Consider the following 56218-nt stretch of genomic DNA (forward strand, 5'->3'; position numbering starts at 1 on the left):
ATTAATTTCCGATAAATAAATCGCGCCTTTTTCAAATGAAGGAGGCGTCTGCAAAGTACTGTCGATAATTTGATGGCCCAGCGCTCCGTACGTACCGGTTTCCGGGTCGACGTACGTCAGGGTGCCTGTACCTTCTGTCCGGTCTTTCAAAAAAGGAGACACGCGCTTAATGAGTTGCAAATCTGCCTGGAGAGTCATCTTTTCTCCATTCCGCAGAATGCCGACTGTCATCGTAGCTCCGTCTTTTTTTTGAAGAGAACGCTCAAAATGAACAAGCTGTTTTGTTTCAGCACCATTCAATTCTTGAATGATATCCCCTTTTTTCAACCACTGTTCCTTATCGATCAGTACATCGCCGGTCACGTAAATTCCACTCAAATCCATTTGAATCCCAATCGAATGCCCCATTGGAATAAGGGATTCACTCTGAGCAAAAGCATTTACAGGGAAAAGACAGAGCAGCAAAAGCAGACTGTAAAATGTTTTAAACGATTTATTCCATCCCATGATTCACCTCCTCTAACGAAAGATATCTTTGGTATGTCCGTTCGTTGAGAAAGTATGAAAGGGTAAAATAAACAGTACGTGATACCACTCGGTTCGGATACGTCTATACTTTTTTCCTTATCGGAAAGCTTGCTTCCTTTGTTTCGCCAGCGTCAATAATTCATCAGCGTGCTGAAGAGTTAACGGCGTAATTTCAGCTCCTGACAGCATACGTGATAGTTCTTCTGTGCGTTCTTCTTGGATTACATCGTGAATTGCCGTAGTTGTACGGCCGTCATGAATTTCTTTTTTTATCAAATAATGATGATCAGCCATCGCTGCGACTTGTGGTAAATGCGAAATGCAGAGCACTTGAGAATGACTGGCAATCATAGCAATTTTTTCTGCAATTGACTGTGCTACCCGTCCGCTCACACCTGTATCCACTTCATCAAAAATAATGGAAGTCACACCTTGATGCTGTGAGAAAATTGTTTTTAAAGCCAGCATCATTCTCGATAATTCTCCGCCTGAAGCGACTCTGACTAAAGGTTTTAAAGGTTCTCCCAGATTAGTGGAAATCATAAATACCACATTGTCAAAGCCATTTACATCGAATTGATTAGGCTCTTTTCGCTGAATTTGCACTTTAAATGTAGCTTTTTCCATATACAATTGCTTGAGCTGTTCTTCAATGCCTTTTTCGAGCAGCAAAGCTGATTTTTTTCGGATAATTGATAATTCATTTGCCTCGATTTCCAAGTCTTCAACGTATTGTGCCAATAACTTCTGGTTTTGATGCAATCTTTCGTCACGATTCACCAATTGATCTAGCGCGTCTGCTATTTTGTCACGATACAGCAAAATATCTTCTAATGATTTGCCGTATTTACGTTTTAACGTGAGGAACAAAGCTAAGCGCTCTTCTACATAATGTAAACGTTCAGGCTGAAATTCCATTCCATCAATCAATCGTTTTAAATCATGTGAGACATCTTGCAGCGAATAAAACGCGGAATTTACTGTCTCGGACATCGGTTTAATTTCATCATCTATGGAAGCGGCCTCTTCCAGATCACTCATCGCATTGCCGATCCAGTCCAGTCCATGTGATTCAAGTGAAATGGCTTCATAGGAAGTATTCAATCTATCAAACAGCCGGTGAAAATGCTGCAGCTTCACTCTTTCAGCTTCTAATTCTTCTTCTTCGCCTATGATGAGACTGGCTGCATCGATCTCTTCCAATTGGAAGGAATATAAATCAATTTTTTGCGCAATTTGCTGTTCATCCTGTGTTTTTGCAGCGATAAGCTGCTGAAGTTTTTTATATTTATCGTACAGTTCAGTATACGTTGACATCGCCCGCTCAATGGGTTCACCTATATAAAAATCCAGCAGATCAATATGGCGTCGTTCACTCATCAATTCCTGGTTCTCATGCTGTCCGTGAATATCAATGAGCAGCGAACCAATCTCCCGCAAAATCGCAATCGTCACCAGTTTACCATTCACACGGCAGACCGATTTTCCGTTTGTATTCAAATCTCTGCGTAAGATAACGGCTCCTTCTTCGGCTTCAATTCCGAATTCAGCTAATCGTTCTGCGACCTCATTTTTACTTTCGTCCACGGTAAATAACCCTTGAAGTTCCGCTTTTTTCGCGCCGTGACGAATAAATTCCTGTGAACCTCTACCGCCTGCCAGTAATTGCACGGCATCTATAATAATGGACTTTCCTGCACCTGTTTCTCCGGTCAGCACGGTCAATCCTTCATCAAATGTGATTTCAAGCTGTTCTATTATGGCAAAGTTTTTAATTGAAAGTTCACTTAACAAAGAACTCCTCACCTCACTTATAGCATGGATAGTAATTTATCTTTTACGTATTCTGTCTTCGATTCTTCGCGGCAGATTATTAAGCATGTGTCGTCTCCGCAAATCGTTCCAAGCATTTCATCCCAGTCCAAATTATCGATTAATGAACCGACAGCCTGCGCATTACCGGGAAGCGTTTTCAATGTGATAAAATGACTCGCGCTGTCTATGCCGACGAAAGCATCTTCCAGCATTCTCTTCAGCTTTTCTTCCGTGTTATAACGATGAACGGGCGGCAGACTGTATTTGTAATTGCCTGAAGGTGATGGAATTTTGATCAGATGAAGTTCTTTTATATCTCTTGAGACGGTCGCTTGCGTGACGTCCACTCCAGCACTTTTTAAGCTGTCGACTAATTGATCCTGCGTTTCTATTTCATTATTGGTAATGATATCTCTGATGCGAATATGCCGCTGTCCTTTGTTCAACTTCAATCACTCCGATTCTCTTTTCATACCTATCGTAAAATTATACAGACCATCTAAAAAACGCGCAACTCATTGCGCGTTATGTTAAGTCTTTATGTGCTTGTGCCACCAATTGCTTAAAGTCTTCGGTGGTGAATTGAGAGACTGGCTGATCTTCTGATACGAGATAAAAAAGGAATTCAATGTTCCCTTCACCGCCTGTGACTGGCGAATAGTCTGCACCTTTAACAGAAAATCCTTCTGCTTCTGCTATGCCGGAAATCTTTTCAAGAACTTCCAGATGTGTAGTTTTTTCGCGTACAATCCCCTTTTTGCCGACTTTCTCTTTACCTGCTTCAAATTGCGGTTTGACCAGTGCAATGACAGGTCCGCCCGGTACAATGATCTTTTTTAATGCTGGTAAAATAAGTGAAAGCGATATAAAGGATACATCGATCGTCGCCGCTTCAGGCATGCCTTCAGTGAACAGATCCACTGTGGCATGCCGGAAATTCGTTCGTTCCATAACGGTCACTCGCTCATCCTGGCGAATTTTCCAGGCCAGCTGATTGTAGCCGACATCCAGTGCATAGCAATGAACCGCACCGTTTTGAAGAGCGCAATCCGTGAAACCGCCTGTTGAAGCACCGATATCCAGCACAATCTTTCCTTCTACAGAAATCGGAAAAGACACCAGCGCCTTTTCCAATTTCAAACCGCCCCGGCTGACATATTTAATCGCAGGTCCTTTTACTGTCAACGGGGCGTCAACAGCAATTTTTTCACCTGCTTTTTCAATTCGCAACGAATCTGAATATACCAGTCCTGCCATGATGGAACGTTTAGCCTGTTCGCGTGAGGCAGTCAGTCCGCGCTCCACCAATAAAATATCTGCCCGTTCTTTTTTAGTTGTAGAATTCATACCTTTTCTCTTTCTGCAGCCTGTTTCAGTGCATCTAATGTTACTTCTGCTACATGATCAGGTGTCATATGGATTTCCATTAACAGTTCGTCAACATTTCCGTGTTCAATGAATTCATCAGGAATTCCGATTCGTTCAATAATCGTAGATGTGTGAGAAACTTGTTCTGCATATTCAAGAACCGCGCTTCCAAAACCGCCGGCCAGCACTGCTTCTTCAATAGTAATAATAGGTTTTCCTCCAGCAAACAGATCATCCAATAAATCGGTATCCAGCGGCTTAATAAAGCGCGCATTGACAATCGATACCTCTTTGCCTTGCTCTTTAAGCTGTTCTGCCGCCGCGAAGGCCATTGGAATTGTTGTACCGAATGTCAGGATTGTTGCATCCTTGCCTTCTTTCAGCACTTCCCATGTACCGATTGGAATCGTATGGAGCTCTTCATCCATCGGCACCCCATAACCATTTCCTCGAGGATAACGCATAGCAATCGGGCCTTCATTGTATTCCAAAGCGGTCTTGACCATATGCTGGCCTTCATTTTCATCTTTAGGCATCATGATTACCAGATTCGGCATATGGCGCAGGAATGCGATGTCAAAGACACCGTGATGAGTATCACCGTCCGCACCAACCAGTCCGGCACGGTCTATGCCAATAAAGACGTTCAGTTTCTGACGTGTAATATCATGCAGCATCTGATCATATGCTCGCTGCAGGAATGTAGAGTAAATCGCCAAGAATGGTTTCATGCCAGTGGCTGCAAGACCTGCTGCCATAGTAGCAGCGTGCTGCTCAGCTATTCCCACATCGAAAAAGCGGTCCGGGAATTCTGCTGCAAACGATTCAAGCTTACTGCCAACAGGCATCGCAGGTGTAATCGCAACGATTCTGCGGTCTTTCCTCGCTAATTTACGGACTGTTTCAGAAACTAACGCACTCCAAGCAGGACCTTTTACAGGAGATTTGACGAAATCACCTGTCTCAATCTTATAAGGACCTGTTCCGTGCCAAGTACCGATTTTGTCCATCTCCGCAGGGCTGTAGCCTTTGCCTTTTTTCGTAATGACATGAAGAAGCACCGGCCCCTCCATTTTCTTTGCATACTGAAGAGAGCGTTCCAGTTCAGCGAAATCATGACCGTCAATTGGGCCAAGATACGTAAAACCAAGCTCTTCAAAGAATACGCCATTGACGACTAAGTATTTCAGGCTGTCTTTTACACGTTCAGCTGCATCTGCGACTTTTCCGCCCACTGCCGGAATCTTCCGCATAATGAATTCCAGCTCTTCTTTAACATTATTATATTTACCCGCTGTACGCAATTTCCCTAAAATCGAATGAAGGGCGCCCACGTTCGGTGCGATCGACATTTCATTGTCATTTAAGATAACTGTAAGATTCGTTTTTTCATGACCGATATGATTCAGTGCTTCAAGAGCCATGCCGCCAGTCAATGCACCGTCCCCAATCACAGGAATCACATAACTTTTTTCATGTTTTATATCTCTTGCAGCAGCCATTCCCATAGCTGCCGACAGAGAGGTAGAACTATGTCCGGTCTCCCATACATCATGGATGCTTTCCGACATCTTCGGGAAACCGCTCAAACCTTTATATTTACGTAGAGTCTCAAATTCTCCTGCACGTCCCGTTAAAATTTTATGGACATATGACTGATGTCCAACATCCCACAAAATTTTATCTGCCGGGCTGTCGAAAATTCGGTGCAAGGCAATTGTCAATTCCACAACGCCCAGGTTGGGACCGATATGGCCGCCTGTCACCGATAAATTTTCAATTAAGAAATGGCGGATATCTTCAGCCAGCTTCAGTAATTGTTCTTTATTGAGCTCTTTCACAAAAGATGGATTAGTAATCTTTGTAAGATCCATCGAGATCACACACCTTCACCAAGTAAGTAATTCATTCTGTAATGCACAGACAATTGCACGAAGCCGTATACAACAGCTTAGACAAAATATCCAAATGAGAACACCGTGTTTTTTAACCATCCGACCCTGCAGGTATTGTTTTGTTTTCTACATTATAACAGTAACATCAGCCGACACAAATATAATGGTCTGCTTTTACTTTTTCCGCTCAATAATATAGTCCGCAAGAAGATGCAGAATCGACTGGTCCAAACCAATTGCACGTAAGGCATTTATTGCCTGTTCATGGCGATCCTTCAATTGCTTTCGGGCTCCGTCCAGTCCAAGCAATGAAGGATAGGTGGACTTTTCACTTGATGTATCACTGTTGGCCGGTTTGCCCAGCTCTTCAGTTGTTGCTGTCACATCTAAGATATCATCTTGAATTTGGAAAGCTAATCCAATATTGCGTGAGAACACAGACAAATATTTCCGTTGTTCATCTGTCGCGTATGCCAGTACAGCTCCCGCATCGACGCAAAAAGATAACAGGGCACCTGTTTTATGAATATGAACTTCTTCCAGCTCTTTCAAAGGAAGCAGCTGTTGTTCACCTTTCATATCGAGCACCTGACCTTTTACCATTCCTTGCGCTCCTGAAGCTTTAGCCAATAAACCGACTAGTTCAATAGCATCCTCAGCCGGCGTTTCTCTCAGTTCGGACAATGCACCAAATGCGAGTGCCTGCATTGCGTCTCCTGCCAGCGTCGCGACGTCTTCACCAAACTTCTTATGGTTAGTCGGTTTTCCTCTTCTAAAATCATCATCATCCATGCATGGTAGATCATCATGGATCAAAGAATATGTATGTATCAATTCAACAGCAGCAGCCACTCGCAATGCATCTGCCGAGTCTTTTTGCAAATCTGCTAAAACAGCGAGAACTAAAAGAGGTCGAATTCGTTTACCGCCGGCTTCCACTGAATACGTCATGGATTCGTGTAAAATAGCCGGGATATCAGACTTAGCTAGCTGATTTGTCAGTTCTCTTTCGATTTCGGGAATGTTCCTGTCGATGAATACTTTCAGTTTTTCATTCATTCGGTTCACCTGCTGTCGGATCAAATGGGGTTTCATTACCTTCCTGATCCATCATTCGAATCAATTGCTTTTCTGCATTCTGCAATTTCTTTTGGCAGAATGCAGAGAGTTCCATTCCTTGTTGATACAGAGTGATCGTGTCTTCTAAAGGGGCCTCTCCTGCTTCAAGCTTTTGTACGATTTCTTCCAATCGATGCATCGCCTGTTCGAATTGCATTTCTTTTTCTTCGGCCATCACTTCTCGACCTCCTTGGGAATAATGTTTTCCACCGTTGTCTCAACTTTTCCGTCTGTCAATCGGATGGTCAGAGGCTGCCCGGCTGTCAGCTCATGGACAGATTTTACGACTTCATCTTCTTGATAGGCTATGGAAAAACCTCTCTCCATTATCTGAAGAGGATTCAATGCCTGCATCATACGCATAAGTGAAATGAATCGTTGTTGCTGCTGCTTTACAATTTGCTCCGCCGCCCGGTCAACACGCATTTTCAGCTGCTGTGTTTGCTGCTGTTCCAGCTGAATTCGCCGGAGGGGGGTGTAATATTGAAAGCCTGCATGCAACTGGTTAAACACCATTCTTTTTTTCGCAACAGCTTGCTCACTGTTACGGCGCAAACGGTCATCAAGCATTTCCAACTTTTCAATAAACGGCCGGTACAATCTATCCGGGTACTGTAAAGGATAGGCAGATACCGCTGTTTCCAGCCGTTTGCTTTGCTGTCTCAGCAAATTCTGAACTGTTGTGAAGAGGGTACGCTGCCTGTTGTTCAGATGATGCATTAACTGCAGTTGATCCGGAACCGCCATTTCTGCCGCAGCTGTCGGAGTGGGAGCCCGGAGATCCGCAGCATAGTCTGCAATTGTCGTATCCGTTTCGTGTCCGACTGCACTGATAATGGGGATTCTGCTGGAGAAAATGGCCCTGGCTACTTCTTCTTCATTAAATGCCCATAAATCTTCAATAGATCCGCCGCCTCTTCCGACTATCAGTACGTCGATATTTGGCGTTTTATTGGCCTGTTCAATCGCTTTGACAATGGAGGGAGCGGCTGTGCGTCCTTGCACCAATGCAGGAAACAGGATCATTTCAGCCATCGGATATCGGCGCGTGATTGTAGAATACATATCGCGCAGTGCCGCGCCTGACTCAGCTGTCACAATGCCGATTGTCCGGGGCAGCGGCGGAATCTGCTGCTTGAAACGCTGTTCAAACAATCCTTCCTGCTGCAGCTTCTTTTTCAACTGTTCAAATGCCAGGAAGAGTGCACCAATACCGTCTGGTTCCATAGTTTGAGCGTAGAGCTGATAGCTTCCTGCCGTTTCATACACTGTCACGTCACCTGTTATCAGCACATTCATGCCGTTTTCAGGTTTAAACTGCAATGCAGCGGAACGGGAACGGAACATGGCTGCCTGAATTCTTGTCTTGTCGTCTTTTAGTGTAAAGTAAATATGTCCTGACGGATGAAGCTTTACGTTGGATAATTCACCTTTTACATAGACGTTCCGCAGATGAGGATCTGCATCAAATTTACGTTTGACATACTTTGTCAGCGCTTGAACGGTTAAAAAAGTTTGACTGGACATGCATGGTCACCTGCCCTTTTATGAATAGAGAGGCGCCTTGTATCAGGCGTCTCCCGGTAAAGTGTATTGAATATCGGTTAGTTCTTGTTGTTGTCTTTCAGTTTTTTTTCTGCACTCTCCACGGTATTCTTCAGCAGCATCGTAATCGTCATGGGGCCTACTCCGCCCGGCACAGGTGTTATAGCGCCAGCTGTTTGTTCTGCCGACTCATAGTCCACGTCACCGCAAAGTTTCCCGTTTTCATCGCGGTTCATACCGACATCGATGACTACAGCGCCTTCCTTGATGTAATCGCCAGTGATGAATTTAGCGATTCCAATTGCCACAATCAGAATATCTGCCTGTTTCGTGAAATGTTTCAAATCCTTTGTACGTGAGTGGCAGTATGTGACGGTAGCGTCTTTTTGCAGCAGCAATTGTCCCATCGGCTTGCCTACAATATTACTTCTTCCGATGATGACGGCATGCTTACCGGCAATTTCAATGCCTGAACGTTCCAGCAATTGCATAATGCCGTATGGTGTACATGGAAGAAATGTTTCCTGGCCGATCAGCATTTTCCCGACATTCATCGGATGAAAACCGTCTACGTCTTTTTCCGGACTGATGGCGCGGATTACTTTGTTTTCATCAATATGTTTTGGTAGAGGTAGTTGTACCAGAATACCGTCAATCGAGTCATCCTGATTAAGCTTCTCTACTTCATTTAACAGTTCTTCTTCAGAAACCGTATCCGGCATCTTAATCAACTCTGATTTCATACCTGCTTCTATACTGGACTTTTCTTTGTTTTTCACATATGTCTGGGATGCTGGGTTTTCGCCAACTAAAATAACTGCTAATCCAGGTTGGCAGCCTTGTTTCACTAAAGAAGCCACTTGTTCTTTCAGTTCATTTCGGATTTCTTGTCCAATTGCTTTGCCATCGATTTTTTTACTAGACATGATTTTCCCACCAAACGTTTTTGTTATTTGTATTGCATACAATCAGTTGAATTTTGATAATACTCCGTTCACAAAGCGACCTGATTTTTCATCGCCGAACGTTTTGCAAAGTTCAATCGCTTCGTTTAAAACGACTCGGTTTGGCACTTCATCATTGTAGAGCAGTTCATAAACTGCAAGACGCAGTACGGTCCGTTCGATTTTCGGAAGTCTGTCGATTGACCAGTTTTCCATGTTATTTGTGATTTTTTCATCAATTTCTGTTATATGCTCAGCTGTGCCGCGTACCAGCTGTTCATAAAAAGCATCTGACCGTGTATCGATTATATATCCGATTGCTTCGTCAACATTCATTTCACTATTATCCATTTGAAATAGCGTTTGTATCGCTTTTTCACGTGCTTCTCGTCGTTTCATATTTCTGGTCTCCTCTGCCGCGCATCTTCAAAAACTAATGATAGCATAAAAACAACGAAAAGAACTAGTAGAATCAAGCGATTTTGAAAGGATTTATAAAGGTGGGGGATCTTCGAACGATGAAGGTTAATCGATAAGATCAAAGAGCATCCGCAGGTTATTGTTTCATTTCAAATCAACTCGACGAAAAAAACATTATCCTGAATGAGGATAATGTTTTTCTTCGTATAGTTTACTCGTCGAATTGAATGCCGGTAATATGGACATTTACTTCGTGAGTGGTGAGTGAAGTCATGTGGTAAATTGCCTGACGCACTTCCCTCTGAATTTCAGCTGCAACTGTAGGAATGGAATGGCCATACTCGATAATGCAGTACACATCGATTTTCAGTCCTTCATCTGCCCACTCGGTCTTTACACCTTTGCCGTACATCACTTTACCCAATTTTTCTGCAACACCTGTCGCAAAATTACCTTGAGTGGCAACGACGCCGCCGACTTCAGTCACAGCAATGCCGATGATGACTTCCAGCACTTCAGGAGCCAGCTGGACACGTCCAAGCACGGCATCTCCAGACGGAGTCATCCCGACAAATGACGGATTTGTTTTTTCAGCCATTACAATTCTCCTCCAATTATTTCATGACGTCATATTTCTCTAAAAACTTCGTATCAAAATCTCCTGATTGAAACACTTCATTATCCATTAAATTGGAATGGAATGGAATCGTTGTGCGGACGCCTTCCACTACGAATTCATCCAGTGCACGTTTCATCCGAGCGACCGCTTGCTCACGTGTATCGGCATGAACGATCAGTTTCGCGACCATTGAGTCGTAAAACGGAGGAATAGCATAACCCGGATACACTGCTGAATCCACCCGTACGCCAAATCCGCCCGGCGGTAAGTACATCGTTACCTGCCCTGGTGACGGCATGAAGTTTTTCTCTGGATTTTCCGCGTTGATCCGGCACTCAATGGACCACCCGTTAAATTTGATATCTTTTTGCTTCATTGATAATTTTTCTCCAGAAGCCACTTTAAGCTGCTGCTGAATCAAATCAATTCCTGTGATCATTTCTGTCACGGGATGCTCAACTTGGATCCTTGTATTCATTTCCATGAAATAGAATTTCTGATTAATATGGTCGAAAATGAATTCCACTGTACCTGCACCGCGATAATTTACCGCTTCTGCAGCCTTTACTGCTGCATCGCCCATTTGCTTGCGCAACTCAGGAGTCAGCGCTGGTGAAGGAGCTTCTTCCACGAGTTTCTGCATACGGCGCTGAATCGAACAGTCACGTTCACCTAAATGGATCGTGTTGCCGAATTTATCAGCGAGTACTTGTACTTCTACGTGGCGAAACACCTCGATATATTTTTCAAGATAGACGCCTGGATTGCCAAAAGCAGCAGCTGCTTCTTTTTGGGTGATTTTGACGCCCTTCACAAGTTCTTCTTCGTCGCGTGCAACACGGATTCCTTTACCGCCGCCGCCTGCTGTCGCTTTGATAATAACAGGGAAACCGATGCCTCTTGCCACTTCAAGCGCATGATCTGCATCATCGACTATTCCATCTGATCCAGGAACGATTGGAACGCCTGCATCCTGCATTGTATTACGGGCAACATCTTTTGTTCCCATCTTTGCAATCGCTTCCGAAGTAGGACCTATAAATTCAATGTTCACTTCTTCACATAATTCTGCAAAGCTTGCGTTCTCTGCCAGGAAGCCGTAGCCCGGGTGAATTCCGTCACAGTCCGTTGCTTTCGCCAGACTGATGATGTTGGAGAAATTCAGATAACTGTCTGTTGAAAGACGCGGCCCGATGCAATAAGCTTCATCAGCCAGCTGAACGTGCAGTGCATCCTGATCGGCTTCAGAATAGACCGCAACCGTTGCAATGCCCATTTCCTTACAAGCACGAATGATCCGTACCGCAATTTCTCCGCGGTTTGCGATTAATACTTTTTTCATTTAGAATTCCCCCTTAGTTCTCTTTTACAAGGAATAAAGGTTGTCCGTATTCCACAAGTTGACCGTCCTGCACTAACACTTCAACGATTTCCCCGGATACTTCTGATTCAATTTCATTAAATAATTTCATAGCTTCTACGATACAGACGATTGACTCAGGTGTTACTTTGTCACCTTTTTTAACATAAGCCGCTACATCTGGTGAAGAAGCCTGATAATACGTACCGACCATAGGAGATGTGATTTTATGAAGCGATGTATCTTCTGCCACTTCAGCAGGAGCTGCTTGCTGAGGAGCTTCCTGTACCGGAGCAGGTGCCGCAGGAGCTGCCGGTGCTTGTGGTGCCGGAGCTGCCTTTGCAGCAGGCGCTTCGGAAACTGCTGTAAGCGTTTGCCCGGAATTTTTTTCAAGTTTAATTTTCCCGCCGTCTGATTCAAACGTGAATTTTTGAATGGATGATTGATCGATCAGTTTGATAATTTCGCGAATTTCTTGAATTTTCATCATATCTGATTCTCCTGACTGTTATATTCTTTCTATCCTTTACTATGATAGACGTTTTGCAATAAATTTGGAATAGTAAAATCGTAAATAATTCTTTATTGGATGAATATTTATCCTGTAATTCCTAAATTTAGTAAAATGAATAATTATACGCGACTATATGTTATCCTGTCAGACATAATAGTTTACACAATAATTATGGGTCTTCATCAAAACATGTGCTTGACAGTTTATTTCATGAGCAGTTTGAGATTTGACTGTGATGGCGCAGTATAGGATGGTAAGTGAGAAGATACCGTTTCCCTGCGTTCCAGGCGGACGCGTTCCGGAGGGCCCGCGGTAAGCCAACTTGAAGTGCAAAGTTGTGCTCCTAACGCTTCGCTTTTACTCGCAAAAGCCGTTCTTCTTGACGGCTCTCGCTTTGCTCCCGCAAGTAGTCTTACCTGTCAGGCTGATCCTCCCCGGAGTGGTTAATCGCGGGCTCACACGAAGTGAGTCATGCAACCGTTGCCAAGCGAACAGCGTAGGGTTCGTTTTGTCGTATTTCTGTGATTTTTGCAGAAATTAAGGCACCTGTCGGCGTACTTAAGTTGCCTTCCACTACGGTACACTGGCTGGTGTTTCAAGACTTCATGCGTGAGTGGCAGTATGAGCGTACTATTTGAGATTACTACGAGAGGTGCGGTGCTATTCTGCCAAAAAACAACATGACATATATTCCATATACCAGCGAAGGCGCAACTGCGGGGTCGGCCGTTGCTGTGAGACTGCTGGCATGTTCTTCGCCAGTAGGCTCACAGCGTAAGGCAATCCCCCAGCGCCGAAGCGGGTTTAAACTGCAACAAGATTTTCGCAATACACATGTGACAGGTTGTCAAGAACAGAATTTGGTGTTGAGCCATAATTATTCTGTAAAAACCTGCATAAAAAAGCCGGAAGCTAAATTGCTTCCGGCTTGGTCGATTATTGTTTCGGCTCAGCAAAATCCACTTTTACTGTTTGTGCACCATCCCAGCTTGACATGACATACTGAGTAATTTCATCCGCCATTTTCGTGGAGTGGCTTTCATTTGACAGAACTGTGACATTCACACGATCTTCTTCTGTACGGACGAATACTTCCGGATAGCCAAGTGCTGCAATCTGCATTTCCATCAACGCTTCAGTTGAACTGACTTTTCTCAGCTCTGCAATTTCGTTGAAAATTTCATTCTTTTGTTCTGCTGTATAATCTGAAGAAGTCATTTTTGTTGTTAGCTGTTCCACCATTTCGCTACGCTCGTTGCGTACTTCCATTCTCATGTCCTGGAAAATATATGACTCGGCAAAAACCGGTTTCACTTCGTCTGTTTTTCCTTCCTTTTCCAATAGCTTGGTTGCGTCTTTTGTTTCTTTCGTGAAGATCGCTATTCCGTCAAACGGCATCGGCGCCTCTTTCTTCACGTAGTAGATCGAGATGACTGCAACCAGACTGAGTAATGTTAAGAACCATACTGTACGTTTATTTGTTTTCAAGATAACTCCCCCTTTTCTTCATTTCCACGATGACAATACGATGTTCCGGCAGTTGTAGTACATTGGCTAATAGCTGTGAAAGCTCGTTTCTGACGGCTGGGTCTTCTGCTCCTTCTGCTACTACGAGAAGACCTTTTAACTCTGAACGGCTTTTATCCTGAGCAGCAGACATTGAGAAATAGCCGGCCAATGAATTCTCCAATTCTCTTTCGTCATAATGGAAATAGACCTTTACTGCACCTATACCTTCCATTTGTTCCAGTGTTTCTTCAAATGTGGACAGCAAGCGTTTCTCCTCTTTTTTGTTCTTTTCCCCTCCTAAGCTTCCACTGCTGGTGATGAAGAATATGCTGCCTACCATCAACATGAGACCGACTAGCAAGATCTGTGATTTTTTCGTTGTTTTTTGCATGTGTCCATCACCATCTCAACGTGACTTGATGAAATTAATTTCTACATTTGAATACTATGTAGAGCGTTCACCACTTATGACCAACCAGCTGCAATAAAAACTGCAGGATCCAGAGGCCGACTGCTAATTTAATTAGCGGCATAAAGGACTTTTCCATTTCAGCACTGGTCAGCAACTGAATGAGCAGCGCCAGCCATACTAAATGGATGAGGCCGATTAAAAATAGAAACACCGCATTTCCTCATTTCCCAATCGTCATCAGCTTGATGAATGTCACAATAAAGATCGCTGTATAGATAAATGCGAATGACAGCAGAAAGGAGATTGCACATAATACGAATAATGTGCGGCCGATGTCATCCACTAATCCAGATACTTCTCTTTGTGAAAACGGCTCAATGATCGCAGCGGTCCATCTGAATAAAAATGCAATACCTAAAATCCGCAAAGCAGGCAGCAGCGCAACCGTCCAGATAGAAAATAGCATCCAAATACTCAGATAGGCAGTGGCACCGGAAGAATAGCGGCCGATTGAACCAAGCGTATCGGTCAAAAGCGAACCGATAAACGGGATATTCTGACGTATGAGCTCCTTTACCGGTTCGTTCAGCGTACCGCTCATCGTCCAGGTCAGCGCGCCGCCCGCTGTAATGAAAATGGAATAGGCAGCTACCAGCGCGGATACAACAGCCAGTAAGGAAGTCCTCAGTAAATCAGCCATTTTCGTCAGTACGATTTCGGGCTGCAGACGTGTCAGGATATCGAGTAAAAGTGCAGTCATAAGAATCGGCAGCAGAAACTTTTCTGCAAAGAATACGGCGCCTTGTGAAAACAACAGCATGGCAGGTTGAAAGTTCACGACTCCAAACGTCGCTCCGGAAGCTAAAACCATAGCTGCTATTAGCGGATACATTCCAAGGAACATGGAAGCAATAGAATGTGTAATGACTTGAATTTGCCGAAAGCTGTCAGCAGCAGGTTCGAGCAGCAGCAATAAAATGAAGATCAGCAGCAGCAATCTCGTCCATTTTTGAAAATGCGGAAGAAAGAAATCGATAAGCAGTGACAGGAGCAGCATGACCATCAGTAGAAAAAACGGTCCCAGCACATCAGCGAGTAAAGTTTGCAGAAAATCCGGCATCGGCGTCTCGTCCGTTCGTTATGATAGATTCCAGGCTCACCAGGGAATAAGAGCATGAATGGTTTCGATGACTTTTTGAATAGAAGGCAACCAAAGCGTGAGAATGACAATTTTCATGACTGTCTGGAATAGCTGGGCGAATGCGCCGTACCCTTCATCTTTCATTTGGAGTGCCAGCAACTCGGCTACATAATACAACCCTGCACTTACAAGTAGTAAGGTCGCGTAAGGAGCAGGCAGCTTTTCCATCAGCGATAATACGTTTACGGCAAACGGAATAAAAACCGTGCTGAATACGTACATGACGACCAACAGGAATAAAGCGGTGTACATAATGGGATGCAGAGCAGGCGCTGCAAATGATAGAAGCAGTAACAGCAGATACACAACGAGCAGCTGAAAAATAACCGTCATTACATTGCCATTGACAACCAGCTGAAGAATTCAGTGATCTCCGTAAAAAATATTCGGAGAAACATTAATAATTCAATAGAGATGTAAAGATAGGCAAGGAAAAACAGAAAAAATGAAAATTCCTTCTTGCCTGTCTGTTCAAAGAATACATGCAGAACCCCTATGACCAGCCCGACTCCGGCGATGCGCAATAAATCGTTCAATTCCATCCCGCTACGCCTCCTCCATGCTCTACTCTATGAAAAGCAGATAAACGTTATGCACAAAAAAACACACGAGAGTTTTCTCGTGTGTTCGATGTGTATAGTTGATTAGGCGCGTGAGACGTATTCCGCTTCATCTGTGTTGATCACAAGATGATCACCCTGGTTAACGAAGAACGGGACTTGTACAGTCAAGCCTGTTTCCATTTTTGCAGGCTTCGATCCGCCGCTCGCCGTGTCACCTTTGATGCCCGGCTCTGTTTCAGCAACTTCCAGTACAACTGTAGTCGGCAGTTCAACGCCGAGTACTTCGTCTTTATAAGTGATGACATGAACTTCCATATTCTCTTTCAGGAATTTCAATTCATATTCAAGCTGTGTAGAAGCGAGTTCCAGCTGCTCGTATGATTCATTGTCCATGAATACATGCTCGTCACCGTTTGCATACAAGTACTGCATGCGGCGGTTGTCGATTTGTGCTTTTTCTACTTTTTCTCCCGCACGGAACGTCTTTTCCTGGACGTTTCCTGAACGAAGATTACGCAATTTCGAACGTACGAATGCAGCGCCTTTCCCCGGTTTCACGTGCTGGAATTCCATTACGCGCCAAATATCTCCGTCAAATTCAATTGTTAATCCTGTACGAAATTCGTTTACTGAAATCATTGGTATTCCTCCATTATTCGATTATAAAATTAGAAGCTCTTTTGTAGACTTAGTCAAACGTTCATTGCCCGTTTCTGTGATCAGAAGATCGTCTTCGATCCGGACACCGCCGATACCCGGCAGATAAATTCCCGGTTCAACCGTTACTGCCATATTCGGCACTAACACCGTCTCAGAACGGAACGACAGCGCGGGTGCTTCATGGACTTCCATTCCGATTCCGTGACCAGTCGAATGACCGAATGCTTCACCGTAGCCTTTTGACTTGATATAGTCCCGTGCGATTCTATCTGCTTCGATTCCTGTCATACCCGGCTTGATGTTCTCCACCGCAAGCTCCTGCGCCTTAAGCGTCACATCATATATTTCTGCCAGTTTAGCAGAAGGCTGTCCGACTGCCACGGTTCGTGTGATGTCAGAAATATATCCATTATAGAGCGCACCGTAATCCATCGTTACAAAATCACCATCTTCAATCACTTTAGCAGAAGCGACCCCATGCGGTAAAGCCCCTCTTTCGCCAGAAGCGACAATGATATCGAATGAAGAAGATGTTGCACCCTGCCTGCGCATGAAAAACTCTAATTCATTGGAAATTTCGAGCTCGGTTTTTCCTGCTTTGATGACAGAGCAAATATAGACGAACGCAGCATCTGCAATAGCAGCCGCCTGCTTCAGTGTTTCAATTTCGTCGGGTGTTTTAATCAGACGCAACTTTTCAACTAAGCCGGCTAAAGGAACAAGTTCTGCTTCTGTATGCTCCTTGTACATTTCAAACTGGCTGTAGCTCAAATGCTCTTTTTCGAATCCCAGTGTACGAATCTTCATTTCTTTTACTTGATTCGCAACTTCTTGAATCATCGTGCCGGTATGCTGAACAATGCGGAATCCGTGAACCTGTTCGTTCGCCTGGTCCATATAACGGAAATCCGTAATGAAAACGGCATCATTGCGGGAAATGATCACGGCTCCCGCTGACCCTGTAAAGTGGGTCATATAGCGGCGGTTGTATGGGCTTGTGATAAGCAGCGCATCAACTTGTTGTTCTTCCAGAAGCTGACGCAGTTTTTCTATCTTCATGATTCTCTCTCCTTTCGTTTTAGCAGAAACGCATGGAAGGCGAGATCATACCCGTCTGTTCCGAATCCGCAGAGCTGTCCGGCTGCGACTGGCGCAATGACGGAAGTGTGGCGGAATTCTTCACGTGTATGTATGTTTGAGATATGGACTTCAATGACGGGAACAGAAATTGAAGCAATGGCATCCCGCAGCGCAATGCTGTAATGCGTGAATGCACCGGGATTAAAGATAATGCCGTCAATTTCGTTGTCACCTGCATCATGGATCCTGTTGATCAGTTCCCCTTCAATATTCGACTGGTAACAAGATACCGTTACATCCGCTTCTTCAGCCAGGCGCTGTATCCTGTTTTCAATATCTTCCAGTGTTTCTGCACCGTATATATCAGGTTCCCTTTTGCCGAGACGGTTTAAATTCGGACCGTTCAATAACAGAAGTTCCATCCAATCTCCCCCCACTCATTTTTCTTTCCTATTTTAGCACAATGAGTAGGCCGGACAAACTATTTCATTTATTATCCTAAAGTTTTTCTTACATAAACGGACGTGCCGATGACAAATCGGATGATCATGGCAAGCAGACAGGCAAATGGAATAGAAAGTTTTTTGATGAATTGAGCCATTGTCATATCGGGTTTTACATAAATCGTCCATTCGACAGCGAAAATGGCTATGGCGGTGAAGACGAGTGAGGAAATGACTGGCGGAATTTTATATGTGAAAAGTGCAATCATATATAACAGGAAAAATAGCACGAAACAAATGATGCCCAGCATTAGCCATTTTACCCATTCGGGTGAATCAATGAATAGGTGGAACCTCTTCGTCCAGCCTATTGGTGACCATTTGATGAATTTGAAGACTTGCAGAAATTTCATTGAGAAAACAGACAGTACAGCGGCCATTAAAGCTGTGAGAACGTGCGTCGTGGTAATGCGCATAGTGATCCCTCCCCTGACAGTGTGAGTTTTTTTGGATTTTTTTAAACATCTGAATGGTGCATTGTCCGATTTTTTAGTACACTAGTGATATCGTTACTAACGAAAGAAAGTGTGGGTATGTAATGAGTGAATCCAAAACTCCTCCTGCATACGGAGGACAGGCGCTTATAGAAGGAGTCATGTTCGGCGGAAAACAAGATACCGTTACTGCTATTCGCAGGAAAGATGATTCCATTGAGTATTTTCATGTACCAAGAGAACAGCATCCGGTGAGGCAAAAACTGAAAAAAATTCCTTTAATCCGGGGCATTGTGGCCTTGATTGAATCGGCCGGGAACGGTTCCAGGCATTTAACCTTTGCAAGTGACCGGTATGATGTGATGCCAGGTGAGGAAGATGAGCAGCAGACAGAAGAAGAAACATCAAAATTAGTGATGATTCTCGGCGTGGCCGCAGTCGGCGTGCTGACCTTTTTATTCAGTAAATTCGTCTTCACGTTAGTACCTGTTTTCCTGGCGGAGTTATTTCAATCAGTGGCTCCCGGAAAGACCGCCCAGATTATGCTGGAGAGTTTCTTTAAACTGACTCTGCTGCTGACGTATATTGGCCTGATTTCGATGACGCCTCTGATCAAACGCGTATTTCAGTATCATGGCGCAGAACATAAAGTTATCAACAATTATGAGAACAACTTAGAAATGACCGTAGAAAATGTCCAGTCCCAATCCCGTTTACACTACCGGTGCGGCAGCAGTTTCCTATTGTTCACCGTCATTGTCGGAATGTTTATCTACTTCCTCGTGCCGACTGATCCGCTCTGGCTGCGCGTAGTGAACCGGATACTCTTAATTCCTGTAGTTCTCGGCATTTCATTTGAAGTGCTTCAGCTGACGAACTCGGTCCGAAATGTGCCGGTACTTCGTTATTTAGGCTACCCCGGTCTTTGGCTGCAGCTGCTGACTACAAAAGAACCGGATGACAAGCAGGTGGAAGTGGCAATTGCTTCCTTTGAGAAATTATTGGAAATTGAAGAGCACGGTGTCGGTGTCCTGAATAAAGAAGTTGCAGTAGAAACAGAATCAGCAGACGAACAGAAACCTGTGTCGATGCTGTCTTAATGAAAATAACACCCCGCAAGTCAGTCAACTGACTTACGGGGTGTTTTGATTTTACGGAGACTGATATGATACTATTAACTAAATTCAGATATATTTTCATTCTTACTGCCTTGCTTGAAGCTTTATGTATACCATGCATGATCCATCTTTTTTATTGTATTGAGCTGTTTCAGTGTAGAGGAGGTATTATACGAGTGTAAAACTACCCTAATAAAATTGATTACAATTTAATTTAAAAGGGGTAGTAAGAATGAAGAATAAATCGTTTCGTTTTCTTTGGTTAGGTCAGTCTCTGGCTAATCTTGGCGATGTTTTTTATATCGTAGGGATTATTTCTATCTTGTACATTCAGACTGAGTCACCATTTATTTTAGCTTTAGTGCCTTTCATCAATATGTTTGGCCGGTTTATAAGCGGAATCATTTCCCCATGGCTGCTGAATCGTTATCCGTTAAAAAGGCTGTTAGTTTATTCACAGACAGGCAAGACCGTTTTGCTAAGCTTTCTGGTCCTTTTTTTGATGACTGAAGCTAAACTGATTGTTTTCGTTATTTTGTTTTTTGTAGGTGCCATTGCCTTTCTGGATGGCTGGGCAGCGCCTGCAAGTCATGCTATGCTGCCGCGGATTGTTCAAAAAGAACAGCTCGTGAAAGCAAACAGCTTCTTTTCCATTGTTTCTGAAACAGTGAATTTAGGCGGCTGGGCTCTCGGCGGTATTTTCGTTGCATTGGCTGGCGGGAAGCTCGTGATTTTGAGTACGCTGGGCTTTTATATCATATCCACTTTCATGATGTTCGGGATTTTGGATCCAGTACCTTTTCATCGAAAGGCTACTAATGGAAAACAAAGCGGTGAGCTGACTGAAGGCTGGAAAATCATTTGGAAAAACCCGCTTTTCAGAAGTCTGCATGTAATTATAGTGTTCGAGGCGATTGCTAACGTGGTTTGGATTGCTTCTATTCTATATATTTTTGTGGCGGAAGTGCTGAATCAGACAGAAGCTTGGTGGGGCTACATCAATACTGCGTTTTTTGCTGGCATGATTATTGGCGGTATCATTTGTTCACGATACGCAGCTAGGATTGAGAGTAATCTTAGACAATTGCTGATTTTATTTTCATTCGGCATTAGTATGGTTACGCTTCTTTTTGGACTGACGGCTATACCCTGGATTTCAATCATAATCGTCATACTAAATGGGGTTGTCCAGCAAGTGAAAAGCATTGTAAGTGAGACATTGCTCCAAAAATCAGCAACAGTTGAAGAACTCCCTAAAATTTATGCAGTGCAAAGCGCTGTAATTTCCTTGTTATTTGGTATTTCCTCACTTGGCTTCGGGGCGGTGGCGGAGATGATGGACATACGAATCACATTTATCTTAGCCGCTGCTTTGTTGGCTGCCGGAGCTGTCTATGCAGTCATCCGACGCCGGGATTTTATGATTACAGCTGAATAAACGGTAAAAAGCCGTATGAGATGTGACGTTCACTCTCATACGGCTTTTCGTTATTTAAATTGCACTTTTTATAATCCGCATTTTAATTGCGCCTGGCAGTTTGTACATGTATTACATCCGCCGATTTCTTCTACCGTACCTTGTCGGCAGACCGGACATGTATCGCCTACTTCAGAACCGATCGTAACGTTTGTTGAACGCAATGCCTGAATCGTGTTGACGAGCACGACTTTTGGCTGTTCCATTACTTCTACCGCTTCTTCTGTATCCGGAATATTATCTTCCGCTTTCAGAGTCAGAACCTGCGAATCACGGCTGCCGTCTACGTAAACTGTGCCGCCTTTTGCTCCGCCTTTATACAGTCTTTCATAAACGCTCTCCACCTGCTTAACGGTATAGCCTCTTGGCGCGTTAACCGTTTTAGAGATGGAGCTGTCAATCCAGCGCTGGATGATGCACTGCACATCAGCATGTGCTTCCGGTGCGAGCTCCATAGATGAAATAAACCATTTCGGCAAGTTATCCGGATCTGCGTCTGGATTGCTCTGCAAATACTCTTCCACGATTTCCGCTTTCACTTCGATAAATTTACCGAGACGTCCGCTGCGGTAATACGTAAAGGAGAAATAAGGTTCAAGACCTGTGGAAACTCCTACCATTGTTCCAGTAGATCCCGTTGGAGCAACAGTCAGTAGATGAGAGTTTCTAATACCGTGTTCAAGTATCGCTTCCCGAATATCTTCAGGCATACGTTTCATGAAACCAGTATTAATAAATGCATGACGCAATGCTTTTGTTTCTTCGTCTGTCTTACCAATCAAGAACGGGAAACTTCCTTTTTCTTTCGCCAATTCAATTGATTCGCGGTAAGCTGTTGTCGCAATAGCTTCAAATACTTCATCGACCAATTGATTGCCTTCAGGAGATCCGTATTCTTTTTCACAATAAATGTGCAGATCGGCAAGCCCCATCACACCAAGTCCTACACGGCGTTCACCGAGAGCCTGCACTTTGTTATCTTCCAGGAAATACGGAGTAGCATCGATTACGTTATCCTGCATGCGTACGCCGGTTTTTACTGTTTCTTTTAGTTTATTGAAGTTCACAGTTTTTGTTTCTTTATCCGCCATTTCAGCGAGGTTGACCGCTGCTAAATTGCAGACGGAATATGGTGCGAGTGGTTGTTCCAATTTGTTATCCTAAAGGCTTTTTATCCCTTAGTTCTTACAGTTCAATTTCTGTAAGTTCAGCATACATTTTCACTGCATTTATTACAGTGTTGCGGTCTCGTGCCTGGGTTATAGTCTGTTGTATCAACAGGATCACCAGGTATGCGTTGCCCCTGACCAAAACTTTACTTCTGGCCTTCGGTTCGGATTGGCAAGTATAATTAATTTGAAAATCTACTTACATATTCGAGAAGAAACTCATGAAATTCTTCCATATTTCTAATCCCTTTTAAATTATTACAATCACTACAGGAAATTGAAATATTATTAATTTCATGTCTTCCTTCTCTAGAAAGAGGTTGCTTATGATCAAATACAATGTTTTCGCGTTTTAGTGGTATTTTGCAATATTGGCAATGTGGATCCGTATCATAGAGTAACTTTAATTCCACTCCTGAAATTGGCTTAGAGTTGATAATTACTTCTGCAGCAATTCCAGTCCTTCTTCCCTTGGCGTTGTTAAGACTGTATGATCTAACTCTCCAAAAAGATATATGATCGTTTTCAGCCCACTTAGCTTTAGAATAAGTCGAGTGGCTCTTCTTACATACCTTACATTGTTGCCTATATCCATCTCTGCTATCTTTTCGTTTTTCGAATTCATTAACAGATTTAGTAACACCACACGCTTTACATATTTTTTTCATAGACCCCTCGTCAATTTAATTTTTAATTTAATTATACTGTTTCTCAGCTTTCCCGCTTCATCCCGCAATTTTTAACGTGAGGCGAATTCCACCACACGGATTGGTTGCTACAACTTGCTGTCCATACGCTTTTGCATTCGTTTCATCATTCGCATTATCTATAAAGAAAATGCCCGGTTCCGCGGAGTATGTTGCACAAATATTGATCAGATCCCATAATGCGCGGGCTTTAATAGTACGGTAGACACGAACTTCGTGACCAAGACGCTCCCATTCGCGTACATCGCCAACTTCATGCCACTGCTCATTATAATGCTTCATTTCTTTAGGTGAATAATTTTCTACAGCCGGGAAACGAAGATCATAATCAGCATCTTCTTCTACAGCTTTCATAAAATCATCCGTCAATGTCACTGAAATATTTGCACCTGTCAGGAATTCAGGATTATGAACGGAGTACGTTCCGCCATCCTGAAGCTTCAGCTCTGCATCACGAATAATGGCAGGATTGAAACCGCCTTGGCCGGCGATGTGTTTATAATTCATAATCCCTTGATACATCGCTTCTTCTTGCGCTGTCAGTGGCTTGAAATTCAATTTTTCATTCGCAAGTTTCTTAATTAACTCTTCTTCTGTGTTTTCGATCAAATACCGCAAAATTCGCGGATTCTGCATCTTGGAAATGATGAATTCGCAGATGTCGGGGTGCCAGTTGGACAACATAATCATTTGAGCCATTTCGTTGCGTTGATTCGCTTGATCAACTCTCTATGTCGCCATAGAGTTCAGACCATATCTTACACCTTCATGGTGTCCTCGCACTTCGAGTTCGCTTGAACCCTACTCTACTCGCTTCTGCTTCTGCATGCTTTCGATGGTCGTTGAACCTTCCTCATAACAATTGTCTTAGAGGCTTGGCTGCTGATTGTCTTTAACCACTTGTTGTTTTCAAGCATTCACGTTCACCGTTTCCGGTCACGTTGTAGCCAACAAGTCATAAAAGAGTTTCCAGCAATTCACGAGGTTAGTTTATAGACGAGGCACTTCTTTTTACCACGTCTTGACCCGCCCTGTTCCACAAGATGTGTTAATTTCGCAATATCATCCAGCCAGGAAACTGAACCGGATGATTTGCCGTTTACTCCGCGTGCGAGTGTGTTGCGCGGACGCAATGTGGAACCATTTGTGCCAACACCGCCGCCGCGGCTCATGATCTCCATCACTTGCTTGCGGTGATCGGAAATTCCTTCACGGGAATCAGGCACAAACGGCATGACGTAGCAGTTGAAGAAAGTTACGTCCGTATCCGAACCTGCTCCGTACAGAACTCGTCCCGCCGGAATGAAATTCAGAGATCGAAGCTGGTCATAGAACATGTCGTATGACCGAGTTCTTTGATCTTCCGTTTTCTCTACAGAAGCAAGCCCTGTCGCGTTACGCATCGCAATCTGTTCATAAAACACTTCGAGCGGCTTTTCCAATACATCCAATGGCCGTGTAATTGTGCCGCGCTGCTGCTCTTCTGCATCATCAATAGAAGATCTGAACTCTTCTTCGATCCAGATGTCTGCTTTCCCTTCAGCCTTGTCCAATTTCACAATATAACCTAAACCGCGTGCCGGAAATTTAGGATCTTCGCGCACAGTCAGTACGACGAAATCTCCTTCTTTCAGCGTTTTCTTTTCCGTATCCTTAAATGAATAACGGTCGATCATCACCAGACGTGATACCCCGCTGTGTGTCAGCTTCATATCATCTGTAGTCGGATGTACTTGCGGAAACTTTGATATGTCCTCATTCAACTGCTGTTTGTTCAAAAATGGTTCACCCTGTTTAGAGATCGTTACCATATAACATCCTCCTTGTATCCTTCAGAACACCATATATTGTGTTCTCGTTATAAATAAATCTACTACATATAGAACTTTTGTCAATGAGCTATTTTTCTCTTGAAATTTCAAAAAGTTGATGCAGCAACATTTCAGTTAAAAAAATAGCACAAAAGAGCTAACATTACTTTTTGAAATTCCAGTCATCATTCGCATATTTTTCTTTTTCAATTCTGCGCACCAGATTCATCTGTTCCACCGTTAATTCGAGAGGTTCCAATGAAATATCAAGAGCACTCTCGAAGCCTTGCGAAAATGCGGTCTTGCATTCATCGACCGTAATTTCCCGGTCTGTCAGGCGATCGATCGCAATCGCACGGTCCGGCAGCGTTCTGCGTACACGTTCTTTCAGTTCCGGAGATGAATAAGTAAAGATCGAAGTCAGTTTATCCACGTCTAAACTCATTAATATCGCGCCATGCTGTAAAATAACACCTTTTTGACGTGTCTGCGCACTGCCTGCAACTTTCTTGCCTTCTACGACCAATTCATACCAGCTCGGCGCATCAAAACAGACTCCGCTTTTCGGACGTCTCAGCTGATCTGTCACTTCTTCATCCGGTATCGAGAACTCTGCCTGCAAGCCTAAATTGCGGAATCCCTGCAATAAGCCGCCTGAAATTACACGGTATGCTTCTGTGACAGAATCAGGCATATCGGGATACTGCTCGCTGACAATGACACTGTAAGTCAATTCATGTTCATGCAGAACACCTCTGCCGCCAGTCGGTCTTCGGACAAAGCCCAGACCGAGCTCTTTAACTTTCTCCATATCGATATCTTTTTCGATGCGCTGAAAATATCCGATCGATAAGGTAGGAGGTGACCATTCATAAAAACGCAGAACCGGGCCGATTTCACCGCGGCTATGTAAATCAAGAAGCGCCTCGTCAAGCGCCATATTGAAAGACGGGGTACATTTCCCTGAATCTACGTAGTGCCAAACCGCTTTTGTCATATTCATTCTCCTTAATGTGTCATATTTCATTTATGCTATATGAAATCGTGAACGAAAAAAACAATAACGCATTACATTTTAACATTCCGATTGAACTGATGCTAGATAATCTTTATAATAGAGATATTGATAAAAGGGGGAAGTTTTTTGAATTACTTTATTTTGGGCGCAGTGTTGCTCGCAGTCATCCTGTATTTCGTTATTACATATCTTCGCGTACGAAAGGCACTCACCACATTAACGCAGGAACAATTTATCCAAGGATACCGTAAAGCGCAGCTGATCGATGTCCGGGAGCCAAAAGATTTTGATGCCGGACATATTTTAGGTGCCCGCAATATCCCATTTACACAGTTTTCACAGCGTTATAAAGAAATTCGCCCCGACAAGCAGATCTATCTTTACGACCAAAATAACAGCCGTACAGGCCGGGCAGCTTTATTCCTGAAGAAAAAAGGCTGTACGGAAATTTATCAATTGCAGGGCGGATTCAAGCAGTGGTCAGGAAAAATTAAAACAAAATAACAATATTGAATCCTCCTGTTCAGGGGGATTTATTATTTATAAAGGAGAATGAACAACCATTGAAGTCCAATTTTCTAATTCCAAGTCTGCCGGAGCAATACGTAAAATTGCCTCATCTGCAGCCTTACGCTGAAGTCATTCAGGCGATTTTAAACAAACTTCAGGAGCGTTCGCCTGCTGACTGGAAGATTATCAATGCTGAAGAATTCCTAACTTATACCGACTCGATGCTGCCGGAACTGATTCATCAAAAGAGGATTGACTATGAATCGCTTGCACATATCTATGAAACATTGCCAAGTGAAAAAGTCATACCGGATTCCTCGGCAACAGGATTTTCCATTGAAAAATCCGAAACGATCGACAATCAGCTGCTTTTCTTTCCCGGTTATCAGATAGCTGCAGCTAAAATTACGTATTATGTAACGACTGGAGAGACTTGGTCAGAACAAATGCTTTTCGCTCCTTCTGCCGAACACGTCGAACACTTTATTCATAAATTGAACACCATTCAAAGAGAATCCATGAAGGCCGCCATAACGTATTTAGTCGATACGGAAGAAGGCATTGGAAAGAAAACTTACGGCGCAGGCGAACAAATTGAGCGCAAGGATGTGCTGCTTGATGAAAAGCTGAAAAATGAGCTGTTCCGATCCATCGATGAGTTTTTCACTGACGACGGACGCTTCTTCAAGGAGTATGGCCTGCCGTATAAACGGGGTATCCTGCTCTACGGATCTCCCGGCAACGGCAAAACTACTCTCGTTCGTTCAATTACCGGAACGACCGATGCACCGGTTGTCTATTGGCAGATCACTGAATTCACAGGCAGTCATTCTGTACAGGAGGTTTTCTCGACCGTTGAACGTCTGGCACCCGCCATTCTTGTCATCGAGGACATGGATTCCATGCCCGAACATATGCGCAGTACATTTTTGAACACATTGGACGGCGTACACGTCCGCGACGGCCTCTTTATCATCGGCACGACGAATTATCCCGAACGTATAGACCCTGCCTTAATAAACCGTGCTGGTCGGTTTGACAGCACGTATGAAATCACCTCGCCCACAAAAAACGTGCGGAAAGAATATATACAAAGACTCGACCGTAAGAACTTACTTGATGAAAGCCATATTGACGCAATAGCCGAGCAGACCAAAGAACTGTCCATCTCTCAATTAAATGAGTTGTATATGTCGATTGCGCTTACCTATCACTATGAAGGAACCATTTCGTTCGCTGAGCGCATTAAAGAATTGCAGAAACAGCACCGCCAGGCGACACGCAATGACTGGGACACCGATTCTTCCATCGGATTTAATTGAACGCAGAAAAGGAGAGTCGATGAGTATCGTCTCTCCTTTTGCCGTTTATTATGCTTCTCTTGTATAACGCAGAACCGGTTTACGTGCTGCTTTCGTTTCATCCAGACGTCCGATCACAGTTGTGTGCGGTGCTTCCTGAACGATTTCCGGATTTTCTTCTACCTCTTTGGCGATCTGAATCATCGCTTCAATGAAAGCATCCAAAGTTTCCTTTGATTCGGTTTCCGTAGGCTCGATCATCATTCCTTCTTCTACGTTCAGCGGGAAGTAGATCGTTGGCGGATGGTAGCCGAAATCAAGCAGACGTTTTGCCATATCAAGCGTACGGACTCCCAGTTTCTTCTGGCGCCGGCCTGACAATACAAACTCGTGCTTGCAATGCTGCGTATACGGCAGATCAAAATACGGCTCGAGACGGCGCATCATATAGTTGGCATTCAGCACAGCGTATTCCGTTACGGCTTTCAGGCCGTCCGGACCCATCGTACGTATATACGTGTAAGCACGCAGATAAATACCGAAGTTGCCGTAATACGGCTTCACGCGGCCAATTGATTGTGGCACGTCGTACTCCAGAACAAAACGGTCTTCTTTTTTCGTGATAACCGGCTTTGGCATAAATGCTGCCAGTTCTTCCGTTACACCGACCGGACCTGAACCTGGACCTCCGCCACCGTGCGGTCCCGTAAACGTCTTATGCAAGTTCAAGTGAACGGCATCAAAGCCCATATCTCCAGGACGTGCTTTTGACATGACGGCATTCAGGTTTGCCCCGTCATAATACAATTTACCGCCAACACCGTGCACAATCGCAGCCATTTCAAGAATATCTTCTTCAAACAGCCCAAGCGTATTCGGATTCGTCAGCATCAAAGCAGCTGTGTCCGTGCCTACTTTCGATTTTAAATCTTCCAAGTCCACTAACCCGTTATCATTTGATTTTACTGTGATTGTATCAAAACCGGCCACTGTTGCTGAAGCAGGGTTTGTTCCGTGCGCAGAGTCCGGAACGAGCACTTTCGTACGCTCCGTATCACCGTTCGCCTCATGGAATGCACGGATCATCATCAGGGCCGTCCACTCACCGTGTGCTCCGGCAGCTGGCTGCAGTGTCACCGCAGGCATGCCGGTAATTTCAGCCAGATGCTCTTGCAGATCATAAGCCACTTCCAATGCACCTTGCACTGTCGACTCATCCTGCAGCGGATGGACACGGGCAAATCCCGGGAAACGGGCGACTGCTTCATTTATTTTCGGATTGTACTTCATCGTGCATGAACCAAGCGGATAAAACCCTGTATCTACACCGTGATTGCGGTTGGACAGTGCTGTGTAATGACGCATAATATCGAGTTCCGCCACTTCCGGCAGTTCTGCATCTTCTGTACGGATCAAACCTTGCGGCAAGATAGAAGCAACATCTACTTCAGGAACATCCAGTTCAGGAAGACTGTAACCGACACGACCGGCTTTTGAGATTTCAAATATGAGGGATTGATTTTCGTTATGCATGAATAGCCTCCAGTTCCTGCACGTATGCATCGATTTCTTCTTTCGTACGCTGTTCCGTTACCGCCACCAGCGCATGATGCGCCAGATTTCCATCCACCAGACTGAGATCATAGCCGCCAATGATGCCCTGCTTCAGCAAACGTTCATTCACTTCTTTAACAGGCGCTTTGCAGTCTACGACAATTTCATTGAAATGAGAAGGGCTGAACTTCACTTCAAAACCAGCCTTCTCAAATGCGGAACGGGCATAAGCCGTTTTGGCGATATTTTGATAAGCAATTTCCTTAATGCCTTCTTTGCCGAGTGCTGTCATGGCAACAGAAGCAGCCAGCGCATTCAAGGCTTGATTGGAACAAATATTGGATGTCGCTTTATCACGGCGGATATGCTGTTCACGGGCCTGCAATGTCAGCACATAGCCTCTGCGTCCTTGATCATCTGTCGTTTCACCGACTAATCTGCCCGGAACTTTGCGCATCAGTTTCTTTGTTACTGCGAAATAACCGCAGTGAGGACCTCCGAAAGCTTCGGCGATACCAAACGGCTGTGCGTCCCCTACTGTAATATCCGCACCAAGCGCACCCGGAGGCGTCAGAAGTCCGAGTGACAGCGGATTTGCCGACACAACAAAAAGTGCACCGTTTTCATGAGCAATATCACTCATCGTCTGCAGATCTTCCACCTGACCGTAAAAGTTTGGGTATTGAACAAGTACTGCAGCTGTCTGATCATCGATTAACCTCTTAAGCTCTTCAATATCCGTTACGCCGTCTGCGTGCGGAATCGTTACCACTTCAATGGACTGTCCGCTTGCATAGGATTTCACTACTGCTTGTGATTCCGAATGAACTGTTGAAGACACCAGCAACTTCTTGCGTTTTGTATGGCCGGCAGCGAGCGTTCCTGCTTCCGCCAATGCAGTTCCACCATCGTACATGGAGGAATTCGCCAAATCCATTCCTGTCAGTTCACAGATCATCGTCTGAAATTCGAAAATAGCCTGCAATTCTCCTTGAGAAATTTCTGGCTGATACGGTGTATACGCTGTGTAGAATTCAGACCGCGAAATGACATGATCAACGATGATCGGCTTGTAGTGATCATAAACGCCTGCCCCAAGGAATGAAGCATAATCCTGCGCGTTGACATTCTTTGCCGCCAGCCGGCCGAGTTCTTTCAATAAAGATGTTTCGGATTTTGCCTGTTTAATCTTATACTCACCTGTAAAACGAACCTTTTCAGGAATATCTGCAAACAATTCATCAACGGAAGAAATTCCGATCGTTTCCAACATTTCTTTCTGATCTTGCTCCGTCATAGGAAGATAACGATGCTTCAACATATTTTGACCCCTTTTCGCTTATGATCTTTTATAGAAAGGTGCTGCCGTTACTTTTGCCTTCAAAAACTTTTTACGCACTTCCACTTCTACTTCTGTTCCCAGTTCAGTGAAATCAGAGGCAAGGAGTGCAAAACCAATATTTTTTTTCAGCGTCGGCGATTGCGTACCTGTTGTTACTTCACCAATCTCCTGATCACCTGAATATACTTTATAACCAGTACGCGGTATCCCTTTATCAATCATTTCGAGACCAACCAGTTTTCTTTCCACACCCTGCTCTTTTTGCTTCTTCAATACATCTTTTCCAATGAAGTCTGCTTCTTTATTCAATTTTACGACGAAACTAAGTCCCGCTTCCAGCGGAGAGATATCCGCTGTCAGTTCCTGTCCATATAATGGCAAACCTGCTTCAAAACGCAGCGTGTCACGTGCGCCAAGTCCAGCCGGAACGACTCCTTCCGCTTCACCCGCCTGTAAAATCTTCGGCCAAAGTGATTGTATCGCTTCTGGTGTTCCATAAATCTCAAAGCCATTTTCTCCTGTATAGCCAGTGCGTGAAATAAGTACATCCTCACCGCTTAGCTGAACATGCTCTTTAAATCGGAAAAATTTAATTTCATCAAGCGGTTCAGCTGTTAATTTCTGCAGTATATTCTCCGCCAGAGGACCCTGAAGTGCCAGCAGCGCATAATTTGAAGATTGATTATCGATCACGACATCCGCCGTTTTCTGTTTCTCCATCCACGCAACGTCTTTGTCAATATTGGATGCATTGACAACCAACAAATAGCGCTCATCTTCCAACTTATAAATTAAGAAGTCATCAATTGTCCCGCCCTGCTCATTACACATAACCGTATACTGAGCTTGGCCGATTTGCAGTTTCGAAACATCATTTGTCACAAGTTTCTGTAAATAGTCCAGCGCCCCGCTGCCGCTGACCAAAACTTCGCCCATATGCGATACATCAAATAATCCCGCTTTAGTCCGGACGGCTTCGTGTTCTGCCTTGATGCTGGAAAATTGAACCGGCAGTTCCCATCCGCCGAAATCGATCGTTTTCCCTCCGTACTCTTTGTAACTGTCAAATAAGGGCGTGCGCAATAGTTGATTTGTCAAATTGCTTCCTCCTTCATGGTCTGTACCGTTTAATAAGCCGGACAGTATGTATTCAATCAAAAAAGGACAGGGGTCTCCTATAAATAAGAGAACCCCTGTCCTTTTGCCTGAATGGCAGCCGATCTATCCGGCTAAGTCCAGAGATGCGTCCTGCATGCGTTTTTTTACCTGAGAGATTCATAACATTTCGTTACTTGCTCCTTCGGCGGCGCCTAATGCGCGCTCTCCCCATGCAATCATTCGCATTATTAAATTAAATCTTACACTTCACTGATATCTTAACATTATTAAGAAGTAAGCGCAATCCATTTCTAATAAAGCGCATAAGACGAATGATAAACAGTACAGAGCTGTAATCATTCGCCTTATCATTTGACAATTATTGATATCTTTCAATCTGGAAGATAATATACTCTGCAATTTCAGTGAGAGACTTTCCTGTTGTTTCGACAGTAAAATGACTGGCCTGCAAATACTTTGGCTTGCGTGTATTATAAAGCAATTCCAGTTCCATTCTTGAAGACTGCTGAACGATCGGGCGGTTAACATCCGTAGAAATTCTCCGCCAAATATCACGAAACGAAGCATTCAGGAAAAAAACCATGCCTGTTTCGCGCATTAAACGGATATTTTCTTCCTTCACCGCCACACCGCCGCCCGTTGCGACGATACAAAATTCTTCAGGAAAAGACGCTAAAAATTCCGTTTCCAGCTTGCGGAAGAAAGGTTCGCCGTATTGATCGAAGATTTCCGGAATTGTCAGCTCCATCTCATCCGAAATTTCATGGTCCATATCGTAAAAGGGAATGTCTGTCAGTGAATGAAGCCGCTTGCCGATCGCACTTTTCCCGCATCCCATAAATCCTACCAAGTAAATCCTTTTCATGTTTATTCATCCCGTTTCATTAATTTGACTGCTTCCCGTTCATAATAGATCTCGAGCGAGTCGTATATGCTATAGAGACTATCATGCCATGAAACGAGGGAAAAAAGAAAGAGGCTTACGAAAAATAATAGAATTATGGCGAAAACAAACATCCCTCCTTGTTCATTCTGAATATAATCCAATCGCAAACGTCCTTTCTTTTTTCATTCCGTCCACTCTCTCCACCGCGACATGTAAAAGGTTGCCGTCTACTGAAAAAGTACAGGATTTCACTCGCGTCAGCAACGGTACATGGCCTTTGCCGGTGACTACTTTCCGGATCAGCTGTTGATAGACCTGGATGGTCACCAGGCCTTTTTCCGATTTAAATGAAATCGACCGGTCTGTCGGTTCCATTACATACTCAACTTCTTGTAGTAATTGCTGCAGTTCTAAAGAAAAAAGTTCCCATTCGCCCAAAAAGTCTTCCTGGTAACTTGATTGGACCGGTGCCTTCCAATAAAAGAATAGCACTGCCAGCTGAACGAGGATTGAAAAAATAAGAAGCTGTATCAGGCTTTCCAGCAGGGAAAATCCTTTTTCATTCCCGTTATTCATAAGCCACACATTTACTTTGCTGACCGTGCTGTTCATCATATTCGACACAAATCTCATTCAACATGACGGTCCATCGGTAATCACGCCCTTCATGTGTTCGAACTCCCGCCTCCTGGCCGCCCGTCCGGTAATGGATTGCGGCCTGGAAGCTTGTTTCCGCAGCAATCATCGTATGTTTTTTCATCTGAATCGCTAAAGTCAAGTGGCTTGCCATCGGAAGCAGAGAACTGAAAATCACCATGATGATAACCAAAGACAGCATGGCTTCGGGCCAAGAGTGACCTTTTTCATCCATTGATCAGCATCCTTCCTCTTTCAAATTGGAATGTAATTTTTATAGGCCCTGAATATTTTGTCCGAATCGTCATTTCACCCGTTGGATTCATCATGCCAGATGGTTGAAAGTACAATTCTTTCAAATCGGTATTTTCTGCCCTTGCCATACCTTCTGGAAATTGCCCAGACACGATCAGCACTGATTGACGGTTATAAGCGGAATATCTAGTCCTGCCATTTGAGAAATACAGCCGAACATCTTCCTCATGTGTAATTGCGTAGAGCTGTACTTCGTGGACAGCCGCCATGAAAGCTTTCAGAGCATCCTCTTCTGTTATTTGCCCTAGTTTTTTTTCACTATAAGGTAAAATCACTGCAGTGAGCACTACGAGAATTGACAAGACCAGCAGCAGTTCAACAAATGTAAAGCCATTCTGCCGTTTAAAGAATTTCATCTATTTTTAGGATCCGACCTTTCCATCGGCATCTATTGTTATCGCTGTGCCGTCTGGACATGTAGGAGTTTCCGGCAAATAACCTTCTGTTTCTAAACTACTGAGGCTCGGTATAGACTTTTTATCCATCTTGTAAGCCTGCACCTGGCCTTCTACCATTTTAATATAGGCAGCACAGCCTTTTTCATCAATCGATTTGGAATGCTTCGTTACATTCGGAATCGCGATTAAAACTAAGACGGTGATAATGAGAAGTACAATCATCATTTCGATTAAAGTAAACGCTCGTTCATTTCCAAGAAATTTCCTGATCAATTCTTTTCCTCCTTTATATGGTATCGATCATGCGGTACACCGGCAGTAAAATCGCTAAATAAGCCAATAAAATACATACCGCCAAAATGCCGAATAAAGCGGGCTGCAGGATTGCAAGCCATCTGTTCAATCTCTCTTCCAACAGATCGTTCGTATGTTCACTGTAGATCAGCAGTTCTTTCGGTAAATAACCGCTGTCCGCTCCGTGTTTCGCAAAATCAGCCAAGCGTCCGGATAAACCGTCTGTCAGGCGGATTGCCTCATGTAAAGGTTCTCCGTAGATGACATGCGTACTCAATTGCCTGGTGATTTCAGCAAGGATCAAATCTTCCTCTTGTTCATGTAAAACATTCAGCGCACTTTGCAATGAGAGTCCGGACTGCAATAAACTGCCAAGTTCACTTGCTAAATCTTTGGTTTTCATCTCACTGTAAAATAGTCCGGCGACTGGTACTTTCAGCAGTCTTTTTAATTTTTCTGCAGCGGTCATTTTCTTCATCCACAGATTCAGCGTAATTATGGCAACAGTGGATATGATCAGCACAATGAGCAGTAAATCCGGAATAGAAGAGACCAGTTTAGGCAAGTATTGAACGATTCCTGACTGTTCATTAGAGCGCAGGATGGTCAATGCCTCGAAATTCGGCAGGAAAAACTGGCGAAATGCTACTAATAATAGTAATAAGAAGGTAAACAAAACTGCCGGGTATGCCATTAATTTTTTGAGCTGCTGCTTTTTCTCGTGCGAACGGCTGACCCGTGCCGACACTTCATGTAAAGCCCGAATTAAATTACCGTCCACTTCCGCAATGACTATCGGCAGCATCATACTGTTGCTGAATCCTAAACTCTTCAATATGTAGGAGACGCCATAGCCCATTTTTAATTCGTTCTCCACTTGTATCAGCTTCTCTTCATAATCCTTCGTATGATAAGGCAAAATGAGAATCAATCCTTCATGAAATGTATATCCTTCCTGAAGCAAAATGGAAAGCCGCTGTAAAAACTCGGCAGGTTTCTCCAACTTCTGTTTCCTGGCAAATTTAATCTGCTGCATGGAGTGCCTTTTCATAGAGCGCCGACTGCGTTTCAATTTTTTGCTCAACAGGCAATGAAAAACGCTGCCCCTTTGTTATGGCTTCAGCTGCTTCCTCAATTTGAAGGTCTTGTAAAATTTCAAACACCGCCACTGTATCCCCTGTCGAATTCGTCACTAAACGCTGCGCTGAAATGGCAATGACCGTTTGCCGAAGCTCTTCCAGATGAATTCCTAAATCCAGAAGTCGATACAGGCAGCCAACGGGATCTTTCGCATGAACTGTACTTAGCACAAGATGGCCTGTCAGCGCGGCTTCTACCGCTATTTTCGCTGTTTCTGCATCGCGTATTTCGCCAATCATAATCACATCAGGCGAATGGCGCAAAATGGCTTTCAATCCTGCAGAATAAGTAATTCCGGATCGTTCATTTACCTGGATCTGCAGCAGATGGCTGTGATTATTCTCAACAGGGTCTTCTAATGAGATGACATGCCTCTCCAACCGGTTCACGCAGTGAGCAGTCAGCGAATATAAAGTTGTCGTCTTGCCCGATCCGGTCGGTCCTGTCACTAAAAACAGACCTTGTTTGAATGCAGCAGCCTCAGATAACTGTCTGGTCCACTCTGGTTTCATGCATAATTCTGACAGCGGAACGATTTTGTCATGTTTTTGAATCCGGATTGCCACACTTTCGCGTAATTGAATGGAAGGTATCGTAGAGACACGGAATGAAAAATTTTGATCGGAGAAGGACCGGTGAAAAGAACCGCTTTGAGGACGCCGCTGTTCACTGATATCCAGTGAAGACAGGAATTTATAGAAGGAAATTAAACGGCTGCCCAATGTTTGAGGAAATTGGCCAATTTTTGAGAAGACGGCATGTTTACGGATCGCTACATTATAGCCATCAGACGTCGGGACAAAATGCAGGTCGGTCGCTTCAGACTGGATTGCTTTCTCCAGCAGCTGAAAACAGGTTTTTTCAATCGGGTTCGCTGTGAGTTCCATAATTCTCCCCTTTCTTCGTCTGATGAAAGACCACTTTTCATCTTAAGCAGGAGTATATAACGGATTGAAATTGTTGAAAAGTTGTATTCATTTGAGACTATTCATTTTTCAATAGAATTTAGGCGCCATTAATAATTTTCAAAGCGTATTTTCGGATCAAAAATGAATTTTCATATTATTTTCGCCCCAAGTTCTGGTATACTAAGGGCAGCTGATCATTCGCAGATTTAATTGACGTTTATGATGAGCATTTTGGCAAGCCGCTTGCACAAGTACACTTTTTTGTCACAATGTGAAATTGATTGGAGTTTACTTTTAGGCCGGCGTTCTATTATAATGGATAAGAGCTTATTGTATTGTTGTGAAGGAGGGACGCGTAGATGGATAATATGTTCAAACTTTGCGGATTCTGGACAGGTATTTTTGCGGTCATGTTCTATGTTGGAAACATGATTCCTGCTTCTTTACTGTTGGTCGCAAGCACTATCTTCTTCGTACTGCTTGGATACTTGAAACTTTCAGAGCGTATGTACATGTACTTATTCGGAGCATACTTAATGATGTTCATGGTTGGTTTCAGTTACTATTCCATATTTATTCATGTACAAGGTGCAGGACACTAATCCGTACATACAAAAAACAGCCTCTTCACAGAGAGCTGTTTTTTGTTTTGTACAAATTCTTTTAGAAACCATGCAGGAACGGATTTTGATCTTGTTCAATCCCCGGTGTCGTCGCAGGCCCATGGCCCGGGTAAATCACCAGTTCTTCGTCAAGTGACAGCAGTTCGTTATGGATGGAAGCTAAAAGCGTTTCCGTATTGCCTCCTGGCAGGTCGGTACGTCCTACACTTCCTTTAAACAGCGTATCCCCTACAATCGCAAATCCCTCGTCCTCAAAGATATAGGAGATGCTTCCTGGCGAATGACCGGGTGTATAGCGAATTCCCATTATGAAAGGCCCGACCTGCAAACTTTTTTCGTTATTCAGCAATACGTCGGCAGGGCTGCATACGACATTCGGCAGCATTGGATATTTACCGGAGCCGTTTAAATCAGCGTTTCCTAGCCAGTCTTTTTCAGCGCTATGCAGATACACCGGAATATCATATGCCTGCCGGATCGCCTCAATAGCGCCGATATGATCGAAATGCGCATGTGTCAGCAGGATAGCTGCCGGCTTTAATGAAAGCTTCTGCAGTTCAGCAAGCAGCGCGTCGCTTTCATCTCCCGGATCAAACACCAAACAATTCTTGTCTTCGTCTTCCACAACGTAACAATTCGTCTGGATTGGGCCAAGCGGATGGATATGTATTTTCAATTAACTCACCTCTTTTTCTAATATTAATGAATGCCAATACATATTTCAAACAATCGTCACTATTTAATCTCGACAAAACGTTTCATTAACAGTACAATAGAGGAGGAATATCGCTATACGGCATTCATTTTTTCAATGTTGAAAGGAGTGTCTACTCAATGAATTTATTGGTCATCATTTTTGGATTGATTGCAATCTTAGCAGTCTTTGGAACGGTCCAAGCTTTTAAAGAGCGGAATCTTTTAAGTATAGTTTTCAATGTGGTAACTGTTGTAGTTATCGGAGGATTTACGATTGCTACTGTTATATATGCAGGATACCCGCCACAGCTACACAAATAATAAGTTCCAAAAAATAAGGACACCTCTTTACTGAGGCCGTCCTTATTTTTTATTCCGTCCATTTCATTGTCTCGCCTGTATCCAGCTGTAATATGGTATCTAAACTGTACCCCACCAGGCAGGAGTTGCCGTCCGGCGAACAATCGATCATGCCGCCTTCAACAGCGGTTTCATATCGCTTTACTTCTTGTCCCTCTTGCCTGTGAATGAAGAGCGCAGATTGATCATCATCAGATATTTCTTCTCTAGTTGACATAATAATATTATCTTCATCAATAAATTCGACATCTTCAATCGTTTCTGAAGAAGTTTCCGCTTGCCAGCTATACTTCTCTTCCCCGTCGCTGTCTAACACCGCATATTCTTTGTGGTCTTCGCCTGCCGATTCTACCAGCAATTGACCAGCTGAATTGTGGAGTTCCACCGTATCAGCAGCCAAGACTTCTTTTTCTTTCTTTTCAAACGTCTCTTTAATTAATTCACTATCATCCAAATAGACGATCTGGTCTTTTCCAAGCCATTTAGGAAATGGATTGTCAACTTCTATTGGCTGTATCTTTCGCTCATTAATATCGTAATGCATAACCTGAAAGCTCCAGTCTTCTTGAAATGCAGAGATCAGCAGCTGGTTTGAATCAACCGCATTCCACTGAAGTTCAAGTTCAGATGATTCAACAGTTACTTCATCCAGAATTGTCATGTCTTTATCGAGTATCGCTATATTCGCCTCTGTTGCATGATTTGCCGTTTTTATTAATACTTGTTCTTTCGATGGATGAATCAGTACTTCTGAAATAGCAGCCTGATCCGTAAACATCGTATGTACGCTGCCTGTAGCTATATTAAATGAACGCAGCCGGTCTAATCCTTCTTGATGATCTATATAAAGAATCTGCTCTTCATCCCACCATCCTGCCACGAACCGAATCTCTCCTTCTGCACGCGGCAGTATTTTCGGAGTAAACACTTCTTTGACAATTCCAGGATTGTCCGGCTCTACGTGTCTTTCTGTTTCCGTTTGCTCACAGCCCACTAAGAATAGGGACAGTGAGATCATCAAAATGGTCCGCTTCAAAGCATTTCCCCTTTTCCAGATTTCTGTACAATATAAATAAAAAGAACTGCACGGCATGTCGGCCGCACAGCTCTCTCCACTTATTTGCTTTCTTTTATCTCCGGACTGCCATCTTCCCGTTCTTTGAAACGAAGCAAATCGCCATTAATGATCGTATCTGAATAATTCAATTCAGTCGTTGCGCGTTCCACGTACGGTTCACACTGCGCTTCATCAGTCGGCTCTCCCGTTTCGATATCATAGCAGACTTCCTGTGCATAAATATTCTTATCTGTCACCAGTCGGCCGTCACGGAAAATGACAAATGGTTCATGGTCTGGCGAGAAGATGTCAGAACCAAATTGCATATCCGCTTTTGTGTCAATCCCCAATAAGTGAAGAATGGTCGGACGCAAGTCGATTTGTCCTGCCAGCTCATCCATTTGCTTCCCTTTGCCTGAACCCGGGATATGGATGAACAATGGAACTTTTTGCAGTTCGGCATTATCAAACGGTGTGATTTCTTTATCCATGTACATGCCCATCGCTTTGTTATGATTTTCCGAAATACCGTAATGATCACCGTACATTACGATAATAGAGTTATCATATAAATCATTTTTCTTCAAATCATCAAAGAAGATTTTTATGGCTTCATCCATATAACGAACTGTCTGGAAATACTTATTCAATGTATTGGAATTAGAAGTATACGCAGGAATCATCATATCTTCTTCATCCAAATCAAATGGATGGTGATTAGTCAAGGTGATCATTCGAGTTCCAAACGGTTTTGGCATATCCTTCATCAGTTCTACCGACTGTTCCAAGAATGGAATATCCTTCATTCCCCAGTTAACTGCCTCGCCTTCGCCAATTGTATAGCTGTCTACGTCATAGAACTTTTGGACGTCAAGTGCTTTGTACATAATGTCGCGGTTCCAGAAGCTTTTACTGTTGGCATGCATGACACTTGTGAAGTAACCATTGTTGTTTAGGCTTTCTGATAATGAATCATACGTGTTGCCGCTATGTGTGAAGAATACTGCGCTGCCGTTACGGCCATACAGTGAATTCTCTACGATAAACTCAGAATCTGAAGTTTTGCCTAAGCCTGTCTGATGATAAAAGTTATCAAAATAGAACGTATCCTTATCATTTGTCAGTTCATTAAGGAATGGCGTGATCTCATGACCGTCCATCTCATTATTGATGACAAAGTTCTGTAAGGATTCCAATGAAACGATAATGACGTTGCGGCCTTCAGCTGTACCGAACATTTTAGGATCGGGCTGTGTACGGTTAGCCTTCACATAGTTCTCTATTTCAGTCAGTTCAGTTCCATCTGCAAATGTACGCTGAGCGTGTGACTTGGACTGAACGAATAGATCATATAAATGATAGTTATATGCCCCGATGTTTTTCACTAATAGCTCGCGGTCAAAACTGCGTGTCAACAATTGCGGGCGCTGTGCTTCCGCCATGGCTAAGTTGAACATCAGCAAGGTGGCTGCTGCTGCAAAGTAAACTTTGCGACCCATTTTTCTTCCTGTAGCTTGAAGAGGCTCCTGAGGAATAAAGCGAATCGCAAGCAGTATGATAATAACATCAGTAAAGAAAAACACATCAAGAAAATGCATGTTCTCTGTAATAGAAGAACTTAAATCTGCAAAGTTACTTGTCTGGAACAGTAACGGAAGTGTGATGAAATCCGTAAAGAAGCGATAGAATACCGCGTTGCTGAACATCACGATGGATGTAAGTATGCTGATTGTTACAATATATCGGTTACGGGTCTTCGTCTTTTTAATAAACAATGCGATCCCATATACAAACGCCAGGAATGTCAGCGGATTGATAAATAGGATAAATTGCTGCATAGCATTATCGATTTTCATATTGAAGCTGGTTAAGTAGCCGATATATGTTGTCAGCCAAGTGGCGATCAATGCGATAATGAGTACGGAATGCTTGGGCCAATCTATTTTCTTCATTCCATCTCTTCCTTTCATTTCTAGTCAAAAGTAGTAGTATGATTTATCTTTGCCTAACAGATAGACGGTTGATTGAAAGAAAAGTTTCAGAAACGAGCAGGAATGGTTCGAACATCCTATCGTTTGTCTGTTTGTATGATCTTATACGATCTCTTTTCGCAGAACCAGCAAGGCTTGTAAGTACGTTTGCTGATCAATGAATTGATAATCGTACAGCTCCTTCACTTCTGATTCCATCAGAATGCTGTCCTGTTTCTTATTGCCTGTATATATAATAATTCCGAACCTTTTAAGCAGCTGGAGTACATCATAAAACTCATTCATCCGTTTCACGCGCTTTCTGACAGTCTATGATACGCTCATCTGTAAATAAATATGAGACGGGAATATCATGCGGTTCCCTGTCTATATTATCCATTATTTGACGTTCAAATACCAAAGATATTGTTTCAAACGGATAACGAAGCAGGTAGCGGTCATAATATCCTCCGCCAAAACCGATACGGTATCCTTCGGGAGAATAGACAACTCCGGGTACAATCTGCAAGTCGATCTCCTCGGGTTCAACGGATTCAGTCTGTTCAATGATAGGTTCCCTTAAATCCATGTAGACAGTTTCTGTCTGATTGAATGATTCAATCAGACGAAAATCCATTTCTCTAGAAGAAGCAGTGCATTTAGGGACAGCAATTCGTTTTCCTGCCTGCCAAGCAATTTGAATCAAACGATGCGTAGCCACTTCTGGAAACCTGGAAAGCGTGATCCCGATTGTCTGTGCATGCTTAAATTCATCCGAAGCAAGAACTCTTTCCTGTATCAGAGTGGATCGCTGTTCGTGATCAGATGGACTTAATTGATGTAATTGCTGCAAGATCTGTTTACGAAGATGCTTTTTATCCAATTACCCTACCTCCCGTAAGAAAAAACCAAAACCGAAGCAGGTTTTGGTTTCAAAGATTATTTCGTTTCACGGTGCAAAGTTTGTTTTTGTTCACGTGAGCAATATTTTTTCATTTCAATGCGTTCCGGATTGTTACGCTTGTTTTTCTTTGAAATATAATTGCGCTCTCCACATTCCGTGCAAGCGAGTGTAATATTTACGCGCATTACTGTCCCTCCCACTCATTAGCGATAGATATAATTAAAAATATGAGCATGATTTATACGACTTATAAATTATACCATAAATTTGATCATTGTACAGCAGAAAGATTCAAATATCATTCGTACAAGGCCTATGGTATTATGAAGGAAACTCTGGTTATTTTGGAGGTATTGAAATGGATATTGCCCTTATTTTGCTCATCATTGGCATAGTGGCTCTTATTGCTTCATTTTTTGTCGGCAATAATTCACGAGCATTTGAAGATGAATTGGAGAAAGTTTCCGTCAGTCTCCACCAGGAAACGAGTAACCTAAAAAAAAGAGTGCGTGTACTCGAAGAAGAATTGATGGTTGGCACACCGGTTACTGACCGCTATACAGCTGCACCAAAAAAAGCTGTACATGCCATCATCGTCAATCAAATCACTGCCCTGCAAAGCCAGGGCTATACAATTTCCGAGATTTCTCAAAGAGCCTCATTGCCCGAAGACGAAGTAGTTGCTGTGCTGCGTTCTAAAGGAGTGCGGATATGATCAAGGATCTATTGCGCTCTGTCGGAATTGGCTGCCTGATCGCAGGCGGTACATTATACGCCATCAGCAATATGCCGCAGGCAGAGGATGAGGACAAGTCATGGAAGAAAGAACTGACAGAAACGAAAAAAGAATTGGAAGTCGTTAAGAAAGAGCTCGCTATTTCCCAAACGATTACGTTAGATGAAACACCTGGAAGTGATCCGGATGCCGAGCAGGTGCCTGACCCGGAAAACGATACGGAAAAGCAACCGGCAGCTGAAGAAATCGAAACAACTGAAGTAACGAAGAAAGTAACAGTTAAACCCGGATCAAACTCTTCAGATTTATCAAGCACTCTGGAACGCGCGCATATTATAGAAGATGCCGCTAAATTTGATGTCTATATGAAAGACTATGGGTATGCCGGCAAGATCCAAATCGGAACATTTGAACTGAGTTCCGACATGAGTTTTAAAGAAATCGCTGAGGTATTGACAAAATAAAACCACCGCTGTGTGTCAATGACACATTAGCGGTGGTTTTCTCATTTTTCTTCTTCAGTTACTTTCTTAATTTTAATTTCAGGAGAAGAATCAATCCGTTTCGCCGCACGTTCTTTTTTTAACTTTAAATACGTGTCTAACGCTTCTTTGACAATTTCATTGGCCGCGGAACCCGGATAGGTGTTTGTGTTGGTAGAAATGTAAGGTATCATCACCGCATAGGCGACTTCTGGATTCTCATACGGCGCAAAACCTACATGAGACAGATTAATTGTCGGTATGACAGGATTTGATTTATTGCCGGTGTAATAAAATGATTGTGCGGTCCCTGTCTTTCCGGCAGCATCGTATTCTTTTAATACACTGGCGGCTGTTCCGTTTGAAGCATGATAAGCGTAGTACATTCCTTTTTTCACTTGATCAATTTCCTGCTGTGTATTATTAATATGATTCAATACTTCTGCCGGCCTTTCTTCCACCAGTTCACCCAATACTTCGCCATCTGGAGAAGGGTCGCGGATTTCTTTCAATATTCTTGGCGCTATTCTATTGCCGTCTGCAGCTACAGTTGACACATATTGAGCCAGCTGCAGCGGAGTATACGTATCAAATTGGCCGATTGAGAAATCCAGTAGTTTCCCGGTAATTGTTTCAGTTCCGGTTACACCGCTGTATTCTCCGGGCAGATCAATGCCGGTTTTGGTTCCCAGGCCGAAAGATGCGAACGTCTGGCGGAATGTCTCAAACGCCGTTTTGTCTATTGCCAGCGCCTGGCCCGGCCGGTAATTCGCTTTGCCGAGCGCCATGGCAATTCGGAACATATAGACGTTGGAAGAACGCCCCAGCGCAGTAATATCATTCACTGCCACTCTGCCGTTACGGTTAAACAGTGATCTCTTTACCGTACGTCCAATACGGATCGGTTCATCGATTTTGACATCGCCGACGTTTACTACACCTTCACTGTAGCCAGTCAGCATGGTAGCCAGTTTTACTGTAGAGCCGGCTTCGTAAGCAGAAGTGAAGGTGCCGAATGTGTAATCTTGGATAGCTAACTTCCCTGTTTCTTCATCCCGCCCTACTTTTTTACCGACTAATGACAAAATTTCGCCGTTATTCGGATCCAGCATAACCAGGAACGCTGACTCGAGAGCACCTGCACTGGCACCTCGTTTCAGTTTCAGTAATTTATTGGACACAATTTCTTCCAAAGCCTCCTGAAGTTCACTGTCTGTCGTCAGCACGAGGTCTTTTCCGGGTTCGCCCTCTTTCACAGTCTTCGTTTCAATGACTTTACCAGTCCGGTCTTTAATATTTTTCACAATAGTCTTTTGACCTTTCAGCAAGTCTTCATAATAAGCTTCGAGATAACTTCTGCCGACCCGGTCGTTGCGGGAATAATCCCTTGCTAAAAAATAATCCAGATGTGAACGCGGAATTCCTTCGATCGGACTTGTCGTTGAACCAAGGATAGCGCTGTCAGATTTCTTGATGCGGTCCCAGTCGGTCGTCGTATTGACTCCCGGCAGTTCATTCAAGCGTTCCGAGACAACTGCAAATTCTTTGTCTGTTACGTCATCACTTTTAATGATCTGGGGGGAATAAGCGTACCCCGCCATCATCTCTCTATAAATCGCCAGAACTTTCAATTGCTGTTCACTTAAAGAGTCTATTTCTTCTTCCGTGATGCGGTCTCTGGTCATTTGGTTAATCTGTCGCTGTTTTTCCTTTTTGGATGTTTTTTCGTTTTTGTTAACATTTTGCATTTCTTTTTTGGTTACTTTTTTGGCTGCCTCTTCAGGATTCAATAAAATCCAAAAGTCCCGCTTGTCCCCCAGCGTCACACGCTTGGTATCCCGGTCAATTAATGTAGACAGCTTTTTTGCCAGTTTCAACATCTCCTCAGAGGAGGTGGACGAAGTTTTTGTATAGGTTATGGCATTTTTGGGTTCATTGTCAACCAGCACTTGACCATTTCGGTCATATATTCTTCCGCGGGGGGTGCTCGTATTGACAGCAATTTCTTCTGTACGTTCGAGCTCCCTGGTGAAATCTTCGCCTTTGACAATCTGCAGATAGCCTAAGCGGAATATCAGCAATGAAAAAAGTACGAAAATCGCTACAAAGAGAAAATTCATTCGAAAAGCAATATGTTTTCGCTGACGTACTTTTGCCTGATCTGCTTTTCTGGTAGTCTTTTTCAACGGGAGTCTCCTTTCTATCAAATTCTATGTATGAGGTATTATAGCATGATGCCATAAAAGAACACACATCTTGACGAATCAGATGTGTGTCGGGTTTCACTTATTTATTGTCTTGGTAACGCTTTTCAACTTCATCCCAGTTTACTACATTCCAGAATGCTGAAATGTAATCAGGACGGCGGTTTTGATAGTTCAGGTAGTATGCGTGCTCCCAAACGTCCAATCCCAGTAAAGGAGTCTTGCCTTCCATTAAAGGAGAGTCCTGGTTAGGTGTTGAAGTTACTTCCAACTCGCCGTTATTCAGTACGAGCCAAGCCCATCCTGAACCGAAACGTGTTGTTGCCGCTTTTGCGAACTCTTCTTTAAGAGCATCAAAGCTGCCGAACTTTTTGTCGATTGCTTCAGCAACCTGACCTTTTGGATTTCCTCCTCCATTTGGAGACAGGATCTGCCAGAAGAATGAGTGGTTTGAATGACCGCCGCCATTGTTGCGGACTGCTGTGCGCTTGTCCTCTGGAACTTTATCCAAGTTTGCCACCAATTCGTCAACCGGCATGTTCAGAAGTTCATCATGACCTTCCAACGCATTGTTCACGTTTGTAATATACGTGTTGTGGTGTTTCGTGTGATGGATGTTCATCGTTTCTTTGTCGATGTGTGGCTCCAACGCATCATAAGCGTATGGTAGTTCTGGTAATGTATAAGCCATTTTCCATTCCTCCTCTAAATTATCTCTGTTTTGCCCTACCTCTTCACATTATCAAAATATGAGACAGCATTCAAAGAAAATGGACTGTCAACGGAGAAAAAATAGAAAAATAGCAATCATGATGCCCATAATGACTCCTTTAACGACAACTGATGTCAAGAAACCGACAACCGAGCCGATTCCAGTCTTAAACGCCTGCTTGATTCCTGAACGGGTGATCAGCAATTCTGCGATGATGGCTCCTAGAAAAGGACCTGCCAGAATTCCAGCGACAGGGATGACAAATGGTCCAATCAGCAAACCAACAGTACTGCCCCACATGCCTGCTTTGCTGCCGCCGAAACGTTTGACGCCGACCAGATTGGCGATCGTATCCGCTCCGAACAGCAACACGACAAATAACACTTCAATTACCCAGAATAGCCACGTCAGCTCATCAAATGAAATGATAAAACCGTACGCTAGAAAACCCGCAAGTATAAAAACAACAGAAGGAATGATGGGATAAACAAGTCCTGCAAATGCAATGCAAAACAAAAGTACCGTAACAATCCAGCCCATCCAGATCATGCGCCCACTCCTCTTTTATAAAATTTTCATCAGATTACTCATTCTACATCATATCCCGGTAAAAAAGAAAATCAGGCATTGCGGCGTAATTGCGGCAATGCCTGATTCATCTGTATTCATATTCAGCACCTATTCACACATGTTTACCTAAAATAGCTTCCGCAATGTTTACCGCATGATCGCCGATCCGTTCCAAGTTTGAAACGATATCTACGAAGACCATGCCTGCCTGCGCACTGCAGCTTCCTTCATTCAGGCGGACGATATGATTCTTACGGAAACGGCGTTCCATATTATCAATCAAATCTTCTTTTTCAGAAACCGTGCGGGCAATTCCGATGTCGGATTTATCCAGAGATTCAATTGCCTTTTGTACAGTTTCAATCGTCAGTGTAAACATTTCGGTTAAATCGACCATTGCATCGTCAGTCAGTTTTAATTTATTGGTCTCGCGCAAATCGATCAGTTCGACGATATTTTCAAAATGATCTCCAATCCGTTCAATATCCCGTACACTGTCCATCAGCATGACGTGACGTGCGGACTCCGCAGGTGCAACAGTAACGGTGGAGATCTCCACCAGATAATCCGTGATCTTACGGTCCAGGTTATTGATGGCGTCTTCAATCTGATACGCTGTCTCCGCATGCTTTTTCTGACCAGTCTTCAAGTATTCGAATGTTTCATTCAGACCCTGCACACTGAAGTCACCCATGCGGATAATCTCTTCCTTTGCTTGTCCAATCGCTACAGCAGGTGATTGCGCAATGAAATGCCGGTCCAAGTGCTTCGGTTTGTATTCGATCGTGACATCTTCCCCCGGTATCATCTTCGTCACCAAATATGCCCAGGCCCCGATAAATGGAAACTGTAAAACCGTATTCGCGACGTTGAATGAACCGTGTGCAAATGCAATCTGCATCTTACTCTCCAAATGAAGTAAGCCGGAAATCCATTCCACATATGCAGTAAAAGGAATCAGCAGGATCATGAAAATGATGGTGCCGACAATATTAAACAGGACATGTGTCGCAGCGGCACGTCTGGCAGCGACAGAGGTGCCGATGGCCGCAAGAACCGCAGTAATCGTAGTGCCGATATTGTCGCCAAACAGGATTGGCAGGGCTGCCTTCATTGTCACGAGGTCTTCAGCATAGAGTCCTTGCAAAATCCCGACTGTCGCACTGGAGCTTTGAACGACGAGTGTAAAGATCGTACCGGCCACTACTCCCAATAATGAGTGTTCACTCATGGCAAGTGTGAAATCACCGAATGCTTCCAGGGTGCGGAGCGGCTTCATGCCGTCACTCATTAACTCCAGGCCCAAGAACAAGCCTCCGAAGCCGAAAATGACTTCCCCCAGGTTTTTGATTTTTGCTTTACGCATAAAGAAAATCAAAAATGCGCCGACTGCCATGATCGGCAGAGCATAGGCTCCTACATCCAGACCGATGATGAATGCAGTAACTGTAGTACCGATATTGGCACCCATGATAACGCCGATTGCCTGACGGAGCGTCATGAAACCGGCACTTACAAGTCCGACGGTGATAACGGTCGTTCCCGAACTGGATTGAATGAGTACCGTAACAATAATACCGACAAGAACGCCCATAAATGGATTCGTAGTAAAACGGTCCAAGATTGCACGAAGCCTGTCCCCCGCAGCTTTTTGCAATCCATCTCCCATGTACTTAATTGCGAAAAGGAAAATACCTAATCCCCCAAGAAACTGGAACACCACTTCCTGCCAGTTAACTTCCATTTAATTGTCAACCTCCATCAAACGATTATGTATGGTTTTACCTCTTCCCACTCGTGACGCAAGTGGGAAGTTTCACCCTATTATGTTAGGAGCGGCAGCAAATTGTAAAGTACTCAACACTAATCTTTACAACACCTTAACAAAGCAGCAATGATTTGTCATAAGAATGTCGAAATTTCACGTTACATGAAGGTTTTAAATAAATGATAGACTATACTGTAGAAAGGGAGGCCGTTTCATTGAATCTGAAATTTCGTCAGCTGTTTACCGCTTCATTGCACGAACCTAAGAAACTGGCTGCATTTCGATTGCTGCCGATCGGTAAAGTGATTCAATACCTATTCATTTTTGTCTTTCTATATACTGTCATCGCATTTCTGCAGTTTTTAATCGGCGACCATACACTTTTTCAATCGACGCCTGAAATCGCTGAAATCGGTAAAACGATCGGTTTATTACTTTACCCGGTTGCCTTCATACTGCAGCTCGTCATTATCACATCGTATTTATTTATTCGCATCAGCATTTTTGGTATTATAGGAGTATTGTTGTTGAGGTTGCTGAGCCGCAGAGGTGAGTTTCGATTTATGTGGCGGACTGCGGCGATTGCTGCCACTCTCCCTATTTTGCTGACGATGGTATTTGAATTCATGCCAGGCATGCAAAATTACAGCTTGTGGATCTCGTCGCTTGTCCATCTGCTCTATGTGTGGCGGGCAGCGGTATATTATCCTAAGAAACCGCGATGAATATTCCCCTTCCTGTCTGCATAGTGTGTGACAGGAGGGATTGCCATGAGAATATTTATACTTGCACTCGCTGTTTTTTGTATCGTTCATTTCGTTCGCGTGGATTTGACAGATGGGACAATCCCTCTTGCAGCCTTTTTCGACGATGAAACGTCCTGTATTGAGGAAGCGGTCAATCCTTCCATTGTCATTCGGACGGTTGAAGATGATACAATAGAGTCGTTATTTGCATTATACCCAGACCCAACTCATAATTTTCTGGAAAGGCTCGAGTTGTTTTATGACTTGAATCCTCATCTGGAGCGCCAGAAGCTTCTGGCGGGCGAACAAATCCAGTTGCCTCTCGGAGCAGAAACAGATTCAGCTTGCCAGGAACAGAGCACAAAGTAATTTTCCATTCATTTATGGTGGATGTATTTAGTTATTTATTTATTTGAAGGAGAGAATCGCAATGACAGAAATGATTCATCGTTCCAACACCCGTCCTGTAAAAGTCGGTAACCTGACAATCGGGGGAAGCAATGAACTGTTTATTCAAAGTATGACGACTACGAAAACGCATGATGTGGAGGCTACTGTTGCCGAAATCCTTCGTTTAGAAGAAGCAGGATGTCAAATTGTACGTGTAGCCTGCCCGGATGAGCGTGCTGCTTATTCAATCGGCGAAATTAAAAAGCGCATCAATATTCCGTTAGTAGTAGATATTCATTTTGACTATAAATTAGCTTTAATTGCAATTGAGCAAGGTGCAGATAAAATCAGAATCAACCCGGGAAACATTGGACGCCAGTCAAAAGTAGAAGCTGTCGTTAATGCCGCAAAGGCAAAAGGCATTCCGATCCGTATCGGTGTAAACGCCGGTTCACTCGAGAAGAAAATTCTTGAAAAGTACGGCTATCCGACTGCTGAGGGCATGGTAGAAAGCGCCCTGCATCATATTAAGATCTTAGAAGACTTGGATTTCCACGATATTATCGTTTCATTGAAAGCTTCAGATGTAAACTTAGCGATTGAGGCTTATAAATTAGCTGCGGCGGCATTTGACTATCCGTTGCACTTGGGCATCACAGAATCCGGTACGCTGTTCGCGGGTTCTATTAAAAGTTCAGCGGGACTTGGCACATTGCTGTCAGCAGGCATCGGAAACACGATGCGCGTGTCGCTGAGTGCTGACCCTGTTCAGGAAATTAAAGTGGCAAGAGAGCTTCTGAAAGTATTTGGATTGTCTTCGAATGCTGCAACACTGATTTCCTGCCCGACTTGCGGACGTATCGAAATCGACTTGATTTCCATTGCCAATGAAGTGGAAGAATATATTTCTCATATTAAAGCACCGTTAAAAGTAGCAGTGCTCGGCTGTGCAGTAAACGGACCGGGTGAAGCAAGAGAAGCAGATATCGGAATTGCGGGAGCCCGCGGTGAAGGGCTGCTGTTCATGCACGGTAAAACTGTCCGTAAAGTACCAGAAGAAACAATGGTGGAGGAACTGAAGAAAGAAATCGATAAACTGGCAGAGGAATACTTCGAAAAGAAAAGACAGGAAGAGGCATTGGTTCAGGGCGGCGTTTCTGAATGAAAACCCGTTTTGGAATCGATATTGACGGAACCGTAACATGCCCTACTTCCCTGCTGCCTCATATCAATAAGCGCTTTGGTTCGAATTTGACACTTGAAGATATTAAAGAGTATGATCTGACGAAAGCTTTTGATGTGGATCCTGTCCAATTCGGCGAGTGGTATAAAGGGGCGGAGGAATTGATTTATCAAACATCCCCTGCCCAGCAGTTTGCAAAAGAAGTGCTGTCAGACTGGAAAAAACAGTATGAGCTGTACTACATCTCAGCTCGCGGTCAAAATGTACTCGAATGCACGACCAATTGGTTTCAGGAACAACAGATACCGTTTGATCATGTAGAGTTGATCGGCACGCATCATAAGATCGAAACAGCAAAACGCTTGTCTGTAAATGCTTTTTTCGAAGATAAACATGACAATGCAGTGGAAATCCATGAAGAACTGGATATCCCCGTATTCTTGTTTGACACGCCGTACAATCGCAAGCCTATTCCAGACGGGGTCATTCGGGTGAATGACTGGCAGGAAGCGAATCGGCAAGTTCAGCGATTGTTTGCTTAAATTGAAATTCCGATAATGAATCTGAAAAACGCTTAGAATATCTAAGCGTTTTTTTGTGTATTTCATCTCAATTAACAGTCACTCTATAAAAAGCATGAGCTACATATTATAAGGAAGCAGCACAAGTACGATTATTCCAATCACTGGAGGAGTGAGGAGACAGGAGGAGTGCTAGTTCCCGTAATGCGAAGCCGAGAAATATGCCAAACTCCGATCCGATGTTTTCTAGAAAAACAACCATTTTTCCTTTCTGCTTATATATATAGATAAATACCTTTCAAAAGTAGAAAATTCTACTTTTGTTAAGTGTTTTTTGGGTCTGCACCAAAATCTGTTCTTGACAACTTGTCATGTATGTATTGCGAAAATCATGCTGCAGTTTAAACCCGCTTCGGCGCTGGGGGATTGCCTTACGCTATGAGCCAGCTGGCAAAGACCGCGCCAGTTGTCTCATAGCAACGGCTAACCCCGCAGTTGCGCCTTCGCTGGTGTGGAGAAAATATGTCCTGCTGCTTTTTAACAGAGTACCAGTTGAGTAGTATGTTTTCGTTTTTCAACCATGCAAACACAATAATCGCAAGAATCTTTGCCTTTGCGGACTGCTAAGTGTTGCATGAAACACTGGTACCTACGTAATAACCTCAAATAATATGCTCAAACTGCCACTCACATAAAATGTATTAAAACACCAGCCAGTGTACCTTCGTTCCAGGCAACCTAAGTACGCCGCAAGTGCCTTAATTTCTGTAAAGACCACAGAAATACGGCAAAGCGAACCCTTCGCCGTTCGCTTGGCAACGGTTGCATGACTCACTTCGTGTGAGCCCGCGGCTAAAAACTACCGGGAGGATCAGCCCGTTAGGATGAGACAACTAAAGGGAGCGAAAGCCTTTACGAAGAAAGGCTTTTGCGAATAAAAGCGTAGCGTTATGAGCACAGTTTGCCTTAATTTCCGCAAAGAGCGCAAAAATACGGCAAAGCAAACCCTTCGCTGTTCGCTTGGCTCACCGAGGGCCCGCAGGACACGCGTCCGCCTGGAACGCAGGGGAACGGTCTCCTACCCATTTACCATCCTATACTGCGCAATCACAGTCAAATCTACGAAATAGACTGTCAAGCACATGTTTTGGTGAAGAGCCTGTTTTTTTATTATTTATATTTACGTGATTTGTAAGGATAGTTGTTTGCTATGAAGTTGGTGGAATGTGATAAAAAAAGTTTCATTCCTCAAAAAAATGAGGAATGAAACTTATGAGTTTGCGGTAATCGCGCCCGTTTACTGAAAGAAATATATTTAATTTCTGATCTCCTTTAACATTGCTTTAAACCTAATTTATCAAACTCATCGATACTAAATCTTTTAGTATGTTACGATGTAATAAAATAAAAAAATGAGGTGATTACAGTGTTTCGATACGTAATTACTTTTGTACTAGGTTTTTCATTGACTTTTATTATTTCAGATGGTTTTTTCGAGCAATACAATATAATTTTAAATCTACTTTTCAGAACATTTTTCGCTTTATTCTTCCTCGTTATTATTTGGTTATTACAAAAAAATAGAAGTAGTACCAAATGAAATAACAAGAAGAACTGGCCCAATTTTGGTACAGTTCTTATTCTAAAAGTGCAAAAGTGAATTTCCAATTTTGCACTTTTAATATGAATACCTAGAGTCTACCGAATTGATTTGTAAAATAAAGTTATTCATCATTAAGATCAATTTCGAAAGGTTTTTCTTCATATTTGGAAACATCGTATTTTCCAATCACTTGATAATTACTAGACGCTTCATCATCAGGATTAAGCTTATTAAAATCGACTACACCTAGGGCATCTGACATCATATTCAATAAATATTTTGGTTCTGGAGCTTCTTCTACTGTGGCAAGAACAAGTGCATTTCGCAAATATCCTGCATGTTGAGAAAGTAATTGAGCATTGATGTCTAGCCTATTTGCTTCAGCAAAAAGCTTCATGAAAATTGAAACTGTTCTTGTATTTCCTTCTCGGTAAGGATGAACACGCCAAAGCTTTATCATAAATGTAGAAAAGTCTTTTACAAGACTAGGATTGGAATAGCTCCATTGTATAGATTTAGACCAACTGAAAACAGTTTTCAAATCAGATATAATATGATCTTTATCGCTATAAGTAACTGATAATCCATTTAAAACCTGTTCACTTTTAGATATATTGACTGATCGAAACTCTCCAGCCCATGAATATAGCTCATGAAAAAGAAAGTGATGAATTATTTGGAGGCTTTCGTATTTATGGAAATCAATCTTTTGGCTAATAGAAGAAATATCCACTATCCCAGCTATTAATAACTGTGCTTCAACGTCAATTAATTGTTGTTCATCCTGAATATCCAATTTATTGATTAAGACGTTTGTATTAGGATAAATATAAGGATCCATAAATTACTGTGAAGCCTTTGTATATTTTTCAACAATCGCTTGCTTCAATTGACTGGATGATACTTGACCCTTTTCATATTGATTTAAAAGGTTCTTTGTAAATACACTTGGTTTTCCACCGTCAATTGCAGCCATTCCAACCGCAAATTCTACTTGTTTTTGGCGTTCTATTCGTGAATTTTCATTCATAATTAACACCCCTCTTTTGTTATTACCTCTATTATACCAGTTTTCATGTACCATGAGATAGTTCGTTCACTTTATAAAGTTTTTTACCTACCATAAGATTGGTTAAGAAATTGTGTTAAGATGAATATCTCCATCAGCCATAAAGAGCCCAAGACTTATCCGAACCGCGGATTGTCTTGAGCTCTAGATCTTATTTATTAAAAATGTACTGTGCGCACTTACACTCTAATACAATCCGGACATCTGCCATAAATCTCAAACTTATGTCCGTCTATTTCATATTCCGACAGATTCACCGTCACACTATCCATCGGACAGCTGGGAATGGATTTTGTATTCCCGCATGTCGTGCAGATAAAATGATGATGATGATGATCAGTGGCACATTGCATGCGGAAAAGACGTTCCCCATTTAATTCCGTTTCGTCCAATATACCAAGCTTTGAAAAAACGGCCAGATTCCGATAGATCGTATCAAAACTGATACCCGGATTAGCCTTCTCTACCGCTGTTCTGACTTCCATCGCCGTGACATAACGATCTGCCTGATCAAAAAACTCCAGCAGAATATCCCGGTTTTTTGTCCGTTTAAAGTCATGCTTCAATAAAATTTCCCACGCTTCATCAATCGTCATACCGATACGCCCCTCTCGATCATCATGACCGTACTTTCTTCCCAAAAAGCACAATCAGTAAGATGAATACTGAAGTTACTACAATTGTTCCGCCTGGTGCAATATCTAAATAATAAGCAGATATGAGTCCAATGATCACAGCAATTTCACCAAATATGATGGAATAAATCAATGCACCTTTATAGCTTTTGGCCAGCTGGATCGCCGCCGCCACAGGCAATGTCATCAATGACGATACGAGCAAGATCCCGACGATACGCATAGAAGCTCCGATAACGAGTGCTGTAATCACCATAAATGCCGCTTGAATAATTCGTTCATTAACCCCTGACACTCTTGCATACTCTGGATCAAACGCTAATGAAAACAACTCTTTATATAAAAAGTATATAAATAAAATCACAATGACTGCAATCAGCAGGACGATATACAGATCCTGGCGGCTGACAGCGGAAACAGAGCCGAATAAATAACCGACCAAATCTGTGCCAAAACCTTTTGCCAATGAAATAAATATCGCGCCGAAGCCAATTCCGGCAGAAAGGATAATCGGTATGGCCAGCTCTTCAAAACTTTTATAGATTCTTCGCAGCCGTTCAATCAGCAAGGAACCGACGACAGCGGCTCCCATTCCTAAATACACCGGATTCAGCGCAGCAAAAAATAATACTTGCTGACTCAAATACAAGCTGCCTGCAATCCCCGCCAAAGCCACGTGGCTTAATGCATCGGAAATCATCGCCATGCGGCGAACCACAATGAATAATCCAAGCATCGGTGCAATCAGTCCTATAACCAGTCCGGAGAGTACCGCATTCTGTAAAAACTCGTAGGTGAAAATCGCTTCAATCATGTGAGATTCTCCGTTTCCTTCTGATGAAGCCGACGAACCGGATGGCCGTACCAGCCAGACAATTCTTCTTCACTCATTTTTTCGTAGTCCTGATGCATACCATGGAAATGTATCGTATGGTTCAGACACGCCACATGCGTAGCGAGCTGTGTCACTAAATCAACTTCATGCGTGACCAGTAAAATTGCAATACCATACTCACGGTTTAATTCACTGAGCATAGAATAAAAAGAATCAGCATTTTGTCTGTCAATCCCGACTGTCGGCTCATCCATAATAAGCAGATCAGGCTTGCTTACAAGCGCTCTCGCAATAAAAACGCGCTGCTGCTGTCCGCCTGAAAGATCGCCTATGCTCTCAGACTGCCGGTCCGCCATTTTGACGACTTCCAAAGCATCGATTGCCCGCTGTTCATCTTCTTTAGTAAATCGTTTAAACAGTCCTTTTTTGCTCGTCAGGCCGCTCTTGACGACTTCTAGGACAGTAGCAGGAAACTTTGTAGTAAAAGCATTGGCTTTCTGTGAAACATAGCCAATTCGCTGTTGCTGTTTGAATGAATCGATTGGCACGCCGAATAATTCGACCGTCCCCTCCATTGGCGTCAAGAGTCCCAAGATGATTTTTAGCAACGTGGACTTGCCGGAACCGTTCGGACCGATCAATGCCCAAAATTCACCCTGTTTCACTTCGAGACTGACGTCAGATAAGGCGATGGAATGATGATATTTGTGTGTTATATGCTCTAATTTGATGATGGTATTTGTCATATACATATCCCTTCCTTCAATTCGTAATCATTCCGATTACTTTATGCATTATATAGGAAGTTGCACAGGGATACAACCAATTGAAAGGATTTGATACAGATGGATTTACTTCAGCTGATTCAGGAGATTAAACAGTTATCGGATCAGGATGCACAGAACTATGCAGCGAGTAACGGAGTTCAGCTAACCGTAAAACAGATTCAACAGCTTCGTCCT

The 56218-nt window shown here is 43.3% G+C and carries 63 protein-coding genes, 3 pseudogenes and 1 riboswitch (2 of these 67 cut by a window edge); of the genes and pseudogenes, 13 read left to right on the top strand and 53 right to left on the bottom strand.

Annotated elements, in window-relative coordinates; all coding sequences use genetic code 11:
* The 23 genes from NCCP2331_RS03515 to NCCP2331_RS03625 all read right to left on the bottom strand — a co-directional run.
* Positions 1 to 507, bottom strand: partial view of a SpoIVB peptidase S55 domain-containing protein gene (locus NCCP2331_RS03515; protein WP_251668548.1) — the 5' portion only. Its footprint begins 453 nt before the window's first position; 507 of the gene's 960 nt are visible here — the first part of the coding sequence; its start codon is at positions 505 to 507; its stop codon lies beyond the left edge, outside the window.
* A gap of 117 nt (positions 508 to 624) precedes the next feature.
* A complete protein-coding gene (gene recN, locus NCCP2331_RS03520) occupies positions 625 to 2322 on the bottom strand; it encodes a DNA repair protein RecN (protein WP_251668550.1) in 1698 nt (565 codons plus the stop codon).
* Positions 2323 to 2339: 17 nt separating this feature from the next.
* Complete coding sequence (gene ahrC / locus NCCP2331_RS03525; RefSeq protein WP_153722443.1) at positions 2340 to 2789, bottom strand: transcriptional regulator AhrC/ArgR; 450 nt, start codon at positions 2787 to 2789, stop codon at positions 2340 to 2342.
* A gap of 79 nt (positions 2790 to 2868) precedes the next feature.
* Positions 2869 to 3690, bottom strand: coding sequence for a TlyA family RNA methyltransferase (locus tag NCCP2331_RS03530; protein ID WP_251668553.1), 822 nt, complete (start codon positions 3688 to 3690; stop codon positions 2869 to 2871).
* Entirely contained in the window at positions 3687 to 5585 is a 1899-nt protein-coding gene (dxs, locus tag NCCP2331_RS03535; RefSeq protein WP_153722373.1) for a 1-deoxy-D-xylulose-5-phosphate synthase, read from the bottom strand. Before dxs ends, NCCP2331_RS03530 begins: the two co-directional genes overlap by 4 nt.
* A gap of 195 nt (positions 5586 to 5780) precedes the next feature.
* On the bottom strand, positions 5781 to 6665 hold the full coding sequence (locus tag NCCP2331_RS03540) for a polyprenyl synthetase family protein (RefSeq protein ID WP_251668555.1): 885 nt from the start codon (positions 6663 to 6665) through the stop codon (positions 5781 to 5783).
* A complete protein-coding gene (locus NCCP2331_RS03545) occupies positions 6658 to 6900 on the bottom strand; it encodes an exodeoxyribonuclease VII small subunit (RefSeq protein WP_251668708.1) in 243 nt (80 codons plus the stop codon). The genes NCCP2331_RS03540 and NCCP2331_RS03545 overlap by 8 nt, the downstream gene beginning before the upstream one ends.
* A complete protein-coding gene (xseA, locus tag NCCP2331_RS03550; protein WP_251668568.1) occupies positions 6900 to 8252 on the bottom strand; it encodes an exodeoxyribonuclease VII large subunit in 1353 nt (450 codons plus the stop codon). Before xseA ends, NCCP2331_RS03545 begins: the two co-directional genes overlap by 1 nt.
* 77 nt (positions 8253 to 8329) lie before the next feature.
* Complete coding sequence (gene folD / locus NCCP2331_RS03555; protein ID WP_251668570.1) at positions 8330 to 9196, bottom strand: bifunctional methylenetetrahydrofolate dehydrogenase/methenyltetrahydrofolate cyclohydrolase FolD; 867 nt, start codon at positions 9194 to 9196, stop codon at positions 8330 to 8332.
* A gap of 42 nt (positions 9197 to 9238) precedes the next feature.
* The gene (nusB, locus tag NCCP2331_RS03560; protein ID WP_153722369.1) at positions 9239 to 9613 is read right to left on the bottom strand and encodes a transcription antitermination factor NusB; all 375 of its coding nucleotides are present in this window, start codon (positions 9611 to 9613) and stop codon (positions 9239 to 9241) included.
* Positions 9614 to 9845: 232 nt separating this feature from the next.
* Positions 9846 to 10232 (bottom strand): Asp23/Gls24 family envelope stress response protein, encoded by a 387-nt coding sequence (locus tag NCCP2331_RS03565; protein WP_153722368.1) that lies wholly within the window; start codon positions 10230 to 10232, stop codon positions 9846 to 9848.
* A 16-nt stretch (positions 10233 to 10248) separates the two neighbouring features.
* Complete coding sequence (accC, locus tag NCCP2331_RS03570; protein WP_153722367.1) at positions 10249 to 11595, bottom strand: acetyl-CoA carboxylase biotin carboxylase subunit; 1347 nt, start codon at positions 11593 to 11595, stop codon at positions 10249 to 10251.
* A 13-nt stretch (positions 11596 to 11608) separates the two neighbouring features.
* A complete protein-coding gene (gene accB, locus NCCP2331_RS03575) occupies positions 11609 to 12103 on the bottom strand; it encodes an acetyl-CoA carboxylase biotin carboxyl carrier protein (RefSeq protein ID WP_153722366.1) in 495 nt (164 codons plus the stop codon).
* Between the two features lie 960 nt (positions 12104 to 13063).
* Positions 13064 to 13615, bottom strand: coding sequence for a SpoIIIAH-like family protein (locus tag NCCP2331_RS03580; RefSeq protein WP_153722365.1), 552 nt, complete (start codon positions 13613 to 13615; stop codon positions 13064 to 13066).
* On the bottom strand, positions 13602 to 14027 hold the full coding sequence (locus NCCP2331_RS03585) for a hypothetical protein (protein ID WP_251668572.1): 426 nt from the start codon (positions 14025 to 14027) through the stop codon (positions 13602 to 13604). The genes NCCP2331_RS03580 and NCCP2331_RS03585 overlap by 14 nt, the downstream gene beginning before the upstream one ends.
* Positions 14028 to 14094: 67 nt before the next feature.
* Positions 14095 to 14259: a hypothetical protein gene (locus NCCP2331_RS03590; protein WP_153722363.1), complete on the bottom strand. Its 165-nt coding sequence runs from the start codon at positions 14257 to 14259 to the stop codon at positions 14095 to 14097.
* 9 nt (positions 14260 to 14268) lie between these two features.
* The gene (locus NCCP2331_RS03595; RefSeq protein ID WP_153722362.1) at positions 14269 to 15168 is read right to left on the bottom strand and encodes a stage III sporulation protein AE; all 900 of its coding nucleotides are present in this window, start codon (positions 15166 to 15168) and stop codon (positions 14269 to 14271) included.
* Positions 15169 to 15204: 36 nt separating this feature from the next.
* Positions 15205 to 15582 (bottom strand): stage III sporulation AC/AD family protein, encoded by a 378-nt coding sequence (locus tag NCCP2331_RS03600; protein ID WP_153722361.1) that lies wholly within the window; start codon positions 15580 to 15582, stop codon positions 15205 to 15207.
* Complete coding sequence (locus NCCP2331_RS03605; RefSeq protein WP_029054553.1) at positions 15582 to 15791, bottom strand: hypothetical protein; 210 nt, start codon at positions 15789 to 15791, stop codon at positions 15582 to 15584. The genes NCCP2331_RS03600 and NCCP2331_RS03605 overlap by 1 nt, the downstream gene beginning before the upstream one ends.
* A 102-nt stretch (positions 15792 to 15893) precedes the next feature.
* Complete coding sequence (efp, locus tag NCCP2331_RS03610) at positions 15894 to 16451, bottom strand: elongation factor P (RefSeq protein WP_153722360.1); 558 nt, start codon at positions 16449 to 16451, stop codon at positions 15894 to 15896.
* Between the two features lie 21 nt (positions 16452 to 16472).
* On the bottom strand, positions 16473 to 17531 hold the full coding sequence (locus NCCP2331_RS03615; protein WP_251668574.1) for a M24 family metallopeptidase: 1059 nt from the start codon (positions 17529 to 17531) through the stop codon (positions 16473 to 16475).
* Positions 17528 to 17974 carry a type II 3-dehydroquinate dehydratase gene (gene aroQ, locus NCCP2331_RS03620; RefSeq protein ID WP_251668577.1) on the bottom strand — a complete coding sequence of 149 codons (447 nt, stop codon included), beginning with the start codon at positions 17972 to 17974 and terminating at the stop codon, positions 17528 to 17530. Before aroQ ends, NCCP2331_RS03615 begins: the two co-directional genes overlap by 4 nt.
* A gap of 71 nt (positions 17975 to 18045) precedes the next feature.
* Positions 18046 to 18471 (bottom strand): hypothetical protein, encoded by a 426-nt coding sequence (locus NCCP2331_RS03625; protein WP_251668579.1) that lies wholly within the window; start codon positions 18469 to 18471, stop codon positions 18046 to 18048.
* 122 nt (positions 18472 to 18593) lie between these two features.
* Between NCCP2331_RS03625 and NCCP2331_RS03630 the strand changes: the two genes are divergently transcribed.
* Both NCCP2331_RS03630 and NCCP2331_RS03635 read left to right on the top strand, forming a co-directional pair.
* Entirely contained in the window at positions 18594 to 19589 is a 996-nt protein-coding gene (locus NCCP2331_RS03630) for a DUF1385 domain-containing protein (RefSeq protein ID WP_251668582.1), read from the top strand.
* 250 nt (positions 19590 to 19839) lie between these two features.
* Positions 19840 to 21045, top strand: a complete 1206-nt coding sequence (locus NCCP2331_RS03635; RefSeq protein ID WP_251668584.1) for an MFS transporter — start codon at positions 19840 to 19842, stop codon at positions 21043 to 21045.
* A 68-nt stretch (positions 21046 to 21113) separates the two neighbouring features.
* On the opposite strand, the pseudogene NCCP2331_RS03640 reads toward NCCP2331_RS03635, so the two are convergent.
* The 5 genes and pseudogenes from NCCP2331_RS03640 to NCCP2331_RS03660 all read right to left on the bottom strand — a co-directional run.
* Positions 21114 to 22232, bottom strand: a pseudogene (locus tag NCCP2331_RS03640) (vitamin B12-dependent ribonucleotide reductase); the annotation flags it as partial.
* Positions 22233 to 22435: 203 nt separating this feature from the next.
* Positions 22436 to 22921 carry an HNH endonuclease gene (locus NCCP2331_RS03645; RefSeq protein WP_251668586.1) on the bottom strand — a complete coding sequence of 162 codons (486 nt, stop codon included), beginning with the start codon at positions 22919 to 22921 and terminating at the stop codon, positions 22436 to 22438.
* Between the two features lie 90 nt (positions 22922 to 23011).
* Positions 23012 to 23677: pseudogene (locus NCCP2331_RS03650) on the bottom strand (vitamin B12-dependent ribonucleotide reductase); the annotation flags it as partial.
* Positions 23678 to 23955: 278 nt separating this feature from the next.
* Positions 23956 to 24771: pseudogene (locus NCCP2331_RS03655) on the bottom strand (ribonucleotide reductase N-terminal alpha domain-containing protein); the annotation flags it as partial.
* Positions 24772 to 24934: 163 nt separating this feature from the next.
* Positions 24935 to 25768 (bottom strand): lipoate--protein ligase family protein, encoded by an 834-nt coding sequence (locus NCCP2331_RS03660; protein ID WP_251668588.1) that lies wholly within the window; start codon positions 25766 to 25768, stop codon positions 24935 to 24937.
* Positions 25769 to 25915: 147 nt separating this feature from the next.
* On the opposite strand from NCCP2331_RS03660, the gene NCCP2331_RS03665 reads away from it, so the two are divergent.
* Entirely contained in the window at positions 25916 to 26293 is a 378-nt protein-coding gene (locus NCCP2331_RS03665; RefSeq protein ID WP_228551082.1) for a rhodanese-like domain-containing protein, read from the top strand.
* 59 nt (positions 26294 to 26352) lie between these two features.
* Positions 26353 to 27621, top strand: a complete 1269-nt coding sequence (locus NCCP2331_RS03670) for an ATP-binding protein (protein ID WP_251668590.1) — start codon at positions 26353 to 26355, stop codon at positions 27619 to 27621.
* A 48-nt stretch (positions 27622 to 27669) separates the two neighbouring features.
* On the opposite strand, the gene gcvPB is transcribed toward NCCP2331_RS03670, so the two are convergent.
* From gcvPB to comGA, 10 genes are all read right to left on the bottom strand, one after another.
* On the bottom strand, positions 27670 to 29133 hold the full coding sequence (gene gcvPB, locus NCCP2331_RS03675) for an aminomethyl-transferring glycine dehydrogenase subunit GcvPB (RefSeq protein WP_251668591.1): 1464 nt from the start codon (positions 29131 to 29133) through the stop codon (positions 27670 to 27672).
* A complete protein-coding gene (gene gcvPA / locus NCCP2331_RS03680) occupies positions 29126 to 30472 on the bottom strand; it encodes an aminomethyl-transferring glycine dehydrogenase subunit GcvPA (protein WP_251668710.1) in 1347 nt (448 codons plus the stop codon). The genes gcvPB and gcvPA overlap by 8 nt, the downstream gene beginning before the upstream one ends.
* A gap of 21 nt (positions 30473 to 30493) precedes the next feature.
* Entirely contained in the window at positions 30494 to 31594 is a 1101-nt protein-coding gene (gene gcvT, locus NCCP2331_RS03685) for a glycine cleavage system aminomethyltransferase GcvT (RefSeq protein ID WP_251668593.1), read from the bottom strand.
* A 146-nt stretch (positions 31595 to 31740) separates the two neighbouring features.
* A riboswitch (glycine riboswitch) is annotated at positions 31741 to 31834 on the bottom strand.
* Between the two features lie 139 nt (positions 31835 to 31973).
* Positions 31974 to 32480 (bottom strand): shikimate kinase, encoded by a 507-nt coding sequence (locus tag NCCP2331_RS03690; RefSeq protein WP_251668595.1) that lies wholly within the window; start codon positions 32478 to 32480, stop codon positions 31974 to 31976.
* A 162-nt stretch (positions 32481 to 32642) separates the two neighbouring features.
* Positions 32643 to 33116 (bottom strand): competence type IV pilus minor pilin ComGF, encoded by a 474-nt coding sequence (gene comGF / locus NCCP2331_RS03695; protein ID WP_251668597.1) that lies wholly within the window; start codon positions 33114 to 33116, stop codon positions 32643 to 32645.
* On the bottom strand, positions 33070 to 33372 hold the full coding sequence (locus NCCP2331_RS03700; RefSeq protein WP_251668598.1) for a hypothetical protein: 303 nt from the start codon (positions 33370 to 33372) through the stop codon (positions 33070 to 33072). The genes comGF and NCCP2331_RS03700 overlap by 47 nt, the downstream gene beginning before the upstream one ends.
* Entirely contained in the window at positions 33365 to 33808 is a 444-nt protein-coding gene (gene comGD, locus NCCP2331_RS03705) for a competence type IV pilus minor pilin ComGD (RefSeq protein ID WP_251668601.1), read from the bottom strand. The genes NCCP2331_RS03700 and comGD overlap by 8 nt, the downstream gene beginning before the upstream one ends.
* Positions 33809 to 33814: 6 nt before the next feature.
* Positions 33815 to 34075, bottom strand: a complete 261-nt coding sequence (comGC, locus tag NCCP2331_RS03710; protein WP_376776796.1) for a competence type IV pilus major pilin ComGC — start codon at positions 34073 to 34075, stop codon at positions 33815 to 33817.
* Between the two features lie 61 nt (positions 34076 to 34136).
* Complete coding sequence (comGB, locus tag NCCP2331_RS03715; RefSeq protein ID WP_251668605.1) at positions 34137 to 35180, bottom strand: competence type IV pilus assembly protein ComGB; 1044 nt, start codon at positions 35178 to 35180, stop codon at positions 34137 to 34139.
* Positions 35167 to 36171 carry a competence type IV pilus ATPase ComGA gene (gene comGA, locus NCCP2331_RS03720; protein ID WP_251668607.1) on the bottom strand — a complete coding sequence of 335 codons (1005 nt, stop codon included), beginning with the start codon at positions 36169 to 36171 and terminating at the stop codon, positions 35167 to 35169. The genes comGB and comGA overlap by 14 nt, the downstream gene beginning before the upstream one ends.
* A gap of 380 nt (positions 36172 to 36551) precedes the next feature.
* Here comGA and NCCP2331_RS03725 point away from each other — a divergent pair, with 380 nt between their 5' ends.
* A complete protein-coding gene (locus NCCP2331_RS03725) occupies positions 36552 to 36794 on the top strand; it encodes a DUF2626 domain-containing protein (protein WP_153722340.1) in 243 nt (80 codons plus the stop codon).
* Between the two features lie 61 nt (positions 36795 to 36855).
* On the opposite strand, the gene NCCP2331_RS03730 is transcribed toward NCCP2331_RS03725, so the two are convergent.
* Positions 36856 to 37491: an MBL fold metallo-hydrolase gene (locus tag NCCP2331_RS03730; RefSeq protein ID WP_251668609.1), complete on the bottom strand. Its 636-nt coding sequence runs from the start codon at positions 37489 to 37491 to the stop codon at positions 36856 to 36858.
* Between the two features lie 158 nt (positions 37492 to 37649).
* On the opposite strand from NCCP2331_RS03730, the gene NCCP2331_RS03735 reads away from it, so the two are divergent.
* On the top strand, positions 37650 to 37832 hold the full coding sequence (locus NCCP2331_RS03735; RefSeq protein WP_114923628.1) for a DUF2759 family protein: 183 nt from the start codon (positions 37650 to 37652) through the stop codon (positions 37830 to 37832).
* Between the two features lie 49 nt (positions 37833 to 37881).
* Here NCCP2331_RS03735 and NCCP2331_RS03740 read toward each other — a convergent pair whose 3' ends face one another.
* The 5 genes from NCCP2331_RS03740 to rpmG all read right to left on the bottom strand — a co-directional run bounded on the left by NCCP2331_RS03740 (position 37882) and on the right by rpmG (position 41987).
* On the bottom strand, positions 37882 to 38907 hold the full coding sequence (locus tag NCCP2331_RS03740) for a YqgU-like beta propeller domain-containing protein (RefSeq protein WP_251668612.1): 1026 nt from the start codon (positions 38905 to 38907) through the stop codon (positions 37882 to 37884).
* An 80-nt stretch (positions 38908 to 38987) separates the two neighbouring features.
* A complete protein-coding gene (locus tag NCCP2331_RS03745) occupies positions 38988 to 40880 on the bottom strand; it encodes an LTA synthase family protein (RefSeq protein ID WP_251668614.1) in 1893 nt (630 codons plus the stop codon).
* A gap of 141 nt (positions 40881 to 41021) precedes the next feature.
* Positions 41022 to 41204, bottom strand: coding sequence for a YqgQ family protein (locus NCCP2331_RS03750; RefSeq protein ID WP_153722336.1), 183 nt, complete (start codon positions 41202 to 41204; stop codon positions 41022 to 41024).
* Complete coding sequence (locus NCCP2331_RS03755) at positions 41197 to 41781, bottom strand: 5-formyltetrahydrofolate cyclo-ligase (RefSeq protein WP_251668616.1); 585 nt, start codon at positions 41779 to 41781, stop codon at positions 41197 to 41199. The genes NCCP2331_RS03750 and NCCP2331_RS03755 overlap by 8 nt, the downstream gene beginning before the upstream one ends.
* 56 nt (positions 41782 to 41837) lie before the next feature.
* Entirely contained in the window at positions 41838 to 41987 is a 150-nt protein-coding gene (gene rpmG, locus NCCP2331_RS03760; protein ID WP_153722334.1) for a 50S ribosomal protein L33, read from the bottom strand.
* Positions 41988 to 42160: 173 nt separating this feature from the next.
* On the opposite strand from rpmG, the gene NCCP2331_RS03765 reads away from it, so the two are divergent.
* Both NCCP2331_RS03765 and NCCP2331_RS03770 read left to right on the top strand, forming a co-directional pair.
* Positions 42161 to 42517, top strand: a complete 357-nt coding sequence (locus NCCP2331_RS03765; protein WP_251668618.1) for a hypothetical protein — start codon at positions 42161 to 42163, stop codon at positions 42515 to 42517.
* On the top strand, positions 42514 to 43002 hold the full coding sequence (locus NCCP2331_RS03770; RefSeq protein ID WP_251668620.1) for an MltG/YceG/YrrL family protein: 489 nt from the start codon (positions 42514 to 42516) through the stop codon (positions 43000 to 43002). The genes NCCP2331_RS03765 and NCCP2331_RS03770 overlap by 4 nt, the downstream gene beginning before the upstream one ends.
* 41 nt (positions 43003 to 43043) lie before the next feature.
* On the opposite strand, the gene NCCP2331_RS03775 is transcribed toward NCCP2331_RS03770, so the two are convergent.
* The 4 genes from NCCP2331_RS03775 to NCCP2331_RS03790 form a co-directional block, all read right to left on the bottom strand.
* On the bottom strand, positions 43044 to 45206 hold the full coding sequence (locus tag NCCP2331_RS03775) for a peptidoglycan D,D-transpeptidase FtsI family protein (protein ID WP_251668622.1): 2163 nt from the start codon (positions 45204 to 45206) through the stop codon (positions 43044 to 43046).
* Positions 45207 to 45306: 100 nt separating this feature from the next.
* Positions 45307 to 45915: a superoxide dismutase gene (locus NCCP2331_RS03780; protein ID WP_153722331.1), complete on the bottom strand. Its 609-nt coding sequence runs from the start codon at positions 45913 to 45915 to the stop codon at positions 45307 to 45309.
* Positions 45916 to 46002: 87 nt separating this feature from the next.
* Positions 46003 to 46485 carry a DUF456 domain-containing protein gene (locus NCCP2331_RS03785; protein ID WP_251668632.1) on the bottom strand — a complete coding sequence of 161 codons (483 nt, stop codon included), beginning with the start codon at positions 46483 to 46485 and terminating at the stop codon, positions 46003 to 46005.
* A 133-nt stretch (positions 46486 to 46618) separates the two neighbouring features.
* Complete coding sequence (locus NCCP2331_RS03790; protein WP_251668635.1) at positions 46619 to 48250, bottom strand: Na/Pi cotransporter family protein; 1632 nt, start codon at positions 48248 to 48250, stop codon at positions 46619 to 46621.
* Positions 48251 to 48489: 239 nt separating this feature from the next.
* Here NCCP2331_RS03790 and NCCP2331_RS03795 point away from each other — a divergent pair, with 239 nt between their 5' ends.
* The 4 genes from NCCP2331_RS03795 to NCCP2331_RS03810 all read left to right on the top strand — a co-directional run bounded on the left by NCCP2331_RS03795 (position 48490) and on the right by NCCP2331_RS03810 (position 51135).
* Positions 48490 to 48999: a DUF1189 family protein gene (locus NCCP2331_RS03795; protein ID WP_251668637.1), complete on the top strand. Its 510-nt coding sequence runs from the start codon at positions 48490 to 48492 to the stop codon at positions 48997 to 48999.
* A gap of 45 nt (positions 49000 to 49044) precedes the next feature.
* Complete coding sequence (locus NCCP2331_RS03800; RefSeq protein WP_153722327.1) at positions 49045 to 49389, top strand: hypothetical protein; 345 nt, start codon at positions 49045 to 49047, stop codon at positions 49387 to 49389.
* Between the two features lie 61 nt (positions 49390 to 49450).
* On the top strand, positions 49451 to 50575 hold the full coding sequence (gene ispG / locus NCCP2331_RS03805; RefSeq protein WP_255425145.1) for a flavodoxin-dependent (E)-4-hydroxy-3-methylbut-2-enyl-diphosphate synthase: 1125 nt from the start codon (positions 49451 to 49453) through the stop codon (positions 50573 to 50575).
* Positions 50572 to 51135, top strand: a complete 564-nt coding sequence (locus NCCP2331_RS03810; RefSeq protein WP_251668639.1) for a 5' nucleotidase, NT5C type — start codon at positions 50572 to 50574, stop codon at positions 51133 to 51135. The genes ispG and NCCP2331_RS03810 overlap by 4 nt, the downstream gene beginning before the upstream one ends.
* Before the next feature lie 1703 nt (positions 51136 to 52838).
* Here NCCP2331_RS03810 and NCCP2331_RS03815 read toward each other — a convergent pair.
* The 5 genes from NCCP2331_RS03815 to NCCP2331_RS03835 form a co-directional block, all read right to left on the bottom strand.
* A complete protein-coding gene (locus NCCP2331_RS03815) occupies positions 52839 to 53558 on the bottom strand; it encodes a Fic/DOC family protein (protein WP_251668644.1) in 720 nt (239 codons plus the stop codon).
* 3 nt (positions 53559 to 53561) lie between these two features.
* Positions 53562 to 53747: an antitoxin VbhA family protein gene (locus tag NCCP2331_RS03820; protein ID WP_251668645.1), complete on the bottom strand. Its 186-nt coding sequence runs from the start codon at positions 53745 to 53747 to the stop codon at positions 53562 to 53564.
* A 218-nt stretch (positions 53748 to 53965) separates the two neighbouring features.
* Positions 53966 to 54382 carry a Fur family transcriptional regulator gene (locus NCCP2331_RS03825; protein ID WP_251668647.1) on the bottom strand — a complete coding sequence of 139 codons (417 nt, stop codon included), beginning with the start codon at positions 54380 to 54382 and terminating at the stop codon, positions 53966 to 53968.
* 22 nt (positions 54383 to 54404) lie between these two features.
* Positions 54405 to 55235, bottom strand: a complete 831-nt coding sequence (locus NCCP2331_RS03830; RefSeq protein ID WP_251668649.1) for a metal ABC transporter permease — start codon at positions 55233 to 55235, stop codon at positions 54405 to 54407.
* Positions 55232 to 56002, bottom strand: coding sequence for a metal ABC transporter ATP-binding protein (locus tag NCCP2331_RS03835; RefSeq protein ID WP_251668651.1), 771 nt, complete (start codon positions 56000 to 56002; stop codon positions 55232 to 55234). The genes NCCP2331_RS03830 and NCCP2331_RS03835 overlap by 4 nt, the downstream gene beginning before the upstream one ends.
* 99 nt (positions 56003 to 56101) lie before the next feature.
* Between NCCP2331_RS03835 and NCCP2331_RS03840 the strand changes: the two genes are divergently transcribed.
* A protein-coding gene (locus NCCP2331_RS03840) for a hypothetical protein (protein ID WP_153722320.1) crosses the window boundary here: on the top strand, positions 56102 to 56218 show its start. It continues 126 nt past the right edge of the window; only the first 117 of its 243 coding nucleotides appear in the window; its start codon is at positions 56102 to 56104; its stop codon lies off the right edge, out of view.

This window comes from Sporosarcina sp. NCCP-2331, from assembly GCF_023707945.1.
GTDB lineage: Bacteria > Bacillota > Bacilli > Bacillales_A > Planococcaceae > Sporosarcina > Sporosarcina cascadiensis.

What these genes read in the sequence shown, in the direction of transcription:
- NCCP2331_RS03815 (WP_251668644.1), bottom strand. Translation starts at nt 53,558, where the DNA reads ATGGATCCTTATATTTATCCTAATACAAACGTCTTAATCAATAAATTG.
- NCCP2331_RS03800 (WP_153722327.1), top strand. Translation starts at nt 49,045, where the DNA reads ATGAGAATATTTATACTTGCACTCGCTGTTTTTTGTATCGTTCATTTC.
- NCCP2331_RS03615 (WP_251668574.1), bottom strand. Translation starts at nt 17,531, where the DNA reads ATGAAGATAGAAAAACTGCGTCAGCTTCTGGAAGAACAACAAGTTGAT.
- NCCP2331_RS03835 (WP_251668651.1), bottom strand. Translation starts at nt 56,002, where the DNA reads ATGACAAATACCATCATCAAATTAGAGCATATAACACACAAATATCAT.
- NCCP2331_RS03780 (WP_153722331.1), bottom strand. Translation starts at nt 45,915, where the DNA reads ATGGCTTATACATTACCAGAACTACCATACGCTTATGATGCGTTGGAG.
- NCCP2331_RS03625 (WP_251668579.1), bottom strand. Translation starts at nt 18,471, where the DNA reads ATGCGCATTACCACGACGCACGTTCTCACAGCTTTAATGGCCGCTGTA.
- NCCP2331_RS03785 (WP_251668632.1), bottom strand. Translation starts at nt 46,485, where the DNA reads ATGATCTGGATGGGCTGGATTGTTACGGTACTTTTGTTTTGCATTGCA.
- NCCP2331_RS03585 (WP_251668572.1), bottom strand. Translation starts at nt 14,027, where the DNA reads ATGCAAAAAACAACGAAAAAATCACAGATCTTGCTAGTCGGTCTCATG.
- NCCP2331_RS03595 (WP_153722362.1), bottom strand. Translation starts at nt 15,168, where the DNA reads ATGCCGGATTTTCTGCAAACTTTACTCGCTGATGTGCTGGGACCGTTT.
- NCCP2331_RS03825 (WP_251668647.1), bottom strand. Translation starts at nt 54,382, where the DNA reads ATGACGATTGATGAAGCGTGGGAAATTTTATTGAAGCATGACTTTAAA.
- comGA (WP_251668607.1), bottom strand. Translation starts at nt 36,171, where the DNA reads ATGGAACTCACAGCGAACCCGATTGAAAAAACCTGTTTTCAGCTGCTG.
- NCCP2331_RS03820 (WP_251668645.1), bottom strand. Translation starts at nt 53,747, where the DNA reads ATGAATGAAAATTCACGAATAGAACGCCAAAAACAAGTAGAATTTGCG.
- NCCP2331_RS03765 (WP_251668618.1), top strand. Translation starts at nt 42,161, where the DNA reads ATGGATATTGCCCTTATTTTGCTCATCATTGGCATAGTGGCTCTTATT.
- dxs (WP_153722373.1), bottom strand. Translation starts at nt 5,585, where the DNA reads ATGGATCTTACAAAGATTACTAATCCATCTTTTGTGAAAGAGCTCAAT.
- NCCP2331_RS03830 (WP_251668649.1), bottom strand. Translation starts at nt 55,235, where the DNA reads ATGATTGAAGCGATTTTCACCTACGAGTTTTTACAGAATGCGGTACTC.
- NCCP2331_RS03770 (WP_251668620.1), top strand. Translation starts at nt 42,514, where the DNA reads ATGATCAAGGATCTATTGCGCTCTGTCGGAATTGGCTGCCTGATCGCA.
- NCCP2331_RS03745 (WP_251668614.1), bottom strand. Translation starts at nt 40,880, where the DNA reads ATGAAGAAAATAGATTGGCCCAAGCATTCCGTACTCATTATCGCATTG.
- comGF (WP_251668597.1), bottom strand. Translation starts at nt 33,116, where the DNA reads ATGATGAACAGCACGGTCAGCAAAGTAAATGTGTGGCTTATGAATAAC.
- NCCP2331_RS03565 (WP_153722368.1), bottom strand. Translation starts at nt 10,232, where the DNA reads ATGGCTGAAAAAACAAATCCGTCATTTGTCGGGATGACTCCGTCTGGA.
- NCCP2331_RS03635 (WP_251668584.1), top strand. Translation starts at nt 19,840, where the DNA reads ATGAAGAATAAATCGTTTCGTTTTCTTTGGTTAGGTCAGTCTCTGGCT.
- NCCP2331_RS03630 (WP_251668582.1), top strand. Translation starts at nt 18,594, where the DNA reads ATGAGTGAATCCAAAACTCCTCCTGCATACGGAGGACAGGCGCTTATA.
- NCCP2331_RS03545 (WP_251668708.1), bottom strand. Translation starts at nt 6,900, where the DNA reads ATGGCCGAAGAAAAAGAAATGCAATTCGAACAGGCGATGCATCGATTG.
- rpmG (WP_153722334.1), bottom strand. Translation starts at nt 41,987, where the DNA reads ATGCGCGTAAATATTACACTCGCTTGCACGGAATGTGGAGAGCGCAAT.
- accB (WP_153722366.1), bottom strand. Translation starts at nt 12,103, where the DNA reads ATGATGAAAATTCAAGAAATTCGCGAAATTATCAAACTGATCGATCAA.
- NCCP2331_RS03810 (WP_251668639.1), top strand. Translation starts at nt 50,572, where the DNA reads ATGAAAACCCGTTTTGGAATCGATATTGACGGAACCGTAACATGCCCT.
- comGD (WP_251668601.1), bottom strand. Translation starts at nt 33,808, where the DNA reads ATGAAATTCTTTAAACGGCAGAATGGCTTTACATTTGTTGAACTGCTG.
- comGB (WP_251668605.1), bottom strand. Translation starts at nt 35,180, where the DNA reads ATGCAGCAGATTAAATTTGCCAGGAAACAGAAGTTGGAGAAACCTGCC.
- NCCP2331_RS03735 (WP_114923628.1), top strand. Translation starts at nt 37,650, where the DNA reads ATGAATTTATTGGTCATCATTTTTGGATTGATTGCAATCTTAGCAGTC.
- NCCP2331_RS03660 (WP_251668588.1), bottom strand. Translation starts at nt 25,768, where the DNA reads ATGACAAAAGCGGTTTGGCACTACGTAGATTCAGGGAAATGTACCCCG.
- folD (WP_251668570.1), bottom strand. Translation starts at nt 9,196, where the DNA reads ATGTCTAGTAAAAAAATCGATGGCAAAGCAATTGGACAAGAAATCCGA.
- comGC (WP_376776796.1), bottom strand. Translation starts at nt 34,075, where the DNA reads ATGATGATTGTACTTCTCATTATCACCGTCTTAGTTTTAATCGCGATT.
- xseA (WP_251668568.1), bottom strand. Translation starts at nt 8,252, where the DNA reads ATGTCCAGTCAAACTTTTTTAACCGTTCAAGCGCTGACAAAGTATGTC.
- NCCP2331_RS03605 (WP_029054553.1), bottom strand. Translation starts at nt 15,791, where the DNA reads ATGGAATTGAACGATTTATTGCGCATCGCCGGAGTCGGGCTGGTCATA.
- NCCP2331_RS03790 (WP_251668635.1), bottom strand. Translation starts at nt 48,250, where the DNA reads ATGGAAGTTAACTGGCAGGAAGTGGTGTTCCAGTTTCTTGGGGGATTA.
- nusB (WP_153722369.1), bottom strand. Translation starts at nt 9,613, where the DNA reads ATGAAACGACGAGAAGCACGTGAAAAAGCGATACAAACGCTATTTCAA.
- gcvPB (WP_251668591.1), bottom strand. Translation starts at nt 29,133, where the DNA reads ATGCATAACGAAAATCAATCCCTCATATTTGAAATCTCAAAAGCCGGT.
- efp (WP_153722360.1), bottom strand. Translation starts at nt 16,451, where the DNA reads ATGATTTCAGTAAACGAATTTCGTACAGGATTAACAATTGAATTTGAC.
- NCCP2331_RS03750 (WP_153722336.1), bottom strand. Translation starts at nt 41,204, where the DNA reads ATGAATGAGTTTTATGATGTACTCCAGCTGCTTAAAAGGTTCGGAATT.
- ispG (WP_255425145.1), top strand. Translation starts at nt 49,451, where the DNA reads ATGACAGAAATGATTCATCGTTCCAACACCCGTCCTGTAAAAGTCGGT.
- NCCP2331_RS03600 (WP_153722361.1), bottom strand. Translation starts at nt 15,582, where the DNA reads ATGACGGTTATTTTTCAGCTGCTCGTTGTGTATCTGCTGTTACTGCTT.
- NCCP2331_RS03725 (WP_153722340.1), top strand. Translation starts at nt 36,552, where the DNA reads ATGGATAATATGTTCAAACTTTGCGGATTCTGGACAGGTATTTTTGCG.
- NCCP2331_RS03645 (WP_251668586.1), bottom strand. Translation starts at nt 22,921, where the DNA reads ATGAAAAAAATATGTAAAGCGTGTGGTGTTACTAAATCTGTTAATGAA.
- NCCP2331_RS03530 (WP_251668553.1), bottom strand. Translation starts at nt 3,690, where the DNA reads ATGAATTCTACAACTAAAAAAGAACGGGCAGATATTTTATTGGTGGAG.
- NCCP2331_RS03700 (WP_251668598.1), bottom strand. Translation starts at nt 33,372, where the DNA reads ATGGATGAAAAAGGTCACTCTTGGCCCGAAGCCATGCTGTCTTTGGTT.
- accC (WP_153722367.1), bottom strand. Translation starts at nt 11,595, where the DNA reads ATGAAAAAAGTATTAATCGCAAACCGCGGAGAAATTGCGGTACGGATC.
- NCCP2331_RS03540 (WP_251668555.1), bottom strand. Translation starts at nt 6,665, where the DNA reads ATGAATGAAAAACTGAAAGTATTCATCGACAGGAACATTCCCGAAATC.
- NCCP2331_RS03690 (WP_251668595.1), bottom strand. Translation starts at nt 32,480, where the DNA reads ATGAAAAGGATTTACTTGGTAGGATTTATGGGATGCGGGAAAAGTGCG.
- aroQ (WP_251668577.1), bottom strand. Translation starts at nt 17,974, where the DNA reads ATGGAACTTCTGTTATTGAACGGTCCGAATTTAAACCGTCTCGGCAAA.